At 44.2% G+C, this 57,671-nt stretch carries 44 protein-coding genes and 1 riboswitch (2 of these 45 cut by a window edge); of the genes, 25 read left to right on the forward strand and 19 right to left on the reverse strand.

Annotated elements, in window-relative coordinates; translation table 11 throughout:
* Nucleotides 1-286, forward strand: partial view of a nicotinate (nicotinamide) nucleotide adenylyltransferase gene (gene nadD / locus ACK8P8_RS16300; protein WP_227217038.1) — the end only. The gene continues 311 nt to the left of window position 1, outside the view; the window shows 286 of its 597 coding nt (coding positions 312-597); its start codon lies beyond the left edge, outside the window; it ends in the stop codon at nt 284-286.
* A gap of 174 nt (nt 287-460) precedes the next feature.
* Nucleotides 461-648, reverse strand: a riboswitch (cobalamin riboswitch).
* A 244-nt stretch (nt 649-892) separates the two neighbouring features.
* The gene (locus ACK8P8_RS16305) at nt 893-1,807 is read left to right on the forward strand and encodes a YitT family protein (protein ID WP_186974802.1); all 915 of its coding nucleotides are present in this window, start codon (nt 893-895) and stop codon (nt 1,805-1,807) included.
* Between the two features lie 31 nt (nt 1,808-1,838).
* Here ACK8P8_RS16305 and ACK8P8_RS16310 read toward each other — a convergent pair whose 3' ends face one another.
* The 6 genes from ACK8P8_RS16310 to ACK8P8_RS16335 form a co-directional block, all read right to left on the reverse strand.
* Nucleotides 1,839-3,128, reverse strand: coding sequence for a hypothetical protein (locus ACK8P8_RS16310; protein WP_369859581.1), 1,290 nt, complete (start codon nt 3,126-3,128; stop codon nt 1,839-1,841).
* A 156-nt stretch (nt 3,129-3,284) separates the two neighbouring features.
* Entirely contained in the window at nt 3,285-3,581 is a 297-nt protein-coding gene (locus ACK8P8_RS16315; protein ID WP_186974800.1) for a PG0541 family transporter-associated protein, read from the reverse strand.
* Nucleotides 3,582-3,670: 89 nt separating this feature from the next.
* Nucleotides 3,671-6,826, reverse strand: a complete 3,156-nt coding sequence (locus ACK8P8_RS16320) for an efflux RND transporter permease subunit (RefSeq protein WP_369859582.1) — start codon at nt 6,824-6,826, stop codon at nt 3,671-3,673.
* Nucleotides 6,827-6,890: 64 nt separating this feature from the next.
* The gene (locus tag ACK8P8_RS16325; RefSeq protein WP_410026060.1) at nt 6,891-7,928 is read right to left on the reverse strand and encodes an efflux RND transporter periplasmic adaptor subunit; all 1,038 of its coding nucleotides are present in this window, start codon (nt 7,926-7,928) and stop codon (nt 6,891-6,893) included.
* A 35-nt stretch (nt 7,929-7,963) separates the two neighbouring features.
* Nucleotides 7,964-9,250, reverse strand: a complete 1,287-nt coding sequence (locus tag ACK8P8_RS16330) for a TolC family protein (RefSeq protein WP_369859583.1) — start codon at nt 9,248-9,250, stop codon at nt 7,964-7,966.
* Nucleotides 9,251-9,349: 99 nt separating this feature from the next.
* A complete protein-coding gene (locus ACK8P8_RS16335) occupies nt 9,350-9,985 on the reverse strand; it encodes a TetR/AcrR family transcriptional regulator (protein ID WP_369859584.1) in 636 nt (211 codons plus the stop codon).
* A 215-nt stretch (nt 9,986-10,200) separates the two neighbouring features.
* Here ACK8P8_RS16335 and dnaG point away from each other — a divergent pair, with 215 nt between their 5' ends.
* Complete coding sequence (dnaG, locus tag ACK8P8_RS16340) at nt 10,201-12,132, forward strand: DNA primase (protein ID WP_369859585.1); 1,932 nt, start codon at nt 10,201-10,203, stop codon at nt 12,130-12,132.
* Nucleotides 12,133-12,550: 418 nt separating this feature from the next.
* Here dnaG and ACK8P8_RS16345 read toward each other — a convergent pair whose 3' ends face one another.
* Entirely contained in the window at nt 12,551-13,249 is a 699-nt protein-coding gene (locus tag ACK8P8_RS16345; protein ID WP_369859586.1) for a response regulator transcription factor, read from the reverse strand.
* A 4-nt stretch (nt 13,250-13,253) separates the two neighbouring features.
* A complete protein-coding gene (locus tag ACK8P8_RS16350; protein WP_369859587.1) occupies nt 13,254-14,435 on the reverse strand; it encodes a sensor histidine kinase in 1,182 nt (393 codons plus the stop codon).
* 290 nt (nt 14,436-14,725) lie between these two features.
* On the opposite strand from ACK8P8_RS16350, the gene ACK8P8_RS16355 reads away from it, so the two are divergent.
* From ACK8P8_RS16355 to ACK8P8_RS16410, 12 genes are all read left to right on the forward strand, one after another.
* Complete coding sequence (locus ACK8P8_RS16355) at nt 14,726-14,965, forward strand: hypothetical protein (protein ID WP_186974794.1); 240 nt, start codon at nt 14,726-14,728, stop codon at nt 14,963-14,965.
* A complete protein-coding gene (locus ACK8P8_RS16360; protein WP_369859588.1) occupies nt 14,962-16,005 on the forward strand; it encodes a BF3164 family lipoprotein in 1,044 nt (347 codons plus the stop codon). Before ACK8P8_RS16355 ends, ACK8P8_RS16360 begins: the two co-directional genes overlap by 4 nt.
* A gap of 11 nt (nt 16,006-16,016) precedes the next feature.
* Complete coding sequence (locus ACK8P8_RS16365; RefSeq protein ID WP_369859589.1) at nt 16,017-17,756, forward strand: O-antigen ligase family protein; 1,740 nt, start codon at nt 16,017-16,019, stop codon at nt 17,754-17,756.
* 52 nt (nt 17,757-17,808) lie between these two features.
* A complete protein-coding gene (locus ACK8P8_RS16370; RefSeq protein ID WP_369859590.1) occupies nt 17,809-19,110 on the forward strand; it encodes a hypothetical protein in 1,302 nt (433 codons plus the stop codon).
* 115 nt (nt 19,111-19,225) lie between these two features.
* On the forward strand, nt 19,226-20,179 hold the full coding sequence (locus tag ACK8P8_RS16375) for a hypothetical protein (protein ID WP_369859591.1): 954 nt from the start codon (nt 19,226-19,228) through the stop codon (nt 20,177-20,179).
* Nucleotides 20,180-20,193: 14 nt separating this feature from the next.
* On the forward strand, nt 20,194-20,685 hold the full coding sequence (locus ACK8P8_RS16380; protein ID WP_369859592.1) for a hypothetical protein: 492 nt from the start codon (nt 20,194-20,196) through the stop codon (nt 20,683-20,685).
* Between the two features lie 40 nt (nt 20,686-20,725).
* A complete protein-coding gene (locus tag ACK8P8_RS16385) occupies nt 20,726-21,187 on the forward strand; it encodes a hypothetical protein (RefSeq protein WP_292264766.1) in 462 nt (153 codons plus the stop codon).
* Nucleotides 21,188-21,495: 308 nt separating this feature from the next.
* Nucleotides 21,496-21,672, forward strand: coding sequence for a hypothetical protein (locus ACK8P8_RS16390; RefSeq protein WP_176554975.1), 177 nt, complete (start codon nt 21,496-21,498; stop codon nt 21,670-21,672).
* A 13-nt stretch (nt 21,673-21,685) separates the two neighbouring features.
* Nucleotides 21,686-22,141: a hypothetical protein gene (locus ACK8P8_RS16395; RefSeq protein WP_369859593.1), complete on the forward strand. Its 456-nt coding sequence runs from the start codon at nt 21,686-21,688 to the stop codon at nt 22,139-22,141.
* A 2-nt stretch (nt 22,142-22,143) separates the two neighbouring features.
* Complete coding sequence (locus ACK8P8_RS16400) at nt 22,144-22,632, forward strand: hypothetical protein (protein WP_369859594.1); 489 nt, start codon at nt 22,144-22,146, stop codon at nt 22,630-22,632.
* 13 nt (nt 22,633-22,645) lie between these two features.
* The gene (locus ACK8P8_RS16405) at nt 22,646-23,098 is read left to right on the forward strand and encodes a hypothetical protein (protein ID WP_369859595.1); all 453 of its coding nucleotides are present in this window, start codon (nt 22,646-22,648) and stop codon (nt 23,096-23,098) included.
* Nucleotides 23,099-23,112: 14 nt separating this feature from the next.
* Nucleotides 23,113-23,568, forward strand: coding sequence for a hypothetical protein (locus tag ACK8P8_RS16410; protein WP_099291206.1), 456 nt, complete (start codon nt 23,113-23,115; stop codon nt 23,566-23,568).
* Between the two features lie 72 nt (nt 23,569-23,640).
* Here ACK8P8_RS16410 and ACK8P8_RS16415 read toward each other — a convergent pair whose 3' ends face one another.
* Both ACK8P8_RS16415 and ACK8P8_RS16420 read right to left on the reverse strand, forming a co-directional pair.
* The gene (locus tag ACK8P8_RS16415; RefSeq protein WP_292264758.1) at nt 23,641-25,488 is read right to left on the reverse strand and encodes a hypothetical protein; all 1,848 of its coding nucleotides are present in this window, start codon (nt 25,486-25,488) and stop codon (nt 23,641-23,643) included.
* 428 nt (nt 25,489-25,916) lie between these two features.
* The gene (locus tag ACK8P8_RS16420) at nt 25,917-26,417 is read right to left on the reverse strand and encodes a hypothetical protein (RefSeq protein WP_369859596.1); all 501 of its coding nucleotides are present in this window, start codon (nt 26,415-26,417) and stop codon (nt 25,917-25,919) included.
* A gap of 159 nt (nt 26,418-26,576) precedes the next feature.
* Here ACK8P8_RS16420 and ACK8P8_RS16425 point away from each other — a divergent pair, with 159 nt between their 5' ends.
* Nucleotides 26,577-27,899 carry an ATP-binding protein gene (locus tag ACK8P8_RS16425; RefSeq protein ID WP_369859597.1) on the forward strand — a complete coding sequence of 441 codons (1,323 nt, stop codon included), beginning with the start codon at nt 26,577-26,579 and terminating at the stop codon, nt 27,897-27,899.
* A gap of 34 nt (nt 27,900-27,933) precedes the next feature.
* Here the strand turns inward: ACK8P8_RS16425 and ACK8P8_RS16430 are convergent, their stop codons facing one another.
* The 9 genes from ACK8P8_RS16430 to ACK8P8_RS16470 all read right to left on the reverse strand — a co-directional run bounded on the left by ACK8P8_RS16430 (nt 27,934) and on the right by ACK8P8_RS16470 (nt 44,894).
* On the reverse strand, nt 27,934-28,635 hold the full coding sequence (locus ACK8P8_RS16430; RefSeq protein WP_099291202.1) for a hypothetical protein: 702 nt from the start codon (nt 28,633-28,635) through the stop codon (nt 27,934-27,936).
* A gap of 15 nt (nt 28,636-28,650) precedes the next feature.
* Nucleotides 28,651-33,387 (reverse strand): efflux RND transporter permease subunit, encoded by a 4,737-nt coding sequence (locus tag ACK8P8_RS16435; RefSeq protein WP_369859598.1) that lies wholly within the window; start codon nt 33,385-33,387, stop codon nt 28,651-28,653.
* Nucleotides 33,384-36,473, reverse strand: a complete 3,090-nt coding sequence (locus ACK8P8_RS16440; protein ID WP_186974781.1) for an efflux RND transporter permease subunit — start codon at nt 36,471-36,473, stop codon at nt 33,384-33,386. The genes ACK8P8_RS16435 and ACK8P8_RS16440 overlap by 4 nt, the downstream gene beginning before the upstream one ends.
* 6 nt (nt 36,474-36,479) lie before the next feature.
* Nucleotides 36,480-37,544, reverse strand: a complete 1,065-nt coding sequence (locus tag ACK8P8_RS16445; protein ID WP_369859599.1) for an efflux RND transporter periplasmic adaptor subunit — start codon at nt 37,542-37,544, stop codon at nt 36,480-36,482.
* Between the two features lie 21 nt (nt 37,545-37,565).
* Complete coding sequence (locus ACK8P8_RS16450) at nt 37,566-39,041, reverse strand: TolC family protein (RefSeq protein ID WP_176554974.1); 1,476 nt, start codon at nt 39,039-39,041, stop codon at nt 37,566-37,568.
* 15 nt (nt 39,042-39,056) lie between these two features.
* The gene (locus tag ACK8P8_RS16455) at nt 39,057-42,443 is read right to left on the reverse strand and encodes a golvesin C-terminal-like domain-containing protein (RefSeq protein WP_099291198.1); all 3,387 of its coding nucleotides are present in this window, start codon (nt 42,441-42,443) and stop codon (nt 39,057-39,059) included.
* A 19-nt stretch (nt 42,444-42,462) separates the two neighbouring features.
* Nucleotides 42,463-43,392 (reverse strand): ABC transporter ATP-binding protein, encoded by a 930-nt coding sequence (locus tag ACK8P8_RS16460; RefSeq protein WP_099291197.1) that lies wholly within the window; start codon nt 43,390-43,392, stop codon nt 42,463-42,465.
* Nucleotides 43,393-43,592: 200 nt separating this feature from the next.
* On the reverse strand, nt 43,593-44,309 hold the full coding sequence (recO, locus tag ACK8P8_RS16465) for a DNA repair protein RecO (RefSeq protein ID WP_369859600.1): 717 nt from the start codon (nt 44,307-44,309) through the stop codon (nt 43,593-43,595).
* Nucleotides 44,310-44,318: 9 nt separating this feature from the next.
* A complete protein-coding gene (locus ACK8P8_RS16470) occupies nt 44,319-44,894 on the reverse strand; it encodes a non-canonical purine NTP diphosphatase (RefSeq protein ID WP_186974777.1) in 576 nt (191 codons plus the stop codon).
* A 150-nt stretch (nt 44,895-45,044) separates the two neighbouring features.
* Here ACK8P8_RS16470 and rsgA point away from each other — a divergent pair, with 150 nt between their 5' ends.
* From rsgA to ACK8P8_RS16515, 9 genes are all read left to right on the forward strand, one after another.
* Nucleotides 45,045-45,965: a ribosome small subunit-dependent GTPase A gene (gene rsgA, locus ACK8P8_RS16475; protein ID WP_369859601.1), complete on the forward strand. Its 921-nt coding sequence runs from the start codon at nt 45,045-45,047 to the stop codon at nt 45,963-45,965.
* Between the two features lie 366 nt (nt 45,966-46,331).
* Nucleotides 46,332-46,877 carry an RNA polymerase sigma factor gene (locus tag ACK8P8_RS16480; RefSeq protein ID WP_099291193.1) on the forward strand — a complete coding sequence of 182 codons (546 nt, stop codon included), beginning with the start codon at nt 46,332-46,334 and terminating at the stop codon, nt 46,875-46,877.
* A 59-nt stretch (nt 46,878-46,936) separates the two neighbouring features.
* Nucleotides 46,937-48,118 carry a FecR family protein gene (locus tag ACK8P8_RS16485; RefSeq protein WP_099291192.1) on the forward strand — a complete coding sequence of 394 codons (1,182 nt, stop codon included), beginning with the start codon at nt 46,937-46,939 and terminating at the stop codon, nt 48,116-48,118.
* A 91-nt stretch (nt 48,119-48,209) separates the two neighbouring features.
* Complete coding sequence (locus ACK8P8_RS16490) at nt 48,210-51,644, forward strand: TonB-dependent receptor (protein WP_099291191.1); 3,435 nt, start codon at nt 48,210-48,212, stop codon at nt 51,642-51,644.
* 11 nt (nt 51,645-51,655) lie between these two features.
* Nucleotides 51,656-53,602 carry a RagB/SusD family nutrient uptake outer membrane protein gene (locus ACK8P8_RS16495; protein WP_099291851.1) on the forward strand — a complete coding sequence of 649 codons (1,947 nt, stop codon included), beginning with the start codon at nt 51,656-51,658 and terminating at the stop codon, nt 53,600-53,602.
* Nucleotides 53,603-53,621: 19 nt separating this feature from the next.
* Nucleotides 53,622-55,004, forward strand: coding sequence for a DUF4959 domain-containing protein (locus tag ACK8P8_RS16500; RefSeq protein ID WP_227216830.1), 1,383 nt, complete (start codon nt 53,622-53,624; stop codon nt 55,002-55,004).
* Between the two features lie 8 nt (nt 55,005-55,012).
* A complete protein-coding gene (locus ACK8P8_RS16505; protein WP_227216831.1) occupies nt 55,013-56,578 on the forward strand; it encodes a DUF4998 domain-containing protein in 1,566 nt (521 codons plus the stop codon).
* Between the two features lie 96 nt (nt 56,579-56,674).
* On the forward strand, nt 56,675-57,415 hold the full coding sequence (locus ACK8P8_RS16510) for a hypothetical protein (RefSeq protein WP_227216832.1): 741 nt from the start codon (nt 56,675-56,677) through the stop codon (nt 57,413-57,415).
* 3 nt (nt 57,416-57,418) lie between these two features.
* Nucleotides 57,419-57,671, forward strand: partial view of a hypothetical protein gene (locus ACK8P8_RS16515; protein WP_227216833.1) — the 5' portion only. The gene runs 593 nt beyond the window's last position; only the first 253 of its 846 coding nucleotides appear in the window; it begins with the start codon at nt 57,419-57,421; the stop codon falls past the right edge of the window.

Raw genomic sequence — 57,671 nt, forward strand, 5'->3', positions numbered from 1 at the left:
GAAATACCCGGGGCGGGAATTCGTTTTGGTCATTGGTGGGGATAATGTCGAGAATTTTACGAAGTGGAAAGACTATCGTTGGATCGTGCAACATTGCCCTATTTTCGTGTATCCCCGGTTAGGAATAGACGTGACTGTCGGGCAATTCCCGGGAATGCGGATGATAGATGCTCCTTTGTTTCCCTTGTCCGCGACAGAAATCCGGGAAATGATTATTCAAAAGAAAGATATTACCGGCTTGGTTCCGGATGCGATTTTGTCGCTGGTGAAAGAATTTTACGGGTAGTCTATAAAAATAAGTGAGCTTGTAAATTCAACGTAAAACAAGTTGGCAGAGATATTTTACATCCAATTACGTGCTCACTTATTCACAGAACAATGCTTGTTGGAAAATTGGGGTAGAGGAAAATCGTGGACACTCACGATAGACATCTGGCCAGCTTCAATTCCCGAAAGCCACATAAACAGTTACGTCTTGGCAGGTTTTCTGACTTGCTTCCTTTTCGTCGCCTTCCCATCTATGTACAGACAGTGGCAGTAGAGACTAAAGTTATGAAGCTTACAGCTGCGGGTACAGTTCCCGACTCTCACGGGATTCCCTTCTAATGTTACGACTAACATTAACTCTCCAATACATTCACAAACGTAGGGAAAATAATTGAAAATTGAAAATGGAGAATTGAAAATTATTTCTGAAGGACTTTTTTGGTTTTTGTATAATTATGAAGCGGATTGTATAATTATGCGAGTTGTTTTATTTGTATTGTATTGATATGTAGTGTAATACAATAATTTTTCAAGCCACGAAAACGTTGTAAAAAGTCGAAAACAAGTTGTACTTTTGTGCCGTTAACGAGTGCGATTAATAAGTCGAATAATAAATGAATTTAGTATGGGATTTGTAACTAAGGAGAAATTATTCTCTAAGGATTTCTTTATCACTTATGCTTGGTTGCTGGGTGGTTGTTTCGTGTTTGCCGTGGGTGCAGTGATGTTTGCGGAGCCTTATGGTTTTGCTCCGGGAGGCACCTATGGTTTGTCAATGGTATTCCATCATTTGTGGGGTTGGAGAACAGAACTTTCCGCTCTTTGTATGGACATCCCGTTGTTGTTGTTGGGAATTTATTTCCTGGGAGCGAAGTTCGGAATTAAAACAGTGATCTGTACATTTGCTATCCCCAGTTTCATGTGGTTGATCCACCAGACGTACGGTTTTGATGCTTTGTTGGAGCCCGGTATCACGGAGCGTACAATGCTTCAGGAACCCTTGTTGTCATCTATTTTCGGTGGTATCGTTTACGGTATCGGTATCGGTATGATTTTTAAGTCCCGTGCTACCTCCGGGGGATCGGATATCATCGCCATGATCTTGAACAAGTACACGCATATTTCTCTCGGTACACTGGTAATTATCGTCGACTGTACGATTACCTTAACTACCGTGGTGGCTTTCGGGGATTGGAAATTGCCGATGTACTCTTGGATTATTGTCTTCATAGAAGGTAAAGTGATCGATTTGATCGTGGAAGGTGCTTCCGTGCACAAGACCTTGATGATCGTGACGAAGGAGGTTGATACAGTCAAGAATATCATCTTGAACGACATCAACCGCGGAGCGACAATTCTTCCGGCAATCGGTGCTTATAAAGGAGAATCTCGCGAAATTGTTTACACGATTCTTACCCGTCGTGAAATGATGATCTTGCGTCATCGTATTCGTGAAATCGATCCGGATGCTTTTATCAACGTGATCGACTCCCGGGAGATACTTGGAAGGGGATTCAAGTCGTTGAAGAATGACGAATAAAAAGTGGCTTAGGCCACTTTTTTTATATCTGTTATTTTAATTTCCTGTCTTGGTAAGGAACAATCTCTTTCATCTTCCGGTAATCGAGACCGTCAAAATTAACAAGTACGTTATTGCCAAAATGTATACTGAAAACATCTCCCGTGTCTGCCCAAACTTTTACTTTAGCAGCTTCTTTATTCTCTAGATTGTCTTCGAGAGGATTACGATACAAGTTTACCTCGTAATACATCCTGTTTTTATTTTTGTCATGTTCTTTCCATGTTTTGCTACAAATCTTTGGAGGAAGATACTTTTGGTAATAATGCTTCATTTCGCCTTGTCCCACGTTTACCATGGTTGTGGAATCGGTCAAGGGCCTTTGGTATTCTCGGTAATAGCCCGGCCCTATTGTTAATACTGCTTCTTTACTAAGTTGCAGGAGCAATGAATCTCGTGTATTGGCAACTAAAGAGTCTAACCGCACTTTTTTCCGTTGAGGATCTAATTCCAAACCACTTTGCATGAGTGGAAGCAGGAATTTGTTGCGTCCCCGGGTATCTGAGATTTCTTCCATAAGGGCGCCACTTAATTTTATCTCGATCCCATTGCCGAATTTGACTTGGCGTAATTCGCTGGTTTTTGCCCATATCTCTATTTGAGCCGAATAGTTTCGAGAAAAATATTCTTCTCTGCCATCGTAAAGATAGGATACAATGTAATACTTGTATCTGCCGAATTCTCTTTCCTCTTTGTCTGTTGGTCCTTTACGAGGATCTATTGGGATGTATGCTGCTGAAATTGTTATAGAACGTCCCCCGTCATCCAAACTGATGCCTTTGGTTATTTCCGGCTTGTAATCTTCCCGGTAATATTCGGGAGCAAACTTTTCCATGAAAATACGGCACCATGAAGATAATGTGCTATCTCTGCTATCATCCGAGTAGAACGGATCGTCTAAATTGAGAGAATTACGAATAGGGCGAAGGGGAGGTAGAGGAACCTCGTGTCTTTGCTGATAAGGTATAATTGTATCTTGAAAATGTCCGGGTTCATTATAGGCGCGATAGCCATTCCCAAAAGCGATAAAAAATGGTTTTCGGGTATCGATGTTTATATATACTTCCGCGGCGTAATCACACCAAAGGTCTTCTTCACGCGGCTTGCTGGCAAAACTAACACTAAAGAAACGGAATTTCCCTTTCGAGCCTGTCCAACTTTCTCCGCTGCCGTCAATCTTTACTTCCCGGTCTGCCCGGTAATAATCCGGTCCATGTTTGAGTACCGTTTTTTTAGCGATTTCTACTAAAATACTATCCCGTTTTTCTGTGGGGAGTAGCATTAAATCAATCTTTTGAGCATAACTATTTGAAATAAAAAATAATAAAAGAAAGATCGTTATATGGAGGGGATGCTTTTTCATAAAAATGTCATTATGCATCCAAATGTAATATTTATTCGGCATAATAACAAAAAAAAGAGCCTTTCGGCTCTTTTTTTAATACATATCTGTGATATCCCAGACGAAAGCCCGGATTCCGTTTTCTTTGTTTACCTCGTCCAGATTCTTGACGTATTTCAGAATCAAGGGAACCATCTCTTCTTCAACAACGGTTAAAGTGGCGGAGTTCATTTCCGGCCATGTATGGCTACCCATTCTGGGTTCGCCATCCGTGGTCCCTGCCCCGTTGATTAGCGGCCATTGCGTGAATCCCCGCACTTGCAATTGGTCAAGGATATAAGCGACACGCTCTGTCAAGGCTTGATTATATGTGATAAATACTGCTTTTTTCATATTGACTATGTTTAATTTTGATTTTAGATTTACGATTAGCAACCGGACGGGTCTTTTCAAAATCGTAAATCTAAAATCATAAATGTGATTTATTTTTTCTTCGGGAGATCTCTTTCCGCGTCGAAATCACTCATGAACTTAAATTGTTTTCTGAGGTTTTTCTGTTTGTCACGGCTTCCGCTCTTGTCCATGGCCGCGTATACGGCGGGTACGATCAACATGGTGATGATCGTGGAGAAAATCATACCACCGATCACGGCGATACCCATCGGGCGCCATGTTTCAGAACCTTCACCCACGCTCAATGCCATCGGCACCATACCCAGAATAGTCGTCAACGACGTCATCAATACCGGACGCAAACGAGAACGACAAGCTTGGGCGATTGCGTCGTACAAGCGGATTCCGCGTTCACGCATCAAGTTGATAAAGTCGATCAGCACGATACCGTTCTTTGTCACGATACCCACCAACATAACGGCTCCCAAGGCGGCAACGATACTCAATGTCGTGTTCGTGATCAACAATGCAAGGATCACACCGGTAAATGCGAACGGGATAGCCAACATGATGATAAACGGCATCTTGAATGACTCGAACTGTGCCGCCATCACGATGTACACTAACATCAACGACAGTAACAACAACATGATCAAAGAACTGAACGATTCCTGTTGATCCTCGTAACTACCTCCGATGTACAAGCTCACGTCTTGCGGAACATCTTCCAAGTTATTGATGAGAGTTTGTGCTGCTTCCGCGATATCTCCCAATGCAACTCCCGCTGCCGGGGTAATAGATACTTTCAAGATACGCTGTTTACTCTTGCGCTCGATGTTTGGCGGAGAGAAGAACTCTTCAATCGTTCCGAGTTCTTGTAAACGAACCTTTTCTCCTTTACCGTCAACAATAATGATATTCTCGATCTCGGACAGGGTTGAACGATATTTCTCGTCGAAACGTACGATAATATCATATTCCTCTCCGTTTTCTTTGTATTTACTGTTCCGGTACCCGTAGATGCGGTTACGCAAGTACGAACCGACCTCGGAAGTTGTCAACCCGTGACGGGCCAGTTTGTTCTGATCCAGTACCACGCGAAGTTCTGACTTATCCTCGTCCCGGCTGATCTTGATATCCTCCGCGCCGGGGATAGAACGGGCTTCAGTGGCAATCTGGTGTGCCAGATTGGTCGTCGTGTTGAAATCGTGTCCCATGATCTCGACGTCTACCGTGTTACCGCCCATGGAGCCACCGCTCGATGTGGTTACCGTGTATTGCAGGATGTCCGGGAATTGTTTCAAGATTCCGCGCACTTGGTCGGCAATCTCGAATACGCTACGTTTACGGTCTTTTATATCTACCGTTCTCAGACGCATGTTCAGAATATTGTTACCCGTGCTGTTCATCATGGAAGCGAAAGATGCTTCTTCCTCGCTACCGTATGAAAGGTTGATCAGCGTGATTTCCGGGATACTGTTGCGAATCACCGAGTCTATATCTAATGCCACTTTCTTCGTTACCTCCACGCGCTGGCCGGATTGCATCTTGGCGTACACGTTCATGTAGTTCTGGTCATTCTGGGGCATAAAGTCCGTCTTGATCAGTTTAGCGAGGAACAGTGAGGCAAAGAACAGGGCGAACATGGACACGATCGTTACCGATTTGTGAACAAGTACCCAACGAATCAAACGTTCGTACACGTTATCCAACTTCTCCAGCATCCGGGATACGAAGTTATAGAAACTGAATTTCTTGCTGTCCGTTTTCTCTTGGATTTTCATCAATTGAGAACAAAGCATCGGGGTTAACGAGATAGCCGTTACGGTTGAAGTACATACCGTGATACAAACGATCCAACCCAATTGCTTGAACAGGATACCTGTCATACCGCTTACCAGCGTCAACGGGAAGAACACGGCTACGGTAACCAGCGTGGTCACGATTACAGACAACCAAACCTCGTTCGTACCGTATTTTGCCGCTTCACGCGGACGGCTACCGCGGTCGATATGTTTCGTGACGTTTTCCAGTACCACGATGGCGTCGTCCACCACCATACCGATTGCAATGGAGAGGGATGACAGAGAGATGATATTCAATGATTCTCCTGTCGCGAACAAGTAGATAAAGGCAACAATCAAAGAAATCGGGATTGTCAGCGCGATGATAAAAGTAGCACGCCAGCGTCCCAAGAACAGGAACACGACCAAAACCACGAAAATCAAAGCGTACATCAAAGAGTCCTGCAAGTTGTTGATGGACTTAACGATAAAGTCCGAGTTATCCGAGATGATCTGGAATTTGATATCTGTCGGCAACTCTTTCAAGGTTTGCTCGATCTCTTTTTTAGCTTGTTTTGCCACGGCAACGGCATTCGCGTCCGTTTGTTTAGTTACCATCAATACACCACCCCGACCTCTGTTGATGGATTGTTCAAGGGTAATATCTTTCAAGGTATCACGAACGTTTGCCACGTCGCGCAAGTAAATAATCTTGTTGTTTTGGGTTCCCAGTACAATATTCTTGATCTGGTCACTTTCCTCGAATTCTCCTTCCACGCGTAGGGTATAGTCCATGTCACCCATTTTCACGTTACCGGAAGAAATGTCCTTGTTCTCTGCGAGAATCTTACTACCGATCTGTTCCAGCGTCAAGTTATAAGCGTCAAGTTTGTTCGGGTCAAGATCCACGTAAACCACACGTTCCGGGGCTCCGGCAACGATAACGGATGCTACTCCGTCCACGCGGTTCAACCGGGTGATTAACTTATCGTCCAGAATCTTGTCGATACCGGGGTAGGACTCTTCTGCCGTGATAGCGTATATCAAGATAGGCATCATCGACGTGTTGAAACGCATGATCGTGGGGCGGTCGATGTCATCCGGAAGGTTGTTCATCGCTTTATCCACGGCATCCCGCACGTCATTAGATGCTTCGTCAAGGTTTACTTCCCATTCGAACTCCAGTGACACAACGGCCAGGTTATCGTAGGAAGTGGAAGTCATTTCTTTCAAGTCGTCCACCGAGTTCAACTGGTCCTCGAGGATTTTGGCAACGTTCTCTTCAATATCTGCGGCATTCGCACCCGGGTAGGTAGCCATTACCGTGATGTAAGGCGGGTCCATTTTGGGGTACTGGTCCACCGGCAATTGTATATAAGAGGCAATACCCAATACCATGATGGCAAGGAAAACCATTAAGGTAGAAATGGGTTTATTGACCGCTGTATTGTATATACTCATATTTCGAATTTTAAATTTTAGATTTTAAATTTTAGATCGAGGGTAAATCCGCGATCCAAATGATTTATTTCGTGATAGAAATCGGAGAACCGTCCACCAATCTACCTTGTCCGACAACAACAAGTTCGTCACCCTCGTGAATGTCGTTACTGATCAATTCTACCTGATCCTCGAAACGTCTGCCGAGTTTCACTGCCACGCGTTTTGCCTTACCGTCCTTGTTCAAGAACACGTAGCGGTCGTTAGAACCTTGTAGTTTCAACACGGCGATAGCCGGGGCAACCACGGTTTCCGTGTTACCGATGAAGAAATTGATAGTTCCGTACATACCCGGTCTTAACGCTTCGTCACTATTCGGTATTTTGACCTCAACGGTGAACGTTCTGGAAGCCGGGTCGATGCTCGGGTAAACAATGTTTACCGTACCCTCGAACACACGGTCGGGATAAATATTGCTCTTCAATTGAACTTTCGTTCCGGGTTTCACGGTTAGGTAATATTGCTCGGACAAATTCACGTATGCCTTTACCGGGTTGATTTTCTCGATAGCGATGACAGAAGGCTTCGTCGCTCCACCGAACGAACCGCCGGTGTAAAGTTCCTTGTCCTCGAAATATTTCCCGGTAACGATACCGTCAAAAGGAGCCTCCATGCGCGTGTTCTCTTTCAAGAATGCCACGTTTGATTTTGCCACCTCGTATTGGGTTACGGCTGCATCATAAGCTTGTTTGGAAATACTTCCCGTTTTATTCAACTGAACGGCACGATTGTATTCTGTTTCCAAGTTTTTCAATTGAACTTCGGCTTGGATAAGGTTTGTTTTATCCATTTCGACCAACAGTTGTCCTTTCTTGATCCGGTCGCCTACTTCAACGTAAATCTTTTCAATTCTTCCCGTGGCTGCCGGGGCATAGAAAACCTGTTTGTCGGCTTCCAAGTTGGCGGCGTAATCCAAGGTTTTGGCTATATCCGTTCTTTCCAGTTTTTGCACCTTCACGGGAATAGCTTCGTCAACGTCTTTTTGTGACGCTTTATCTTTGTTACCGGAGCAACCGGCAAGCATAGCTAACGCTATTGTCGATAGAATAAGATTCTTTACCATTGTATTTCTTTTTTGTTTTTATTATTCAAAGTTGTTTATCGCGGAAGTTGGTTATACAATTTTTCCAGACTTACCTGTGCTTGCAACAACGTGAGAACGGCCTCCGTGTAATTTGTTTCTGCCTGCAGGTAGTTCGTGTTTGCTTGAGTCAGATCCAAACTGGATACAGCCCCTTGTTCGTATTTCCTCTGGTAGTTCTGCAATACCCGCGTGGCAACGTCGATATTCTCTTTTTGCAAACTGTAATTCTCCATGGCATTTTTCAAGTTGAATTTCAATTGCTCGTCCTGCACGTTCAACTGGTCTTCCAACAGGCTCTTCTGCAAGTAAGTTTGCTCCAGCGTGATTTTAGCTTGTTTTACTTTGGAGTCGCGCTGCATACCCGAGAAGATCGGGATATTCATGGTCAAGCCTGCCGTGTGCTTCGGGCTCATGTCCAGAGCCGGTTTCAAAATCTTGTAATTGAAATTGTACGAACCGGCGATCGTGGGAGCGTAACTCCATTTCTCGATGCCCAGCAACTTCTTGTTCAACTCGGTTTGCGTGTTGATCAACTGATAGCTCACGTTGTTGTTGATATCGAATTTCTCCAGGTACAAACGACTGGATTTATCGTTATCGAGGAACACGTCCAACCCGTCCGAAAGTTTAACCGGGGCCCCGGCCTCCAAACCGAGTTGCAGGCGCAACAGGTTGTAGTTTACCGCTACCGTTCTTTCCATCGACAGCATACTGTTTTTCAGCTGTCCCACGTTGATACGGATTTGGTCTACATCGGTGATTTCAACCGTTCCGGCGTTATACATGTTTTCCGTGTGCTTGTAAATCTCGTTCATATTCTCCAGGTTCTGGCGCAGGATTTCCAACATCCGTTCCGTCACGAGTACCGTGTAATATGAATTATAGATATTCTCGACGATATCCAGTTCCGATGATTCAACTTCTTGTTCCGTCATTCTCACGGCAATCTTACTGGTCTGCATTCCCAGTATCCATTCACCACTGAACAACAATTGTTGCAGGCTGACTCCGAGATTCGACTGGTCTTTCATTTTGATAGTTTGTCCGCCAAAGTCCATCTTGTACCCGAAATTCGTGGTGTAAGTCATTGTACCGTTAATCTGTGGCAATCCCTGTGATACGGATTCCCGAACCTTTTGGCGGTACAGCTCGATGTTCATCTGCGAGGCCTGTAATTCTTTGTTGTGCTTGATGGCAAACTCTACTGCTTGTTGCAGCGAGATCGTTTGCGGTGCTTCTTGTGCGTGAAGCATCCAAGGCACGATAAGCATTAGTAGGAAGAGTGTCATTCCTTTTTTCATAGATTATAGTTTTTAATTATTTATATTTTCCGGGAAATTCTCACGCGTTTTTTCTCTCAATACAAATCTCATACCAAAAAAAACTTCGGTAGGATAAATTTACTTCTCTTTCACTTGTTTTGACTCATTTTTTAATCGTTCATACTCTTTTATACCTTTTTCTGTGGATATAGCGTAAACAAAATTGATAAAAATCGTCGTGATGATTACCGAAAGAGGGTATTCGAGTTTGCCGACGATATCCGGGTCCCTCAAAAAGTGTAACTGTTTGCCTAGCAAATACAATTGCAACTCCTTGTCGATATCCTCCCTGAAATACTTCTTTTTCATTCCGTCATCCAGCAGGGAGACCAGAAATTGTTTCGTCACGTTCTCTTCCTTCTCGGCTATTCTTTGGTACACGGCGGGGTGGTATTTTCTCATGTCGAAATAATTGGCGGGCAATCGGCTGCCCAAGTCACTCTCCATGAAATCCCGTATCCGGCTGATAATCTCGATCGGGTTCAAGTTTTCTAACTCTTTCACCTCGACACTTTTTATTCTTTCCCGTCTCCTGTATAGCATCACTTGCTCTACCACGTCGTCTTTATTGGCAAATTGTTGATAGAGCGTCTTCTTCGAAATTTTCAAATGGTTCGCTATATCATCCATGGAGGTACTTCTCAGCCCGAATCTTAGGAAAAGATCCGAGATGGCCACTAAAAGCTCCTCTTTCTGATTCATATTCTCATCCATAGGTGATCTATTTAATTGTTGTACGCGGAAACGATGTAACCTCAAAACGTTTCCGCATGCAAAAGTATACAAATATCGTTCCACTAATACTACAAACATGTTAAAGTATTGTTAAAACGCTTGAGCGGCGTAACTTTTCAGAGATTTTAATACTAATACATCATTTTCAATTTTCAATTTTCAATTTTCAATTCCATAATACCTATCTTTGTCGTATGATTGATCAGGCTACAATACAGAAAATCTTTGACGCGGCGGATATATACGAGGTGGTTTCTGACTTCGTGAGCTTGAAAAAGCGGGGAGTCAATTACTTGGGATTATGTCCGTTCCACAACGAGAAGACGGGTTCGTTCACCGTTTCCCCGGCAAAAGGCATATATAAATGCTTCGGTTGCGGGAAGGGGGGGAATGCCGTGAATTTCATCATGGAGCACGAGCAGATGTCTTACGTCGAGGCGTTGAAATATTTGGCCGAGAAATATCATATTCCCGTCGAGGAAAAAGAGCTTACCCCCGAACAGCGGCGGGAACAGACCGAGCGCGAAAGTATGCTTATCGTGTCCGCTTACGCCAACGAGTATTTCCAGTATCAGCTTTGGAACACCGACGAGGGGCGTTCCGTCGGCTTGGGTTATCTCCGCCAGCGGGGTATCAGTGACGAGATGATCCGTAAATTCGGTCTGGGGTATAATCCCGAGGCGTGGGGTGCTTTCACCAAAGCGGCACAGGAAAAAGGATACAAGCAGGAATTTCTCGTGAAAACGGGACTCACCATCGAGAACGACCGGGGACTTTTCGACCGTTTCCGTGCCCGCGTGATGTTCCCCGTGCAGGACCTTGCCGGGAAGGTTATCGCTTTCGGCGGGCGTACCATGACCACCGACAAGAAGATATCGAAATACCTCAATTCCCCCGAATCCGAGATATACCACAAGAGTAAAACCCTCTACGGTATCTTTTTCGCGAAGAAGTCGATCGTGCAACAAGACCGTTGTATTCTGGTGGAGGGATACACTGACGTCATCTCCTTTCATGCCAAGGGTATCGAGAACGTGGTGGCTTCTTCCGGTACCTCGCTCACGATCGAGCAGATACGTCTGATTCGCCGTCTGACACCCAACGTCACGATCATTTACGACGGGGATGCTGCCGGAATCAAGGCATCTCTCCGGGGTATCGACCTCGTGCTCGAGGAAGGGTTGAACGTGCGGGTATTGTTACTCCCGGATGGCGAAGACCCCGATTCATTTGCCCGGAGTCACACGCCGCGTGACTTGGCGGATTTTATCGCTAACAACGAAACGGACTTTATCAACTTCAAAACGAAGCTGCTTTTAGGTTCTGCCGGGGACGATCCCGTGGAGCGGGCACGGTTGATTACCGACATCGTGCGAAGTATTGCCAAGATACCCGACAACATCGTGCGTTCCGTCTACGTGCGGGAAACCGCCCACCAGTTGGACGTCGAGGAACGGGTGCTTTACACGGAGATCGCCAAAGTACGTTTAAAAAACGAGGAACAACCTGTTAAAAACTCCGCTTCAGCTGTCCCCGAAATACAGGTTACGACTACTCCCGTGCGGGGTGCCACTCCCTGTGATTTGGAGGAAAGTGTACTCGTTCGTTACTTGCTGTTGTTCGGCAACAACGAATTATACGAGGAGGAACACAACGGTTTCATGCGTAGTGTTTCCGTGGGAGAATTTATCGTTCGCGAATTGGCTGAAGATGATCTGGAACTATTGAATCCCCTGTTTCGTGTCATTCAGACCGAATACCAACAGCAATACGAGTCGCCTTCCTTTATTCCGGCTCGTTATTTCATCGCCCACCCGGATATCAAGATTAGCACCGTCGCTGCCAACATTTTAAGCGAGCCCTACGAGTTGAGCAAAATCTGGTACAAGATGGAAAATTTCATCGAAACCGAGCAAATGAAGCTTGCCGAGCTTCTCCCGAAAATTCTGGATAACTACAAGATGCGTCGAGTGGAAATGCTCTCCCGTGACATCGACAATCGTATCCTCGAATCGCAAAATAACCCCGATCCCCAACAGATCATGGAACTTCTCCGCCGCAAAAATGCCATCAACACCATCCGCCGCAAGTTGAACGAGAAACTCGGGCGCACCGGGATTCATTGATTCGCCTGCGGCGAGTTGCAAGTTACAGGTTGCATTTGCCTTCGGCGAGTTGCAGGTTGCTTTTCCTGCATCAGGGGTGGTATCCTAGCTCCTCCTCTGTTTATAGAGGAAAACGGCATTGGCAAACGTGTGGAATCTAAAATCAAGACATGTTGTAATACTCTTGATTTCCATACTGAATTTCAGTATAATTCCATATGAATTCCGCTTCACTTCCGTGTAAAACGCTATTATAACCCTATTAAAGCGCTATTAAAGCCCTATACAGTAATAGCGTTTTAATAGCTTACTAAAAGCTTATAAATAACTTTTCAAGTACTACTGAACCGGAAGTGATGTGGTATTCTACTTGAATTCATGTAGGTTTAGGGTAGCAATACTTCTTAAACACTCATGGTGTCGGTGTATATCGGGGATATTACTGCTCTAGGGAGAGGAGAATGTATCCTCCGTTCCGACATTCGATTTGCAACGTGGGATCTGCTTTCAAGTACAATCGTACCCGGCTGGCATATTTTTTTAGTTCGGATTCTTTGTTGGCGCTTGCTTTACCCCATATCCCTTGAATAAGAAAGTCTTTATCGGCGATTTCGTGATTTTTGACGCACAGCAAGTACAGGAAGCGACCGTCCACCCTTGGCATTTGCCTCCTCTCGCCCCGAATGGTTATCACACGAGTCGTACTGTTGTAAGTGGTGTAGCGAGAAAGTTGATATAAGTTCGGGCTGTTTAGTTTCTTCACGATCCTTTCCCGAAGGCGGTTGAGATGTTTTACTAACATTTCGGGCTCTTTATCTTTGCCGAAAAATTCGTCGGCACCGGCGTCAAGGACGGCGATCTCGTTTTTCTGTTTGGCGTGCGAGGTGTAGATGATAATGTGAGTTTCGGGGTCTTTTTCACGGATAAGCCGGGTGAGTTCCAAGCCGTCTATTTCAGGCATATCAAGGTCTAGGAGCAGGATGTCCGGCTTCTCTTTTTTATAGGCTTCCCATGCTTTCTTCCCGTCGGGGGCGATCTCAACGAAATAATCGTGCAGTTCGAGGATTGCCCGGGTTAAATCGGCTCCTTCCTTGTCATTTTCCGCGTATAAGACTTTGATTCGCGCTTTGTTTTCCATCTTGTCAGTGATTTTTCTTTTTGATATTTTTCGGCAGCGTGATGATAATTGTTGTCCCTTCTCCCAAGGTGCTTTCTATATTGATTTTACCCCGGTGAGCTTTAATAATCTGGCGGACGTAGTACAGGCCTTGCCCGTGTCCCTTGATTTTTTTATTCCCTTGATGGTCTCCCCGGTGATAACGTTCAAATATGTGTTTCAAGGCTTCGGGGCTAATCCCCAGTCCGTTGTCTTTTATTTCTATTCGCACGTGTTTATCACCCGAGTCGCTACACGTGATAATAATTTCCGTTTGTTCCTTTGAGTATTTCAAAGAATTGTCAATGAGGTTTTGAAAAACGGCATGCAGGAAGTTTGGATCTCCGGTAATCATCTTGTCGGACACGAGGAAGCGGGAGCGGATGTGGAATCCCTTACCTTCTTCCACGCTCCATCGGTCGGGCTGGGCTAGCGTTTCAATCATCTCCTGTAAGTTGAATTCTTTCGGGTTCAATCGTAAGCCGTGTGCATCAGTAGATTGGAGCAACATTCTGTTAATGGAACGCAACATTTCTTTTGATTCCCGTTCTCGTTGTTCGATGATTTTTGCTTGTGCTTCTCCTTGCAGATGGCGTAGGAGGTAATTCGCTTTGATCTGATTCTCCACGGGACGTTTCAGGTCGTGAACGATGTGATGGATATATTGCTCTTGGTTTTCCCGGCTTCTTTTCTCGTCGCGGAAACTGAGGTAAAGGTTGATGATGCAGAGAATGAGTATCGTGGCGATTAAAATAATGATTGTAATTTGCCAACTTGCGGCTTGCAAAAAGAGAGTGACAGGATAATGATACGTGGCAAATAGTGTATCTTTAGAGATAAAACCGAGCGGGACGCTGTATTCAAAAGAAGATGGAAGCTGTTTGACTTGTTTGGGATAGGCATCTTTTATTTTGTCTGTACTGTCTTGTATAAAAAATTGTATAACAAGGCTTTGAATAGAGGAGGAGTCTTGTTTTGCTTGTAAATATTGATAGAAATTACTTAAAGTCCATAATTCGGGATCTTTGAGGTCATAAACAGCACGTGTTCTTATTTCCGAGATATTATCTCTTGAGTCTAGTTGGTATCGAGAGATATTTCCCTCTTTGAGATAGCTTAAAATATTATTTTTTGCATCGAAACTAAGTATATTTCCTGTTTTTTCCACGTTTGTAGACTTTGCATTGAATTCGTCTATAGTATTCCTAATTTGGGCGTTTTGCTCGTGTGTGTAAATACTTTTCTTTTGTTTGTACAGAGTCTGGAAATGCAGGAGTTGTTCACATAGGACAATAACTCCTGCAAAAATTGTTATATACCAAATATATTGTAGACGCAAATTCATCTAAATCATTTATTGTTTCAAATTTACAAAACTCGCAACATCCACGCAACCTTTTTGTTCGTTTTTTTATTCAAAAAGAAACATTTTTGCAATAAACCAAAATAATTTGTGTTATGAGAAAAAAATGGTTAAAAATCGGAGTTTTTGTAATACTGTTGTCGTGGATGATGATGAACTTGAATATGGGTATTAATACGCGAAAGGGAGAATCGTCCTTGAAAATGACGAATTTGGAAGCTCTTGCCGCTCCTGAATCCGGGGGTGGGAATCCATATTACCCTTGTGTTAAAGCGAAAGGCTTTTGTCTTTTGGGTGGTCTTGATATTGAGGGAATAACATTGATACTGGAATGAAACAAGTGTTATTGAATGTGCTACTCGGAAGTATCTTGCTCGGGTGCTCCGATCGTTACACGGGTGACGATAGCATAGATTCGGTAAAGAGCGAAAGGACAACCGTGGTGCGATTGGCAGATTTATCCCGAAGCGGGATAAATGATATGAATGGGTTTGTCAAGAGAGGGAATAAATTAGTAGTGGGGACAACCTATACTTCGGAAGGGGTTGGGCGTTCTCTTGATTTGGAGCATCCGGAGCGGAGGGATGTTGGTGCGAGAAGTTCTGTGGCTTCGAAGCGTGTGCGTTCGTTGAGTTCTTTCAATTCATTTGACGGTTCCAGCGTGACGGCTTTGGATTTCGAAAAAGGGGAATTGATAGAAAGTCCGGTTGCCCCGCTTTCACGAGGTGGAAGTCAAGAGGTCGTTATTCAATTGCCTAAGGGGAAACAACATCTTGTTGCGGTGAAAGCGAAGAATTTCGTGATTTCCACGGGACTTTATGAAGAGGGACGCTATTTGCTTTATTCTTTAGCGGACGGTTCGGCACGCTATTTTCTCTCTTATCCTGAAACCCCGGGGTTCTCGGATTTGCGGGAAAAAACGAAAGCAATACTTTATGCCAGTAGTGTTTTACGTGTTAGTCCCGACCAGTCCGCTTTCGTGTGTGCCGATATGTATAGCGGTGCGATTGATTTTTGCCGTATAGTGGCGGGTTCTATCGAACGGGTAAAAACGGTTCGCTTGCACTACCCGAGTGTGCAGATCACGGAAGTTCCTTCTTCCCGGGTGGCATACACTCAAGATAATCGTTTCGGGTTCATAGATATTGCCGTAACGGGGGACAGGGTGTACGCTCTCTATTCTGGGAAAACTTATCGGGTAGACCGTGGACGGGCTTTCGAGTGTCAGACATTGCTCGTGTATGATTGGGAGGGGAATTTGGTGAAATCCTGTTTGTTTGATACACCTTTGGTAAATATAAATTTTGATTTGGAGGATCAAAATATTTATGGTGTGACGGTTGATGGGACTTTGGTAAAAGTAGGATGTTTATAAAATGAGGATATATGTTTGCACTTAAAAATGTACCGTTATATTTTATTTTGATACTTGCTCCCGTGCTACTCCACGTGGACCGTTCTTTACCGGGGATTACGGCAGGGGTCGCGGGCATGTTATTGTTGCTCGTCTGTTTGGTCGTGTTTCCCGGGAGCAGGAGGTGTCGTTTCAATTTGTTAGATTTGTTTTTCTTGTTGTTCGTGACGTGGTACACGGGGCGAACGGTTGGGATTGGCTCTTCTATATTTGCCTGGAAGTTGCTGTTAGGTGGTGCGGCGATCATGTTGTATGTTTATATCCGGAATACGGGAGTGAGGGTGTATTATTTTGACGTGTTGTTTATTGCCGGAATTTTTCAGGCGATGTGGTTTTTTGCTCAATCGCGAGGCTGGTTGCCGTCGTATCATTATTTGTATCCGGGAACGGGAGGGTTTATGAATCCCGCTATATTGGCTGTTTTTCTTGCAATCGCTTGTTTAGCCGGTTTGGTCGGTTTTTATCGGAGGGAAAAGTTTTATTCGCGCTGTTCGAGGGGAATAGGGATTGTGTTACTATTGATTACCTTGGGATTCTTGGGTTCCCGTGCGGCGTGGGTAGGATTGGGTATTGGAATTTTATGGATCGTGTTGACGGGGAGAGAATGGGGTGTTGCTCGGTTCTTTGGAAATATCCGTGAAAAGTATCGTATCGGGAAATATATTTTCTTGCTGCTTGCGATTGTTGTTCCCGTGAGTATAATATATGTTCTTTATCTGGTGCATCCGGCGTCGGTGCAAGGGCGTTTCTTGATTTGGCGGGTTGCCGGTACGATGTTTCGTGATGCACCTTGGTTTGGTTGCGGTTCTTTTTCTGCCGCCTACATGCCCGCACAGGGAGCGTGGTTCGAGATGCATCCCGATTCCCCGTTCGTGTCGGTGGCGGGAAACAACGAGTACGCTTTTAATGAATTTTTGCGGGTGGCTTGTGAAACGGGCATCGTGGGTTTGTTGCTTTTCGTGGGGGTGGTCGTGATGGGGTTGTATTTCGCGGCGAAAGGGAATCGGGTTTCTCGTTTTGCCGGGGGTATTTTGGTCGTGATCTTGGGATTCGGGCTGTTCAGTTATCCTCTCTCTGTCGAGTTCGTGAGTGCTGTTGCCATTATTTCATTGGCAATTATCGTCCGTGATGCCCGTCACGCTAGGGAATGGATTGTTGACTTGGACACGAGTTTTGCTTTTATATTGAGAATAGCGGTTGTTTTATTCTTGTTTGTCTTGTCTATCGAGTATTATCACGAGAAGAAAGCGGATATCCTTTTGACAGAAGCCCGGGAGGTTTCTTCCCGGATGAAGACGAGTGAGCTGAAGGTGTGTTACGAGCGTTTGGGGGGTAATCCCGATTTTGTTTTACGTTACGGGAGGACTTTGTACACGAGAGGGGATTTGCTTAATGCGCAGCCCGTGCTTGAAAAGGGATTGAGCTTACGTCCCACGTCTGAATTGGCGAGTGATTTGGGGAAATGTTATTTCTATCAGGGGCGATGGAAAGATGCGGAGCAAAAATACCGCCTTGCGGCGAATATGATTCCTAATTATATAGTGCCTCATCATCTCTTGTTCAAGTTGTATCGATTGAAGGGGATGCCGGAGGAAGCAGGGCGGGAAGCGAGGCAGATGTTGACGATTCCCGTGAAAGTGGTGAATTCCTCCGTGATACGGGCACGAGGAGAAGCGAGAGCATTTTTGGAGGAAAATGGAGAGCAGTCATGACGCTAAATAAAAGAGAGTTTTAACCTGTTTAGAAACCATTAAAAAAATGATTATGAGAAAAATGAAGTTTTGGCTTTTGGGAATAATCTTGGCTTTGATTTATTCCTGTTCAGATGATTTCGAGGGACAGCGTTCCCAAGAGATTGACGTGTCAGAAGCACGAGCTTATTTCGAGAAGAACGCTACGGATTTGGCCCCGCTTACTTTCAAGAATCCTCTCTCGAGAGCTTCTAGTTTTGTTGTGCCGGAGTTGATTCCGGAGTGGGATGAGGCAATAGAGTCAGAGAACGAGGATTATTTTATCACGGAAGTTCCTCTTCACTCGCAGTCCAATGCAATATGCGTGGAGCGTGTAATTAAAGACGCAGAATTCTTTTGTGAAAAAAAGATACTTTGTCAGCGTCGTTTAGTAATTGCTCGCCAAAAAGATTCGGAAGAAACCGATATGTTTGTTGCAACATTGGTTCCTGATGATGATTTTGTGGGTGGAGAGGGAACTCCTTTTACCGGGCGAGTGTTTTACTCGGAATTGAACGGGGATTTTAGGAAAGCTCGGAGGTATAAGGAGGGACAAATTGGAGGAAATGAACAAATTAAAAAAGCTGTTAGTTGTGCCGTTTGTACGCGAGAAGGTGCACCTTTAGATTATTCCACTTTAACCTTTCAAGAGGGACAAACTTCACGTTCTGCAACGTATTCGAATAGTGAAAGTGGTGGAGGCGGATGGTATCCCGGTTGGGGTGGTGGCGGAACTGGTGGCGGTTCCATTGGTGGTGGTGGAACTGGTGGCGGTTCCATTGGTGGTGGTGGAACTGGTGGTGGTTCTACTAGTGGTAGTTCGGATTACCAAAGAGGAATAGAAGCGTTTGATACAATGACCGAGAATATGATTAATGGTAGGGTGCAAATGCCTTGTTTAAGATATAGAAATACGGGGTATGATGTTGTAAATGGCTTCAGTATAGGAGTTAATACTAATGGAATCATAGCCTCCTGTATAAGTTTTATGAATCAACAGAACTTAGGTCCCTATGCGGCGAGTTTTGGTGTGTGGGTAGGAGGAATTGGTGCAATTATGGGGGTAACACAAACAATTATTGCATTTAGTGATTCAAATATACCCAATCCGGGTTTTTGGGAGATTGCATCTAATGTGTTAGGAACATTAGGTTTTGTGTGCAATTTTATTCCTTGTTTGGTGCCATTAGGAGCAGTATTGGGGATTGCTAGTTGTGTTATAGGATTAGTTACAACAGTAGGTGTTTACGCAGAAGATATGTTGCTAAAAATACCTTTAGAAGATGGAAGTAATATGTATATTTTTATTCCAGCGACAGTGAGTTCTATAGCATAATTTGTACTTTCTTGCATCCCAAATGATATATTATTGGGTAAATATTTGTATTATTTGGGATGTTTTTTTTACATTTATTATTTTTGAAGTTAGTTATATTCTAATATTTTTGATTATGAAAATATTTCGTCGTCCTTTTGGGAAAGCATCAACGTCAAGGTTAGATATACCTATGATGATAATCGTAAATATTTTTGCGATTTCTTTAATTTATGGAACAACTCGTTCCATATGGGGGAGTGTAACGTTTTTTACAATTTGGAGTTTAATATGTTTGCCTATATTTTTTACTCAATATTTTTACGTGATATTGACAGAGCAACAGTTGATAATAAAAAATAGTATTTATACTTTTTGGCATAAGGAATATTTTTATAAAGATATCGTGAAAGTTGAGATTATGCCGAGTAAAAAGGTTTATATGAAAGTTTACACGCAAGAACAAAAGAAATTTAGGTGGTCTTATATTATTGATTTAGTGGCTCCTTGTGATTATGATGAACTTATTGATATGCTTAGGGCAAAGGGTATTGTGGTGGAGGCAAATCTTGATATTCGCTATCCTCATAGGAATTGGCGTAAGGCTGAGGTAATTTGTCGTTATTCTGACACAGATGTACAAATATTTCGTCAATCTTTGTGGAACACGAGTTTAATCAGAAAGAATCTTACATGTACAGTTATAATAACGATATTACTCGCTCCATTTGTTCTTGTTATCACGCAATCGGTTTGGGCGTGTTTGGGAAGTATTTGGGTGTTTTACTTGTTATTCCCGATTTATTTTACCCGACATTTTTACGTGATATTATCAGCGGACAAATTGATTATCAAGAACGGTGTATACTCTTCTATGCAAAAGGAATACTTGTATGGAGATATTGCACGGGTTAAAATAAAACAGACTAATAATATATACATGCAAGTTTTCACTAAGAAGGACGAGGTAGAAGTGAAACGATATTGTATAGATGTTGTTGCCCCTAAAGATTACAAGGAACTTGTGGAGATGATTAAAGCTAAAGGGCTTGCCGTAGAAACGGAAGGGCTTGAAGCGTATTTATCTTGAAAAGAATTTGTCGTATGAAAATATTTCGAAGTCCATTTAGAAAAACTCTTACGGCAAGTGAGTTTAGGTATTTCATAATATTCTTTATAATATTCATGGTTCCAGCTCTTCTTGGAGGTGAATTTAACTCTCCTGCTTTTTGGTTTTTGCTCGTATTTATAATAGTTTGTTTGCATTTATTGATAGTACAATGTTTTTATGTTGTTTTGACACCTGAGAAATTAATTATAAAAAATGGTGTTTATACATTTTGGAAAAAAGAAGTTTTTTTTGATGATATAAAAAAAGTTAAGATTGTTTATGCAGGGAAACTATCATATCCTTATATGCAGATTGTAACCAAGAAGAATAAAACGGGTTCATGGCGTTATGTGATTAATTTAATCAATTTTCAAAGTTATTCTGCTTTAATCGAGGCGATTAAAGCGGAAGGTGTAGCTGTTGAAACCAAAGGACTTACAGATTACATCAATTTGTTCAAAAATGTAAATAAAAAAGTAAACTAAAAACCTGTGAAATATGAGGTTATTTTAATATTGCGGAACCATGAAAACATTTCGTCGTCCTTTTTGGAAAACTTGTACATTTAAATTTGGTCTTTTGCCAGGATATGTATTTCTTTTGTTATTAGGCGGATATCTGCTTTATGATGTAGAAATGTCTTTGGTGGAATGTATATATATAATTGTTATTTGTATTGTTGGATTTGTTGGAATTATTATGCGGTGTTTTTATCTCATACTAACAGATGATAAGTTGCTTATAAAAAATGTATTCTTTCCTTTTTGGTATAAAGAATTCTATTATTGTGATATAAAAAAAGTGCATATAGAGCAGCCTGGTGTTATAGGTTTCTGTTATATTCAAGTAATTGTTCAAGATAAAATAAGGCATAATCGGAAATATGTTCTAGATTTTGTCGATACAAAGGATTATCGTCAATTAATACCGATGCTTGAAGAAAAAGGGGTAGATGTTGAAACAAAAAATCTAATTCATTTGTTATGAAAATATTTCGTCGTCCATTTAGCAAATCTAATACCGTTTTTGAAGTTAAATTTTTTACTGTAATTTTTGTTTTATTGGGACTAGTTGTTCTGCCTAATACTGAATTTACAATACTAGGCTTTCTGTTTTTAGTTGTAGTTTGCTTTTGCGTGATGCATATTTTTATATCACAATTATACTATATTATTTTAACCGATACGACATTAATTATTCAAAATAGAGTTTATTTATTCTGGAGGAAAGAAGTACGATATATAGATATTGCAAAAGTAAGAATAAAGTGGCACGGGGATAAATCGTATCCATACATGAAAATAATCACAAGAAAGCCTTCTGGGATATCATGGCGCTACACGATAGACCTCGTTGATCCTCAAGATTACGAGGCTATAGTAAAGGATGTCGAGGCAAAAGGTATTACGGTGGAAACCCAAGGGATAGATGTCTATGCCCGTATTTTTAAAGATGAAGATAAATCTAAATGAGGAATGAATTGTTATGAAAATATTTCGTTGTTCTTTTTGGAAAACTGCTTTTGGGCTTCCTGTTGTTATAGGATTGTTTTTTTTAATATTATTAGTTGTTTCGTCAGGTATTGTAGAAGGTCTTTCGTATTTGGAAATGGTGAAAATATTATTTATAGTCTATTTATTTCCTTTTTGCATGGTTTTGTTTTTAGAATTCTATGTTATTTTACTTGATGATGTTTTGTTTGTGAAAAATACTATTTTCCCATTTTGGAAGAAGAAAGTGTATTTCAAGGATATAACGAGAGTAAATATTGTTGATCATGGAGGAAATTCAATACCTTATATACAAATCATAACCAGTAAAGCCAAACTGGCTTGGCGTTATTATTTGGATCGTGTAAGTCGTAAAGATTTACCAGAGTTAGTTGCTTTTTTGAGAGAAAAAGATATAGATGTTAGGACAAAAGGTATAGATGCATTTTAAGTATGAAGATATTTCGTCGTCCCTTCAAGAAATCGGGTACAGCATTTGATGTTAAATTTGCCTTGATAACATTTGTTTTGTTGTGGGGATTTGCAGCCTGTACTGTTGGATTTACTATTCGAGGCATATTAGCCTCGATTGTATTTGTGTTTATATTAGTACAACTTTATATCTCAAGGCTTTACTATGTTGTCTTGCGGGATGATAAGTTGATAGTGCAAAATGGAGTTTATTCATTCTGGAGGAAAGAGGTACGATATGTCGATATTGTAAAAGTGAAAATAAAGTGGTGGCAAGATCGAACGTATCCATACATGAAAATAATCACGAGAAAGTCTTCCGGGATATCATGGCGTTACACGATAGATCTCGTTGATCCTCAAGATTACGAGGCTATAGTAAAGGATATCGAGGCTAAAGGTGTCACGGTGGAAACCGAAGGAATAGATGTCTATGCCAGTATTTTTAATGATGAAGATAAATCTAAATGATAAAAATTGAATTATGAAAACATTTCGTCAATCTTTGTGGAACACGAGTTTATTTAAAGTAAATTTTATGCTCACTTTTATAGTGACAATGATCCTTGCTCCATTTGTTTTTATTACCACGCAATCGGTTTGGGCGTGTTTGGGAAGTATTTGTTTTTTTTACTTGTTATTCCCGATTTATTTTACCCGACATTTTTACGTGATATTATCAGCGGATAAATTGATTATCAAGAACGGGGTGTACTCTTTCATGCAAAAGGGATACTTGTACGGGGATATTGCACGGGTCAAAATAAAACGGGGTAATAATATATACATGCAAGTTTTCACTAAGAAGGACGAGGTAAAAGTGAAACGATATTGTATAGATGTTGTTGCACCTAAAGATTACAGAGAACTTGTGGAGATGATTAAAGCTAAAGGGATTGCCGTAGAAACGGAAGGGCTTGAAGCGTATTTATCTTGAAAAGAATTTGTCGTATGAAAATATTTCGTCGTTCTTTTTGGAAATCGGAAGAAATTCGAGCATCGAAATGGGGTTTTGTTTTTGTTTTGTTATTAGGTTTTCCTATTTTTTGTTCAATGGGTTATCCATGGGAAATGTACATGGGTGTTATTTTCGTGTTGATATTTTTATTGTGCTTTCATCCATACTCTTTTTTTTACGTGATATTATATGATGATAGGCTAGTTGTTCAAAATGGAGTCTTCTTTTTTTGGAAAGGCGAGTATTTTTATGAAGATATTGTGAAAGTAACGCTCGTGTGGTTGGGTGGGATGTCAAATCATTACATTCAGGTTTTCACGGAAAAAGGGAAATCTAGGCGTTATTTTATCGATTTAGTAGCCCCGAGTGATTATCAAGAGATTGTAAATATAGTTCGGGGTAAGGGAATTTTGGTTGAAACAGTCCATCTTGATGAGTGGGTAAAATAGAAGTTGGGTTATGAAAACATTTCGTCGTCCTTTCAAGAAATCGGGTACGGTATTTGCTGTTCACTTCCTTGTTTACCAAAATCGAATTTCTTTGTTTTCGTGGGTGAATATTCTTTCTTCAATGCCTGTCGTGTGGTTATGAAGCCAAAGTAAAGCCCCCCGGGGGACATCGTGATACTCGAGGTAATAATCGGGGGCTATTTGTCGTCCTAGTGATTGCCAACCGTTCAAGTCATGATAGAACAGCTCGTAGTCGTTTCCCGGGTAAATTCCGTTGCCGTCACTTCTAGGAAGGCACACGATTTTTGCAGCATGGACTGAAGTGTCAAAATCGATAATGATTTTTTTCATGGGGTCGAGAGTGATATTAGTTAGAGGGTCATTGTCAAGAATCAAAGAATCCGAGGGGGAGGTTTTTCCCTTTAATGGCTTGCCTGCTTTGTCAAGAAAGGATAGTTCTGCCATGTATACAGGGTGAGTGGTGGTATTCGATACTCGCCAATATCTGAATCGCTTGTCTGTTTTGTTATATCCTTGTGCATAGGTTACAGGGGAGGTGTCAAACTGGGATATTATCGTGTCGGGGGTGAGGAAGTTCGGATCGTTGGAAGCTTCTATCACGAGATGTTGTAGGTATTTGTTGAATGCGTGTAGCAAGTCGTTAAAAGGATATTTTCTTTTGATTGTTATTTTTTGTCGGGTGCAAGTGTCCGGTACAAGATACTTGATTTCTCCTTTCAAGTTTAAGATGAAAGGAAAGTGCATGGGGCGCATTTTTTTCTTTTGATAATACGTTACCAGGTAAAGGTGGTTTTTGCCGATATTCTTGAATTTGACGGCTGATTGCTGATGGGTCGTGATGTCAACGGGTTGCCACTCGAGGTTGTTGAAGACACACAGGTAGGCGTGTCGTGAGGATGCGGGTAGTTTTTTCTGCGCGGAGGTAATGACATCGGCAGTGTACACGTAGTGGTCGCTAACATCTTTATAGAAAGGATTAAGAAAGAAGTCGGGGATGTATTCGCCTTTCGCAGGGGTGACAACTCGGTCGCGTGAATAGGTTTTTTGATATACTTTGGCTGCCTGGTTGTTTACTCCCATGACTGCCGTGTTTTTTGATTCGGAAGATACTATTTTGCACCACTGGTGAAAACCGTTGCGATTGGCATAGCGGGGGATGAATTCGATACAGGAAGGAATGCTTGCAATACGGTGTGTAAGATTGTCTGCTATGGCGCAATGAGTACATTCCCTTAAAATGTTTTGAAGGTGTAGCTCAGAGAGTATTTGGGGATTGTTTTTTGTTATCGGTTTTGATAAAGGAATGTCATTAATGATTTTTGGCATGATGTATTTTGTATTGTCTAGGAAAAATAGGTCTTCTAATGCCTGGGGCGCGATATCCAGGGAATCACGCCATAAATCGAGGCGTTCATTCGCGAAGCGGTAAGGAAGAATGTATTCTAGGAATATGTCAAAAGGGATGTCTTTTAACCAGCTGTACTGGTGTAGTTTCTCGAAAGATAAGTCGATGTGGCGGATGAGGAAATCTGCCTTGATATGTTCCACGTCTTCTTCGTGGTAGGAACTTTTTCTAAGCCAATCAATTTCACAGAATGATATGTCCAGCGATTTGCGGAGAAGGTAGCATCCCATGGTGTCGGCATCTATCTTTGCCCGGTATGCGTTGATGAGGTCACCTTGCAGCGTGTAGTGCCCGGGCATGTTGGCGATGAGGAATTCGGCGGCTTGTAGTTTCAAGGAATCGGCGGGGTTAAGCGAGTAGTGGTCAAGGACTTTCTCGAGTTCGCTTCTGTTTTCGCCTGCTAGTTGTAAGGCTGTTTCTAATGCCTCGTTGCGGGTTTGGCAAGAGAGTGTGGCTAGAAAAATGATGTAGGTATAGATATATTTTAGTTTCATGGTATAAATCGTTTTACCGCGAAGTAAATAATTGTAGGGTAATATTTCGAGGAAAAAGGTTGCGTGAAGGTTGCGAGTTACGTTTGTTATTGTACATATTCGGGAATACACAATTTGTAAAGATATTTGCCGCATATATTGCGGCAAATATGGCATTTAATCTCCGCGCTATGGCAATGAAGCCCCGTGAGCAACTTTAAAATTATAACACGAGTTCATAGTTCGTGCTTCGTCCCCCTTCATCCGTTTTGCGTAATACATCTTTATTTATCAAATCTTGTATATCACGCAATGCGGTATCGGGAGAACATTTAGTAATCTTTCCCCATTTGGATGAGGTTAGTTTTCCATTAAAACTATCCGTTGATTTTGTATTGAAAATTATGGGAATTTTGCAGATTTGTTGTGCAATATTTGGGAGAAATGGATTAGAACCGGGTGAAGTTTCTGTCCACGAGGTAATCGAAACCTTGGTCGGTTTCCACGGGGATATTCTTTTCTTTGAAGGTGTCGAGTAGATCGGGAAAGTCTTTTGCCGCTACGAGTTCGATGACGTAGCTCCAGGCGTGCTTGGGGTTGGTTTTCGTGAAGACTTGGATGTAGGGACCACAATAAAGACCTCGACCTCCGAAGAGTTTGACTTTGATAATGTCGTTGTAGTTGTATGTGCGCTGCCAGCGGGTGTAGATGCTGTTTCGGAGGAGGAATTGGTCGTCCGTGAAGGTGAGGTAGAAATACTGGGTGAAGATAACCGGATATATAGAGAGCCACATGAAGATTGGGATTAACACGAGGGGATTGAATTCAAAAGAATCACTGTAAACTTGATGCGTGATAAGGCCTACTAAACCTATGGATATATAAATACAAAGTTTGAGCATGGTTCTTGAAGTGTCGGATTGCCAAAAGGGTTGACGAAATTCTCGCATAACAAACGCTGTTTTGTGTTTAAGCAAATATAGAAATTTTGGACGTGTTTTCCAATTTTTGGAGAGAAGTGTTTTTTATGCTATATTCGCATTATAGAAATGACTGTTTCCGAAATGGCTGTTTCGGAACTGAAGGTTTCGAATTAAACACGAATTGAAATGAGATTCTATAATAGAGAAAAAGAGATCGAGAGATTGCGGGATATACGGGAACGTTCAACCCGGAACGCGCGGATGACGGTAGTTATGGGGCGTAGGCGTATCGGTAAGACACAATTGTTGTTGAGGGCGACGGAAGGGCAACCGACATTGTATTTTTTCGTGGCACGTAAGGCAGAGAATTACTTGTGTCAGGATTTTCAACAGGAAATTAAGGACAAATTGGGAATTCCGCTTTTGGGGGAAATAAGTAGTTTTGGGAAGTTGTTCGGTTTTCTGATGGAGTTATCGAAGGAACGGGCGTTTAATCTTATCATTGATGAGTTTCAAGAGTTCTATAATATTGCCCCTTCGGTTTATAGTGATATGCAACGGCATTGGGATTTGAATAAGGACGAGAGCAAGATAAATTTGTTATTGAGTGGATCGGTGTATTCCTTGATGCATAAGATATTCGAGAATTCGAAAGAGCCTCTTTTCGGGCGTTCTACCGGGATGTTGATGGTGCGTCCTTTTGAAACTTCCGTGTTGAAGGAAATTCTCGCGGAACATAATCCGGAGTACACGACGGAGGATTTATTGGCTTTGTACGCGTTCACGGGTGGAGTGGCGAAGTATGTGCAATTGTTGATGGATGCCGGTGCGTGTACCGTGGAGGCGATGCTTGATTACATCGTGAGGGAGGATTCGACTTTTATACCCGAAGGGAAAAATATGCTCGTGGAGGAGTTCGGGAAAGAGTACACGAATTATTTTACTATTCTTTCGGCTATCGCGAGGGGGGAAAACACGAGAGCGAAGATAGAAGCGGTGGTGAACCGCGAGGTGGGAGGATATTTGACGAAGTTGGAAGGGGATTACGGGTTGATATCTAAGGTTACTCCTATTTTTTCTAAAGTGGAAACCAAGAATGTGCGCTATACGCTAGAGGATAACTTTTTGACATTTTGGTTCCGGTTCGTGTATAAATACAGTTATATGATAGAAATCGGTGCTTATGGTCAGTTGAGGGAGGTGATCGAGCGGGATTATCCCGTGTTTAGCGGAAAGATTTTGGAACGTTATTTTCGGACAAAGTTGGTTGAACAGAAAAGGTTTACCCGAATAGGTGGATATTGGGACAGGAAGGGGGAAAACGAGATTGATCTGGTGGCGGTCAATGAATTGGAGAATACAGCAGAGATTATCGAGATAAAGCGTAACGCGACCAAAATTAACATGAACCAATTGAATGAAAAGAGCGTGCAGTTCCGTAGGGTTGTCGGTAAGGAATTGGAGGGTTACACGATTCAATTGAGGGGACTCTCGATGGAGGATATGTAATAATAGTAATGCCGCCCATGAGGCGGCATTACTATTATATGAATTTTTCCCGGTGGCGGGTGTTGTTCAGACCGATGATGATAAAGAGGGCAGAAGCGATCAACATGTTTATCCGGCAATGGAAAACGGCGTTGAAGAATATCTGCGGGTTTTTATCGAGGGGAACATCGTATGGATTGAGGAAGATGTTCCATTGGCTGGCACCGAGGCTTTCTTTCATCATAAAGAGGATCAACCCGATGATGATAATGACCACGGAGGTTCCGTTGCCGTTCTTGATGGTGGTGCTCAGCATGAAGGAGAGCGTACCGATAAAGAGGGCGGGAACCATAGCTTGCAGGGCGAGGTTCATCGGGGGAATGGACACGATGGCGAGATCCGTGAGCAATGCAAGGATCAACGTGATGACGAAGCAGATGACATACGAGATCAAGAGCCGGAATAACCAAACTTTGTAGCTGTAGTTAGGGATCCCGAAGATGATTTCGACGATTTTGGCATCTTGGTCATTTTGTAACCCGAAGCACATGGGGTAGAAGACGAGCAGGATGCTCGGCAGCATCAGCATCGAGTAGGCGGTTGCTTGGGTGATCTCGTCATCGCCCAGCAGGTACACCACCACGGTGATGATAAAGAACACGAGGGCACTCAACATGAAGTACAGGAATTTGTTCCCGAAGATGATCTTGATGTTGTATTGTACCAGTTTCTGTATCGCTATCCAAAATTGAAGCATAATTGGGGGTGCGTTTTATTGGGTTATAATTTGTTCTTTGTTCTCTATTTTGACGGTTCTCAACAGCCACAAGTAGGAGTCTTCCAGCGCGGGGAGTATCCGTTCGGCGTTCTCGGCGGGCTTGCGCTCGCTGAGGCAACGTACTTTGATCATATCGCCTTGGCGGATGTGGTGAACGACGAGCAGGTCGGACGGGAGTTTGGCAAAATCCCGTACCGGTACTTCGAATGTCCACGTGACATCCTTGGCTATGTTGGCCATATCGGAAGGAGTACCGTGATATTTCAGTTCTCCTTTGTTGATAACGCCCACTTGATTACAGGAGCTGGCGATATCCTCGATAATGTGGGTGGAGAAAATCACGATTCGGTTACGCGACAGTTCCACGAGCAGGTTCCGGAAGCGGATTCTTTCCCGCGGGTCGAGTCCCGCCGTGGGTTCGTCTACCACGAGGATACGCGGCAGGTTGAGCAACGTTTGGGCGATACCGATACGCTGTTTCATACCACCGGAGAATCCCCCGATTTTCTTATCCTTGTTCTCGTACATGTGAACGGCGGAAAGCACTTCGGCGATCCGGTTCTGGCGTACACGCTTGTTGTAGATGCCTTTCAACAGAGCCTGATATTCGAGAAATTCCCAAGCCGTGAGGTTCTCGTAGGTTCCGAATTCCTGCGGCAGGTAACCGATCAGACCTTGCAACTCTTCCCGTTTCTTCTGGGTGTCGATACCGTTGATAAATATCTTGCCGTAGCTTTGCTCGAAAATACCGCAGATGATACGCATCAGCGTGGTTTTACCCGCTCCGTTGGGACCGAGGAGTCCGAACATTCCGGTATGGATTTCCATGGAAACGGAACTTAACGCCTTGAACGGTTTTTTCTTCACGCCGATGAACGGAGCCTTGGAAGCCATACGGAATATGGTTTTCTTCAACATACGGAAGCGACCGTCAATCAGATCAATATTAATGTTCTCCTTGTTAATCTTGTTGGACAAGTATCTTGCCGCAATACCGATATACCAGAACATACCGAGGAAAATAGCTCCCCCGCTATTGTCGAACTTGTTGCTCGACCAGTAGAGGATAACGAAAGGTCCCGCGTAATAGATGGCGATAGCGATGATGCGCAAGAGCTTGGCAATCATCTTATCGTTCCGGTTTTCACAAAATTCCCGGAAGATATTCATGGTGCCGAGGGTCATGATCCACGTGATGAAAGCGAAGATGACCGCCCACAAGAATAATACTTGATAACTGAATGTGAAGTAATACATGAAGCCGAGGATGGGTAGCGACCATAGCAGGGGTTGCAGGTCTTTCCACTCCCGGTATTGCTCTTTCAAGCCCAGACGTTCCCTGATTTTCAGCCCGGAAGTCCATTCCCGCTCGAAACGGGAGGGGCGACCGTATATCTTCACGAGATTGCATACTTTGATTTCCAGTTCCTCGTCGGCAGGGATGATGTTGCTTTGGGCACGGCGAAGACTGTCCTCAAGGAACCACGTGATGCCCGGTACCAGTATAACGGTCAGAATGACATAAAGTATTCGGTCGAGCACTGTATATGTCCAGAAATAGACACAAGTGAGTGCCACGATGAATGCCGCGATTTGTATGATTTTCATCACCCAGCTTTGCGAGTGCAGGCGGGCAAGGGCGTCTTCCATACCGGAGTAGAGCGTGGGGATAATAACTAGAGTCAACAATGTACTCATAGTCAATCCGCCTATTACAGTGATCGCGAACGGGGCGCCTAGTCCGGACACGTATTCTCCCGTGCCGAGAGCCAACGGAACCATAGCCACGATGGTCGTGATTGCCGTGATTAGGATAGGTCGCAGGCGGGATAGGCCGGAGGTTATGATAGCGCGTTGCTTCCGGTTGCCCGTGCGGCGTAGCAATGAGGTATAATCTATAAGGATGATACTGTTGTTTACCACGATACCGATCAGGATGATAAAGCCGATAAAGACATTGGCATTCATCAACGGGTTGCTCGTGAACAATAATGCCAATAACGAGCCGATTGCTGCCAACGGGATCGTGAACATCAGCACGATAGGGGCTGATATCGATTCGAACACGGAAGCGAGTATCATGTAAATAAGGACGAATGCGGCCAGTATAAGGAAAGTGAAATCATCCATTTCGTTTTCCTCGTGAACGACTTGTACGGCGATACCGGCAGGGACATCCAAGCCTTGCACTAGCTCGTCAATCTCTTCCCGTGCCGCTTCAAGCAGAGGTTTCGATTCGTTGATATCCGAGTTGAAAGCGTAATAGAGAGTGACTTCCTTCTCTTGGTTAATACGAATGATGCTTCCTTTGTCCCGTCCGAGGTTGATGCGGGCGAAATCACGTAATTCTACCAGTCCGTTTTTGGAGTTCGTCACCTGCATATTGCGCAGATCCTCAAGCGTACGGGTTTGTGTAGTCTTGTCTTTTTCGTCATACGTGGCGTCCCGGATAATGATATCATATTCTTCGTCACCCGCTTTGTATTTTGTGGATGCCGTGCTTTCGGGACCGAAATTATTGAGTTCATTTGCCACGTTGCCGGGAGTGATGTCGTTGACTCCCATCAAGTACTGGTCAAAGAACATTTTTGCCACAGAACTACCCGATTGACTGCTGACATTGGAATAAGAAATATTGTCAAGGTCTTCGAATTGGTATTTCAAGTATTCGGCAAAATTTGTCATAGCCTCGAAATCCTGTCCTTTGATAATGACCTTCTCGCTTTGGCTCCCGATATTCATCAGGCGAAGCAGTGAGGCGTTGCCCAACATGCCGCCACCACCTCTCTCGGCGGTTTCTGTTGCTTGAAGGCTGATTTGGGATTTGGATATGTTTACTTTCTCTGCCAGCCTTACTAATTCGTCTTTCAGCTGTGGGATAGATTTATTGTTGATTTTTTCAAAATCGTCTTTCAGTCGGATGGTAATATCCACGTTATCTTCGCTGATGTCGGACGTAAATGTTTTGATCTCTTTGACCTCGAGCAATTCATCCTCGAACAGGCGAATCATGTCGTCAGTCTTTTGTAACGTGTATCCGGTTGGCGGAGTAATGTACACGTTGAACGTGTTTGTTTGAATTTCTCTAAGAGTATTTAGCGTCAGGGAAGTGGATAGCACTACCGTGACGAGAAGCACCACGAGTGCGGAGATGATAACCTGTGCCGGGCGGCGGAGGGACATTTTCAGTATTGCCATGTAGATTTGCACGAGGCGGTTGTGCAGAGACAATTTGCTGAAATTAACGTCGTTCGGTTTCCTCTTCAAAATAGCATTGACAGCCATGGGGATCAACAGTAACGCCACGACCAGCGATATGGTCAGCGTGGCGACGATGGACACCCCGATATGTTCTCCGATAAGTTTGACCTCATAACGATCGGCAAAAAGGAAAGGCAGGAATACCATAATTGTGGTGATCGTGGCGGCAAGGACTGCTTTCCATACTTCCTCGGTTCCTTGCACGCAGGCTTCATCCGTGGGCATACCTGTGGCCTTCAGGCGATAGATATTTTCCATGACCACGATAGAATTGTCCAGTAACATTCCCACCGCGAGCGCGATACCGGTGAGGGTAAGCGTGTTGATCGAGATGCCGAACAAGTAGAAGAAGTAGAAGGACGAGAACACGGATATCGGTATTGCGAAAGCGACAATAGACACGATATGTATTTTGCGCAAGAACAGGAAGAGGACGAAAATAGCTAGAAAAGCTCCCGATATGGCAAGGTTGATAATCTCGTTGATATTATCACTCATGATTTCAGCCTGATCTTCCTGAATGTCGATACTGATCCCTTTGGAGGCTATCTCTTCATTCAGTCGGTCGATTTCTGCCCGTACTTTTTCAGACAAATCAATCACGTTGGTCAAAGGGGATTTGTATAATCTACAGGTTACGACCTCCTTACCGTTTACACGGGAATAGGAGTCTTCTTCCTTCACCCCGAAGTGGATTTCCGCGATATCTTTTAGCAGAATTGGTCCTTCGGCTACAACGATACTTCCAAGGTCTTCGGTGGCAAGGTATTCTGCCGTCACGTTGACGAAATAACGTTTATTGTTCTCGTACACGGAGCCGGCAAATGTTTTTTCCGCCAGATTTGCAGATATCTTGCTACTGATGATAGATGGCGTGAGATTCAGTGCTTTGCATCGTTCCAAATCGATAATGACTTCGATACTTTTTTGTCGGCCACCCACGATTCGGACTTCCGCGATACCGTCCACGCTTTCGAGATAGGGCGTGATGTCTTTATCCACGATGTTGCGGACATAGTCGATATCGTCTTCCCCGAGGATTTGCAACTGCATGAAGTTGTCACTTGCCGAACCGGCAGAGGATTTGTTGACAGTACAAGTAAATTCTTCGGGAATGTTCTTGGATATGCTCTTTATATTTTGTTCCAGTTGCAGGAACGCGTATTTCAAGTCTACATTTTGTTTCAATGCAACTCGGATTGAAACACCTGACGAACTGATGTACGTTTCTATTTTTTCCACTCCGTCGAGCGAACTGATAGCGCCTTCTACCGGGATAGCGGCGTGATTTTCAACGTACGTGGGGTCGAGTTCCAAATTCGAAGTGGCTCTGATGTTGACACTCAATACCGGTAATTCGGCATTGGGAAATATTTCCATGGGCAGGTGCTTCTGGGAAAAGATTCCCATAAGTACCAACCCGATGAATAACATCGAGATGAGAACTCGTCTTTTTATAATGGTCTTCATGACTTCTTTTTATCAATAACGTAATACACACATGGAATGACGATCAAGGTCATGACGGTAGAGGTCAGAAGCCCCCCGATAACCGCTAATGCCATGGGAGATCGGAGCGAAGCCCCTTCCCCGAAACCGAAACACATGGGGAGCAATGCCAGAATAGTGGTGGCACTGGTCATGATGATCGGGCGTACGCGGTGTTGGGCAGCCATCTTGATAGCATCGTCCAACGGGTGACCGTCCGCTTTCAGGCGGTTGATTGCATCCACGAGTATAATAGAACTGTTCACGGCAATACCGGCAAGCATGATGATACCGATAAATGCCATCATGTTGAGTGTTTGTCCGGTAATCAGGAATGCCCACACGCAACCTACCCCGGCTAACGGGATGGTCAGCAGAATAGTGAACGGGTGGCGTAAAGATTCGAACTGGGCAGCCATAACCATATACACTAACAGTATGGACAGACCTAAGGCGAAGCCCAGTCCGCCGAATGATTCTTGTCTTTTTTCTTCCTCTCCGGTAATCTTTGCCGTGTATTTTGCCGGGAACTCTACTTCCGATAGTTTTTCGCGTATGGAAGGAGTGATGTGGCTTAACGTGTATCCTTTGTCGATCATCGCCGTAACCGTACCCGTGCGGCTTTGGTTTACTCTGCCGATTTCCCGCGGAGCGGAAGTGATTTCGATATCCGCTATTTCAGCGAGGCGATATTTTTTGTCCCCTTGTGTGATTTCGATTTGTTCCATCTCTGAAAGAGAAACTTCGGGTACTTTGATACTGATATCGATAGTTTCGCCCTTGTTCTCGAAAGAACCCGCTTCTTTACCGTTCAGTTTTTCACTTACCTGATCACTTACTTCTTTGACATTGATTCCGTAGATACCGCTTTTCAACCGGTCGATCTTGATGTTTACCTCGGGAGCGCCCTGTTCCATAGAGGTCTTGATATCATAGAGTCCGGGGATGCCCGATATCTTTTCTTTTATGGAGGAACACAATTCGTTTAATATATCCAACTCTTCTCCCTTCACTTCGATCACGAGAGGGGCTCCTTCCGTGCCGAGAATACTTTGTAAGGCGGACTCTCCTTTTTCGTAGGAGATTTCAACACCTTCGGGGAGTTGGTAGTTCGCGTTTATATTCGTGATAAAATAATCAGCGTCCAGTTTGGAATCTTTTTTAATTTTCACGGTTACTTGCGCTTGGTTGTCTTCTTCCAGTTTGCCGCCGCTCGTGCTTTCCAGATTGGAGGGACCGACTTGCGTGTATATCCATTCGATATCATCGCCGCCCAGCGTGCGTGCGGCATCTTCAATGGTCGCCACGGCATTGTCCGTGTTTTGCAGTCGGGTACCGGGTTCCATATTGATGAGTATGGCAAGCTCTTTGGATTCCGCTTTCGGCATGAACTCCATCCCGATAAAAGGCAGCATCAAGTAAGATATTACCATCAGGACGAGAGCCGCCAGAATAACGGCATATTTTACTTTTAATACGCGTCCCACGAAGTTACCGAAACCTTTTATCGTGATGGCATGACCTTTTCTTCTGTCTTTTTTACCCAGAAATTTTGACACGAGCATGGGAATGAACAAGATGGACACGAACAGAGAGGATAGCAGCGAGAAGCTGACCGTCCATGCCTGTTCTTTAAACAGTTCACCTGCCGCACCTTGCAGGTAAACAATCGGGAGGAACACGACAATGGTGGTTAAGGTGGATGCCGTGATTGCTCCTGCCACTTCCGATGTGCCTCGCACCGCTGCTTCGGTGGGCGAGAGGTGATTCTCTTCCATGTTTCGGAAGATATTCTCCATGACCACGATAGCGTTGTCCACGAGCATACCCGCCCCTAAGGCAAGTCCCCCCAATGTCATGATATTGATGGATAGCCCGTTGAAGTACATCAGGTTGAACGTGGCGATAATAGATATCGGAATGGATACACTCACGATAAGCGTCATGTTCACCCGTCGCAGGAATAAATAAAGAATGATAACTGCGAGCAGAATACCTATCAAAGCGGAGTCCTTCACTTCATTGATAGAACTTCCGATAAAATCACCTTGGTTGCTGATCACGTGGAACTCGTATCCCGGTAAACTTTTTTGGAATTCATCGAGTTTCACGAGCAGGTTATCGACGGCATTTACCGTGTTGTACTTGTTCTCCTTGTATATACTGATACCCAAGCAACGTTCACCGTTGTAACGGGCGATATTCTCGGGTTCTTGATTGCGGATACTTACCGTGGCGACATCTTTCAAGTAGATTGGGGCTTTCGGTTTACTCGAACCTGTTGACGCTTGTGATGATGCGTTGGAGGTGGAAGAGGTATTTTCCTTGAAAGCGACAATGATGTTTTCAATATCTTCAATGGTATTGATCAGATTCGCACCCTTTACCATGTACCGGATGTCATTGTCGGTAATCGTTCCCCCGGACACGTTTTGACTCATGCCGGTAATCTGGGAAGCGATGGTGTTTGCCGTCAACCCGAAAGCTTCCAGCATGTAGGCGTCCGTGGAGATTTCCACGATAGCTTGCTCCTGACCGCTTAATTGAATATCTGCTATTCCACCCACGCGGACAAGTTCGTTGCGCATATAATTCTCCGCGACCTTACGTAACTCGTTCATGTCTTTGATCTCGTTGTGCGTGAGCGCGATGGTCATAATCGGACTGGCGTTCGCGTCATAACGGGTGACGTTAATCTCGTCCACGTTGTCCTGTTGGGCATAGGTGGAAACTGCGCGTTGCAGATCTAAAAAAGCGGCATCCATATCCTGATCCCAGCCGTATTCAACCGTGATTTTGGAATATCCTACCCTGCTGATGCTGTAAACGCTTTGTACACCTTCCTGTCGTGCGGCAGTACCCTCGACTTTTTGAGTGATTTGTCTTTCAACCTCTTCCGGTGGTCTTTGTCCGCTTTTTACTTCCACGTAAAGGGCGGGATTTTTCAAGTCGGGAAAAAGGTCTGTTCCCAGTTTATTATAAGATATCGTACCCAGTAAACATACCGCCAGCGTGAGCATAAGCACGCTCACCGGGTATTTTACTGCAAATTTGGTGATACTGTTCATATCGTTTTATTTCATGATTTTTACTTTGCCTCTGTTTCTCAAGAACTCGTAACCTTTGATAACGATCTTGTCACCCTCGTTCAAGCCTTCCGTGACTTCCGTGTAGCGGTCGTCGCTGATGCCTGTTTTGATGTATTTCTCCACGGCACGATTCTGTTCCACCGTGAATACGTTACGCATTCCCCGGCGGGCATTGACGATTTCTTTCGGGATAAATAACACGGAGTCTCTTTGCAAAGTAATAATCTCGCCTTTGGCGAACATTCCGGGACGTAATTTCAATTCCGGGTTGTTAATAGCGATGTATCCGGAGAATGTACGGGTTTCCTCGTTAATTGCCGGGGATAACTGGGATACGGTTCCGGATAAAGTATCTGATTTTATATTATAGTTGGTAACTAATACTTTTTGTCCCACTTTCACTTTTTCGATGGCATTTTCCGGAAGTGCGATTTCCATATACATCTGGCTGTAGTCCATCATACCCACGATGATTTCGCCGGAAGCAACGTCTATTCCCGGTGTGAAATAGGGTAAAGTGACGATTACCCCTTTAAACGGGGCTCTGATATTTATTTTTTCCAACTCGGTATTTGCCGTTTCCAGTGCGGTTTGTGCTTGGATATAACTGCTCTCGGCGTTCAACACGTCTTTTTCGGTTGCCCCTCCTTTATCATACACGACCTTTTGCCCGTCCCATTCTTTTCTGGCAATATCAACTTGCATTTTCTTGGTTTGCAGTGATATGCTGTTCTCGTGTTCCTTGTTGTTCAGTTTCACGATGACGGCTCCCGCTTCCACGATGTCACCTAATTTGTAGGGGCGTCCGGTTTTGGGATTATTCATCAGTTCGTATTTACCGGTAATCTCTGATTTTATCTCGGCGGTTTTGGAGGCTTTTGCCGTACCCGTGGTGGTGGTCAATTCACGAATATTCCGTTTGCCGACTTCCGTGAGCCAGACGGGTGTTGTTGTTTCGGAAGAAGAGCTCGAACGTTGTTCATTACAGGCGTTCAGTGAAAATGCGAGTAGAATGAACCCGATATATTTTATTGATTTATTTGTAGCCATAGTTGTTATATTTTGTTGTTTTTATTTTAGCAAGTCCACGGGTAAATAAGAAGTGTTCGTTTGGAAATCCCACAATGTCTGGATTTTCAAATCAAGTAATTTCAGTTTATAACTGATGATCGTGTTCGTGTATTCAGTTTTGGCACTGGTTAGCTGATCTTGTTGATTCTTTAAATCTAAACCCGATAGAGAACCGCTGCGGTATTTTTCCACGCTGATATCATACGTGCGTTCGGCGTTTTCCACGTTTTTGCGTGCGATCTCTATTTTTTTCACGAGGCTGGGAAGTTCCCGGCATATTTGACGAATTTCGAGTACAACGCTTTTTTTGTATTCGGCTAAATCGATATCTTTATTTTCATTTGCAATCTGAGCCTTGCGTATAGCAGCTTTGCGAGTCCCCCAATCCCAAACCGGGATGGTAAGAGTGACTCCCACGGATTCGTTATCTTCCGGTTTGGTGAAAGCACCTTTTACCTTATCTCCATTACCGAATAAACCGACTTGGGCGGAAATATTTCCCTTGAATTCATTTGTTGCTTTTGCCGCGATCAAATCAAAGAGACCTTGCTCGACACTGATCTGTTTTTGCCGGATCTCCATTCTTTGTTCCAAAGCATATTTGATAGCCAAGTTTTGGTCAACCTCTACCGGTGTAATATCTGTATTCGTGAGTACACTGATGTCCATTTCCAAAGGTAAACCCAAGGTTTGCTTGAATTGGTCTTTGGTAGACTCGTAATTTGTTTCAGCACTATACAGGCTTGTTTCATTATTTGCCAGAGTTACTTCCGATTGGAATAACTCTTCTTTTGGAAGTAGGCCTTGTTCAACCTTATTCTTGGTTATTTCATAGTTTTGCTTTGCACTTTCGAATGCTTCCCGTGCGTCTGTCAGGCTTTTGAAACTTTGGTAAACATTGTAAAATCCTGAAGTTACCGTCTTTTCAATGTTTAGTTGTGCCATAGCATAACTTATCTTGGCATTTTCCAAATCGAATTCCAATTGTTTCAAATCGATTTTGGTTCGATTATAGGTAAAAATAGGTTGATTCAATCGTAATGACAGGCGATTGGAAAAAGAAGTGTTTGTTAGATTGTTGGATTGATTCTGTGCATCTTGCCAGTTGAAATCATTACTTAGCGTCAATGTACCGTCGGTCCATTTCAAAGGTTGAGTGATACTGAAATTACCTCCGGCACTCATGGTACGGTAGGTATTCCATGTTGAACTTATTTCCTCGAAACTACTGCTTCTGGAATAGTTAAAAGGGCTCAAATCGAATTGGAATAAAGATTTTAAGGATGCTTTTCGTTGAAGTAAAGACAGTTCACTCTGTTCAAGTGACATTTTACTTTGTATCAACGACGGGCTTTGTTGATAAGCGATCTCCAAAGCCTTTTCTAGCGTCAAAATCTCTTGAGCGGACGTTGTTCCCGGGGAGAATATGATCAGTAGCCCGGAAATGATCAACGATAATGACGTACGTGTTTTCATAAACTGTTATTGTTATTATTTATTATTACTCGTGTAAACCCATTTTACCGCGTCGGCAATGATGATTTGTCCCGGTTCGGAACCTCTGTCACTCAAGGTAACTTTGGCGTTACCCTCCGAGAAATAGAAACTTCCGAGGGAAACCCAACCGGTGGTATTCCTGCCTCCCGTTTCGACAGACACTTCCTCTTCGCCGTCGTCATGTTTTACTGTATAATATTGGTATCTTTTGGGTTGTTCTCCACGGCCCCACATCATCCTGTCCATGCCGGGCGAGCTGTAAACGAAAACTTCATAGAAACCGGGGATTTGGATTCGCGTGTTCCATTCCGCTTGATTGTTCCCGCTTCCTGATTTCTTGTACATGGCACTATTAATATAGTCACCGTAATAATTTATACCGACGGTTGCCGTCCATTTACTTGGGGGCATCCAGAAATTCAAGTTTTTATACTTGTCTTCTTCCTCCTTTTTGAAAAGAGATTGTAACGTATTCTTCTGGTTCGACTCGATTACACGGAAACCTTTGTCCTCGTTGTCGACCGTGATTTCTTTCGGGTTAAAGGCGAAAACGGTAGGATTACCCGCGAAGATACCGCTTACCGTGTCGGTCGAGGTTGTGGTCACTTTCGCGAAATTATGCATGATATCGCTCGGAAGATTCTGGGCAATATTCGTGTTGATCGTCAAGTTGCTGGGGCGATCGTCGCAAAGGATTCTAATCTCTTTATAACTTCTCGCGTCGATAATAAAATTTTTTGGCGGATTCTCTTCCATTTGGGCTGCTCTTCCCCGTCTGCCGGGACCACCTCGCATGAAACCGCCCTGTTCAACGCTGACAGAGATGATTCCGTCAATATTTGTCGGGTTATAAACTTGGAAGTGTACCATGTATTTCGTGTATTCACCTATGGCAACCTCGTCCGCGTCTATCCCTTTTACAATAAATAATGGCGTGGCGTTTATCGAGTACCACCCGGGAATGAAATCCATCAAGTTGAAATGGAATTTACGGATAAATTCATTATTCAAACGTGTGAAGTTGACTTCTTGGAATTTATATTTCTGAGAGAAGTCGGTCATGAATTTCTTGAAGTCTTCAGAGGGAACTCGTGAAGTGATATAATTTCGCAGGTATATCCCTTTTAATTTCATCATCTCGTAGAACACTTCCGTGGAAAGCGTGTTGTCCAGAACGGCTTGTTCAAAACTCTTGCCGTTCAAATAGGCCGAAGCCCGTTGACTGTCCCCCATGCCCGAGAACATACGGAACCACCTTCTTCCGGGATTTGATTCTTCCTGCTTCAACATGGTGTTCATCACGATGTCAATAATCGGGAAGTCCTGCGAATAGATAGATGTCGCGTAGTTAAAGTACATGGACGAGATGTCGTATTTATTTAATTTGGATGTACCGGACCAACCGCTGGTAAACATATTGACAAAAGAATTACCCTCTTCTTGATAGGTTTCTTCCGATTGGAACACGCTGCGGATAAAATCACGTATCGTGTTCATTTCAAGATCAATATCTTCCGATGAACCTCCCCGCGGATCATTTTGAGCCCACATTTTCATCCTTTTCTTGGAGGCTTTGAAATCGCTGCGCGGCAGAGTGGCTGCCAGTTCGGGCAAGAACACCATTTCCGGTTGCATCTGTTCGCTATTGCCTTTCCAGTTGCGCACGTATCCGGCATAAGAGATGGGCGTTTCCGCCAAGACCAGCTTGGGGAACGGGTATTTGCGTCCCTTGCGCATCTCGTATTCCGTTTTGACATCTGAAAGGAAACCGGCTAGGGTATCCGCCATGTTCGGAAATTCTTTCGAGAAGTAATCGTGACCTTTAAAATTGTATAGTTCGATTTCCACGGAATCTACCGTAACGCTTTTTTTCTCGTAATCCCCGATTGCCAGACTTACCCCCAGTAAGGGAGCTGCATTGGTGAATAACGTCGTGTCGCCGCTTCGGGAGGAAGTACCTTGAGATAAAACCACGCGTTCCGTCGGGTTATACACTTTTAAAGAGAACGTGGCGAAATTCTTCCTTATATTATAAGGTGCTTCCGGGTTTACAGGAGGCAACGTGGTCGGGTACCAGAGACATTCCGGGGTTAACAGGGTAAATTTGTCCTGCACGTAAGCGTAGTTCTTCCCGAATCGGAGAATGCTATTCCCGTTTTGAGTGTCATAATATTCCTCGTCCGTGATATCCAGATAGCAAATATTCTCGTCTATCGTACCTTGGTAACTGATTTGAAGTTCAGCCGTTTCATAAGGACGGAGTTTGTAATCCGCCACAACAACTTGAGCGTCCCTCTCGAAGGGGATATCCTGTCCCTTCGCGGTTAATTTCTCGACCTTCAACGACGGGTTCAAATATAGTAATACGTTATTGATCGTTTTGTGATTCCGGTTCTGTACTTGCAGGTTTGCCGTAACCGAGATTTCTTTTTTGTTTTGTGAATAAGTGATATCCTGACTCAATAAATTAACTTTATCCGCGATGTTGTATTTTTGGTATTTCTCGGAATACAGGTGGCGTTGATTATCGATGTGATGGTAGGTGGAATAGTAAGAGTACCCGCAACCTAATCCCAGAATCATGATAACGCAACCGATAAAGTTGAGTAAGATATTTTTCTTGGGATGCAAAGGAAGACGGTTTACCAGTGCGATAGTGAAAGAAAGTAATCCCATACCCAAGAACAGGAACGTGAAGCGTTGTGTCAGATAGGGAACGAGATTCGTGTGTCCCAGCACTTCGGAAAACATGTTCGGGACGGTAAGTGCGAAAAAGTCAAACGTTCCTTGCTCCACTCCGCCCAAGTACAACAATGTACCGCTTATGAATCCCAGCATGATGATAAATGTTACCGCTTGGTTGCGGACAAAGCTCATGACCACGAATGAAAGACCGAGCACGAATACCAGTGACGGGATAGACAGGGTAAGTAAATAAAAAATATAAGGGAGGAACGCGAACGGGGAATCGCTCGCGAAAACGTGTATAAAACCAGCGATGATTAATGCAATAATGTTCAACGACACGAAAGCCTTGATAATCCCCCATGTCTTGCCGACAATATAATCGGCGTTGCTCATCGGGCGTACATAGATCACCTCCGCCGTGTCCAGTTTCTTATCTCTCTTCAAAAAATTGCCCGCCAGAAATATGGCTATGATAGATTGAGCGATATTGAAAAGATAAATGTTGACAAACGGGATAGACGAAGGCATGGCTACCATGCCCCAACGGTACCAGCCGAAAATATTTGATTGAAGGCTGATCTGGAAAAAGACAATGATTAAAAGGGATAAAACGGCGAATATCCGGAATAACCAGCTCCGGCGTAATAATTTGGTTTCGTATCTTGATATTGTATTGATATTGTGAATATTCATCGCTGATTTTAGTATAGGTTTACTTGAACAATTCGTTTTCTTGAATGGCTTCCACCTGCATGTTCATTTTATCTTTCAGCAAGTAGTCCATGTAATAAACGTAGGCATGTTCCAGATTCGGTTCAATGGCTTTATGCGAGTATTCCTCGATGTTCTCCGCCACGACTTGAATCTCGAGTCCCCCGTCTGTAGGAATTGTCGAGATAATCGGGTATTTTTCCTTGATCTCCTCGTATTCCTGATCAGTCACGAAAATCTCCCATACTTTCCCTCTTGCCAGATTGACCATTTCATCCGGAGAGCCTTCGAATTTCAATTCGCCCCGGTTCAGGAGAGCCAGCTTCTTACAGGTACTGGAAATATCTCCCACGATATGGGTGGAAAGGATGATGATGGAATCTTTGTCACTGATGTCCGACAGGATATTGCGGAACCGGATTCTTTCTTCCGGGTCGAGTCCTGTCGTCGGCTCGTCGACAATGATTACTTTAGGATTGCCGATAATGGCTTGTGCTATGCCCAACCTTCTTTTCATACCACCGGACAATTTATTTGCCCAGCGGTCACGGACTTCAAATAATCCAACTTTACGCAGCATCTCGTCTACCACTTCGCCCCGGTGCTGTTTGCCCTTGATTCCGGCAAGACCTGCCCCGTAATCAAGGAATTCCCACGTTTTCAGCTTCTCGAAAAAGCGGAAGTCCTGCGGCAGGTAGCCCAACATGGAGCGAATAGCCTTCCTGTCTTTCGCGATGTCATAGTCATCGAAGTAGATCGTTCCGGATGTGCAGCTCTGCAAGAGAGTCATGATTCGCATCAAGGTGGTTTTTCCTGCTCCATTCGGTCCCAACAGACCAAACATTCCCGGTTCGATTTCAAGATTCAAGTCTTTTAAGGCTTTTTTACCTCCCGGGTAAACTTTGTTTAGATTTACAATTTTGATACGCATAACATTGGTATTTTAGGTTGGTATAAATCTATGCATAATAAGTAGGAATGTATGTTAATAAAATGTGAAAACTGATTGTCCATATAAGACCTGTTTCACTTAAAAAGGTTTATTTTTTTAACAAAACATTAACAAAAACCTCTCCTTATGCCCTGTTTGCGCTATTTCGGGTAAAAATATGTCTTGATTTTAAAACTTGCCTAAGAGAATATTTCCCGGATTACCCGGATGCTTTTCGTGTTGAAGTCCACGTTTAAATGAAAGCCGAGAAAGAGCAGGGCGATATCGAGAAGGATTTTCCGGCTTTGTTGATTGAGAGGGATGTCTTTGAGCGATTCCATCGGGCAGGAACAGAGTTGGTGTATGATTCGGGCGGAATGCGGTCCCGTGCAATAATTCTCGGGAGCGCCCGCGGGATAGAAACACCCGTCGTTAATGTTAAAAACATAATCCGGGTGATAGGTGCTGTCGTCAATGCCGAATCCCATGAGCTTGCTAAGCCGGAACAGGAACAGCAAGTTGAAGTTCGCGATATCCTCCCGGCTCGTGTTGAGATATTCCACGGAGTACCTGATATACTCGTACATGTTCTCGTTCGGGTCAGAATGTCGTAGTACCAAGTCCAGAAGCTCCCCCCATAACAAGGCGATATTCATCTTGTACACGTCGAAATAGATAGATGACGTGTTCACCAGTGAAGACACGGATTTTAACTTGTGAAGCCCCCCTCGTTCATTGGGATAATATTCGAGTTCGACGATCTGCATACATTGCACGGCGTGGTTGTTCTTCCGTTTATAAAGCGTCATGGGGGTGATAAATTGCATGTACCCCCGTTCTGCCGAGTACACGTGCATGATTTGCTGCTGCTCGGAATAGGGTAGACTTTTCAATATGATGCCTTTGATCGTCTGCATGGAAGCGTGTTACCGGGCATTTAGAAACTCGTACAGTTTCCGTACGGCTCGCCCCCGGTGGCTGATCTCGTTTTTAGCGTGCAGGGGCATCTCCGCGAAACTTTCCGCGTAACCGTCGGGGCGGAATATCGGGTCGTAACCGAAACCCTCGTGCCCGTGTTTCCCCGTGAGAATCTCCCCGTTCACGATACCCTCGAAAAGATACTCCCGATCACCGAGGATAAGGGCGATCACCGTTCTGAACCGTGCTTTACGATTACTGACACCCTCCATCTCCCGAAGCACCTTTTGCATGTTCGCCTCCGAGTCGTGGGCAGTTCCGGCGTAACGGGCGGAATAGACACCCGGGGCGTTATCAAGTGCTTCTATTTCCAGTCCGGTATCATCCGCGAAACAATCGTAGCCGAACTTCTCGTGTATATACCTCGCTTTTTGCAGGGCATTCCCCTCCAGTGTATCTTGCTCCTCGGGGATATCCTCGTGGCATCCGATGTCTTTCAGGGAAACGATCTCATGCCGACCGTCCAACATTTCCTTGATTTCTCCCAACTTGTGCGTGTTGTTGGTCGCGAAAACTAATTTCATAATCTATCAAAATTCGTGTATCGCGAAATTAACGAAATAGATTGTCTTTGCAAACGCGAAACGCTATATTTGTACCCGCTTAACGTGTTTCGACAGTGTTTATTATGGAACAAGGTCGGATATGAAGCATGAATTGTAAATCAAAGAACAATGAGAGGAATTGTCGTAAAATCTACCGGTAGCTGGTACGCGGTACGGATGGAATCGGGTGAAGTCTTGGAATGCCGGATAAAGGGAAAATTCAGGATGAAAGGGATTAAGACCACGAATCCCGTGGCGGTCGGTGATGTTGTGGAAGTAGAGATAAATCCCGATGGCGCGGTGATTCACCGGATAGAGGAACGGAAAAATTATATTATTCGAAAATCGACGAATCTCTCGAAAGAAGCGCATATCATAGCCGCGAATGTCGATCAGGCGATGCTGGTCGTAACGGTGAATCATCCCGTGACCTCAACGGTTTTTATCGATCGTTTTTTAGCTTCCGTGGAGGCATACCGGATTCCCGCCATACTCGTTTTCAACAAGATCGACTTGTATGACGAGGATGATCTGATGCTGCTGGGTGCTCTGACACAAATATATATGGAGATCGGGTACGAGTGTTTGCATGTGTCCTCATTGACAGGGGAAGGCGTGGAGGATGTCGTGGCGGTGCTGAAAGATAAAGTGACCGTGTTTTCCGGTTTGTCGGGCGTGGGGAAATCCTCTTTGATCAACCGGGTGGAACCGGGCTTGCAATTGAAAGTTGCCGAAATCTCCGAGTCCCACGACACGGGCAAGCACACGACCACCTTTGCGGAGATGTTCCCGTTGAGTTTCGGGGGGTATATCGTGGATACTCCCGGCATCCGGGCGTTCGGGCTGATACACATGGAGAAGACGGAGATATCACACTATTTCCCGGAGATATTCAAGCGGGCAAAAGATTGCCGTTTCTACAATTGCACGCATATTCACGAGCCGGGATGCGCTGTTATTCAGGCGGTAGAGGACGGGGAAATCAGCGAAAGCCGTTATTTCAGTTACACGAGCATGTTCGAGGAAGGGGAGGAGAAGTACCGTAAATAAGGTGAAAACCTACCTGAATTCAAGATGAATCCCGTATCAATTCCGGTGCAGTAGTACTTGAAACATTATTTGTATCCTTTTAGTAAGCTATTAAAACGCTATTATAGTATAGGGTTTTAATAGCGTTTTAATAGGGAACTAATAGCGTTTTATACGGAATTGAACCGGAAGTGATACGGGATTTCACATGAATTCAGGTAGGTTTTCTTATTGTTTTCCTTGGAAATGTTTTACTATTTTGAGATGGGGTACAAGTGATTCGGAAGATATTCTTTTGTATTTTTTGTTATGCCAGTATAAAATTAGAAGCTTTTGTGTAACTTTGAGAAGTCAATAATTTATACACGCGTGTGAGCTTTTGAATTTATGCAGGTTGATGATAAGTTGATATGTCGTTTTTTGGGAGAACATGATCACCGGGGAATGGAGGTCTTGTTCGAATACTATTATCGACCGTTGGTGCTGTGGGCAGACACGTTTTTGAGTGATATTCCGGCGGCGGAGGACGTGGTGCAGGATTTTCTCGTGGATTTCTGGGAGAAGCGGGCTTACGAGAGGATCACGTCGGGTAGTATCCGGGGATACCTTTTCGCGGCAGTGAGGAATCGGGCGTTGAAGTTACTGGAGAAGCGGGATGTCTTGCGGGAAGCAGGTGGAGTGTTGCCCGTGTTGGTGGACGAGAGTGATACGGATTGGCTCACGGAGGAGATTTTGCAGGCGGTAGAGGCAGAGATCGAGAAGTTACCCCCGCGCATGAGAGAGGTTTTGAGGGCGGTGTATATTGACGGGTTGAGTTACCGGGAGACGGCTGAAAAATTTGTTATTTCTATAGCAACAGTTAAAACATTGTTGGTAAATGCTTTAAAACGACTTCGAAAAGTTTTTTCTAATTTTCCCCGATTTTTTTCCTGATTTGAATCAACCGTTTTATCATTTTTCCGGTCTATGGGGCAAGAAATTGATATGATAGAATGGAAAGAAAATCTCAAATTACCGAATCCGAGTTATTGGACTTCTTTAATGGCAAACTTTCTACCGGGGAAGAAAGGGAGATTCTGGAATGGAAAGAAGCCTGTGACGAGAACCGTAAGTTGTTTGATACGGTGCGAAAGCAGAATCTCGTTATGCGGGAGGTTGTGCGTGCACGGTTGATCAAGGGGGACTATTCTTCGATACGCGGGCGTATCGGGGGGAGGAGGCGTCGGACATTCAAGTTGTGGTACGGGGTGGCGGCAGCCGCGGTGGTTGTTGCGGTTATTTCTTCGGTCGTGTTATGGCGGGATGCTTCTTCCGTTGACGAGAGTAGAACGATGGCTTATATCGGTCCGCCCGCTCGTAAGGCGATACTGGAGATGGCTGATGGCGGACAACATTACTTGGGGGGCAGTGGGATCAAGTTTGAGGAGCGGGATGGAGCACAAGTGGCGATCAGCAACGGTAAGGTCGTGTACGATAAAAAATTGGAGGAGTACGCGGAGGAAGAAAAAGAAGATGTGCTTGTTTATAACAAGATCACGATTCCCCGGGGAGCTGGGTTGTACCGGATCTCGCTTAATGACGGTAGCGTGGTGTGGCTGAATTCGGACAGCAGGCTGGAATACCCGGAAAAGTTCGCGAAGGGGGAACGGAGGGTGCGTGTCACGGGAGAGGCGTTTTTTGACGTGACACGGGATACGGTGCGACCGTTTGTCGTGGAAACCGTGCGCCAGTTGGTGACGGTGCTGGGGACGAAGTTTAACGTGTCTGCCTATCCGTCAGAGCCGGAGTTGACGACGCTTGCCTCCGGGAAGGTGAAAGTGATTCCTGTCCACGGGGCGGAGGCGGTGGTACTTTCCCCGGGGGAGCAGTCTGTCCTGGGCGTTGGTGTCGATAGCTTGCGTGTATGCCAGGTGAAAGTGAGTGACGTGGTGTCGTGGAAAGACGGAATGATCAGTATCGAGAATATGGCGTTGAGCGAAATCCTGAAAGTCGTTTCGCGTGCTTACGACGTGGATTTCGTGACGGAATCTTTGCCCGGGGAAGACATTATCCTGCAGGGAAGTATTTCGAGTGACGAGACGCTGGAGGTGTTTCTTGCCGTGTTGAGTAAAGTGGCAGATGTGAAATTTAAAATAAATGCCGATGGAAAAATAGAAGTTCAAAAGTTAAAGTAAAAAAAGAGAGAGAATTCAAGGAATTCTCCCGCTTACGGTGTGTAACGTCTGTTGGTGGCAGACGATATCTTATTAATTCAAAAACAAATGTATGAAAAAAAAATCTAGTCACACCATTTTTCGGGTGGAAATTCGAAAATGGAGTAAGATCGTTTTGGTTAATTTTATTTTGACTCTGTTGTCGTGTGCCTCCGTGTATGCGCAGGATGATACTTTGCGGCAACAGAGAATAACTGTCAAGTACCGCAATAATACCATCTTGGAAGTACTTGAGGATTTGAAAGCAAAGACGGGATATACTTTTGTTTACAAGCAAAATGATATATCCAATGAGGTGAAAATCACGGAGACTTTCACGAATGCGACGCTGGACGAGGTGCTGGGAAAGGTGCTCGTGGCTCATGGTTATGATTATTCGATCGAGGGTAAAGTGATCGTTGTCAAGAAAAAACCGAAAACCAAAGAACCTGAGGTACGGAACATTATCACGGTCAAGGGACGCGTGACGGACGAGAAGGGAAATCCCATGCCGGGGGTAAGTGTCGTTATCAATCAGACCTCACGGGGAGTGGCTACTGATAAAGACGGGAAATATGATATTTTGGTACGGGCAGACGACGTGTTGAAGTTCTCGTTTATCGGGTACAAAGACCAAACGGTACCGATAGAAGGGAAAGATGAGTTGAATGTATCACTAAAGCCCACGGAAGAGGCGTTGGAAGAGGTTACAGTGGTCGCATACGGGGAACAAAAACGCGAGTCCGTGACCGGTTCTATTTCTGTGGTAAATGTCAGTTCGTTGAAATCTTCTAATAGCGACCTTACTGCCAGTTTCGTGGGACGTATTCCAGGTATGATCGGTTATTTGAAGGGTGGTAAACCGGGAGCCTTGACCGAGGCCGAAATGAACACGCAGTTCACGGTGCGCGGTATCACGTCTTTCGGTAACAACGCGAACACGGCTCCCTTGATTTTGTTGGACGGGGTAGAGGTTAGCGTGTTGGACTTGTCGCGTATTGACCCGGAGGATATTGATTCATTCAGCGTGTTGAAAGATGCTTCGGCTACCGCCATGTATGGAGCTCGTGGGGCAAACGGTGTGATTCTCGTGTCGACGAAAAAGGGAGTCGAGGGTTCGGTGTACACTTCTTTCCGCTACGAGGCAATTGCTTCACAACCGACGCGGAAAATCGACGTGGTAGATCCGATCACCTACATGAAGGCTTATAACGAGGCGTTACAGACACGCGACCCGTTGGCACAACCGAAATACACGGCAGAACGGATTGCTAACACGGGCAGCGACCGTTTTCCCTCTTGGGTATACCCTGCCAACGATTGGTATAAATTGTTGTTTAAGGATATGTCTTTCAATCATCACTTGGGATTGAGCGTGCGAGGCGGAACCAAGATTATGCAGTATTATGCCTCCGTCAGTCACAATTTCGATGAAGGTATGTTGAAAACGGATAAGTTGAATTCGTTTAATGTTAATATTCGGAATAATACTACCTCTTTGCGTATCAATTTGAATATTGATATGACTCCCACTGCGAAATTGTTATTGACCTCCACCTCTTCGTTGGACAGTTATCATGGTCCTTTGGCTAACGTGACTACCGCTTATGGTATGGCGTTTAACGCGAGTCCGGTGGATTACGCGGCGGTCTATCCGGCGGATGATACCTATAAATTTCCGCACCTTCGTTTCGGTTATGAAACGATAACTTCCCAGAACCCTTATGCTTCCATTCAACAGGGATACGTGGAACGGAGTCGTTTCGCTACCTCCAATCGGGTGGAATATATTCAGAACTTATCTGCGTTCTTAAGAGGTTTGGAAATCCGAACCAACGTGTCGCTATACAAGCAGGCTTATTACAGTACGCCGTTTCTGACGGAACTTTATAAATATCGGTTGGCTGACTATAATCACCAAACGGGTAAACATGTGTTGGAACAATTGGCAGAGGGAGATAAGACGCTGAAAGTGGATCCTAACTCTAAAGTAGCAGAGGGAGAAACGCAGTTGACCGGAGAGTTCCGGGTGTATTACAACCAGTTCTGGGGCGATCATACGGTCAGTTACACGGGACTGGTGAATATGTCGCAGGTGACCTCTTCTGCAGGACGGGATTTGTTTTCTGCCATCAAGAACCGGAATATGGGACTTTCCATGCGTCTTTCATACGGTTTCAAGGAACGTTTCTATTTGGAGGGTAGTTTCGGGTACAATGGTTCCGAACGTTTCGCGGAACATAATCGTTTCGGTTTTTTTCCCGCGGCCGGGATCTCTTACGTGATTTCGAAAGAGCCGTTTATGCAACGTTTTAACAACTGGTTAACTTTTATGAAGATTCGTGCTTCTTACGGGAAAGTGGGTAATGACGGCATCGGTACCGGGTCTTCCGCTTATGGCAATACCGGCAGATACATTTATTTGGAAAACATGGGACAGGATTCCCAGGACCATTATCTGGTTCATTCTTATGCCAACCCGACGATTCAGTGGGAGATTGCAGAAATGACCAACTTTGGTTTGGAGATGACTTTGTGGAAAGGGTTGCTCGATTTTACATTGGATGTATACGAGGAGATCCGTCATAATATTTTGGCTCAACGCACGATTGTGCCCGCCAGCATGGGATTGGGGCTATACCCGTATGATAACGTGGGCAAGGTGCGTTCTCGCGGTTTCGATTTGGCTGTTAAAGTACAACATGCATTTTCCAATGATTTGTGGTTTATCTTGAACGGGACTGCCACCTACAACAAATCGGTGTACAAATCCATCGAAGAGGCTGCCGACAAACCGTCTTGGCAAGGAAAAGTGGGGCATGATATTTCGCAAGTGGTGGGTTACGTGGCAGAAGGATTGTTTCAGAGTCAGGAGGAGATCGACCGTTCGCCGAAACAATCGGGCGACGTGATGCCGGGAGATATTCGCTATCGTGACGTGAATGGCGACGGCAAGATCAGCATTGATGACGCTGTACATATCGGATTTCCCACGGAGCCTCGTTTGGTATACGGTTTCAATGGAACGATCAGCTACAAGCGCGTGGAATTTAATTTCGCATTCCAGGGAGCAGGTCAACGTTCACTCTTTATCAACCCGAGTGCCGTTACGCCGTTCGTGGGCGACCGTGCCTTGTTGAGTGCTATTTGGAAAGACCACTGGACTCCCGAGAATATGAAAAGCAGACCCCTGTGGCCGCGTTTGTCTACCAAGAGTATCACGGCTCACAATATGGAGGAGGCTTTGTTGGGTCAAGAAACTTTGCGCGCTTCCACTTATTTTATGCGGGAGGTGAAATTTTTGCGTTGCCAGTCGTTAGAGTTGGCTTGGAATTTGCCGATCCAATGGGCAGAGAAGCTCGGTATGCAACGGATCAAACCTTATATCCGGGTGAACAATCCGTTTTTGATCAGTGATTTTGATTTATGGGATGTGGAATTGGGAAGCAACGGATTTAATTATCCGATCCAAAGGACATATTCAGTAGGTGTTAATTTTAGTTTCTAAAAATCATGTATATGAAATTTAAAAGTATATTCATTTTGATTTGTTCCGCCTGGTTATGGACGGGGTGTAACGAGTACCTCAATTTAGTTCCCGAGGATGATATTCTGACGATTCCCAAAATATTTGAGACACGCACCGGAGCGGAACAATGGATGATTGATGCAAACCAGGGATTTGTTCCTTTGCAAGTGTATACGACCACGAATCCGGCTTTTTGTGGTGCGGACGAATACATTTCCAACCGTTATGCGCGGGAGAATCGCGGAATGACCTCTTTCTTGATCGCCGATGGCTTGCAGACGGCTTTAGCACCGATTAATGATATGTGGACCTATAATGGTGTCTATTATTATATTCGGTATTGCAATACTTTCTTGAAGCATATCGGTGATGTCTATAATCTGAATGAAGGCGAGCTGGAAACTTGGACGGCAGAGATCAAAGCGTTGAAAGCTTTTTACTATTTTGAGTTGGTTAAACGCTATGGTCCAATCGTGTTGGTGCCTCAGAACATCGACGTGTATGCCCCGATGGAGGAACAACGTCAACCGAGAAGTCCGCTGGATAGTTGTTTTAAAGCGATCAATCAGTTGTTGGATGAGGCAATCCCTTATTTGCAGGTATTTGCCGAAAAAGATGCCACTCGTCGAATGTTTTTCTCGAAAGAGGGAGCGATGGGTTTGAAATGCCGCGTATTGCTCTATGCCGCTTCTCCGTTGTTTAACGGGGGCATAAGTGTGTACAAAGATCTGAAGAATAAGAATGGCGAGTTACTTTTCCCCGTGGAGGATAAAGAGAAGTGGCGCGTGGCGGCTGAATATTTGGATGAAACTATCCAGTTTTTGGAGGGACACGGTTATAAATTGATTGCCGGTACCCAAGAGAAATCCACCCCATTGTTGAATACCATGCGGGATTTGGAGTGTTCGCTGTGGGCACCGAATTTCCAAAATTCCACGGAGGCGGTGATGATGGTGAGTGGATTCTCGGATCTATTCCAGAGAATTCTGCCGCAATTGGGAACTAAAACTACGGATCCACACTATAGTTCCGTGTTAGATGGTAGTATCGGTACGAATATCCGGATGGTACGGAAATTCTACACGGCGAACGGATTGCCCATCGAGGAGGATCGGACGTGGACGTATGGAGATGGCTACGGTATGGCGCAAGAGCGGGATGTCATGTACACGAGCGTGGTGCCGATGGGAACGGATGTGTTGGCATTGCACTTGAAGCGAGAACCTCGTTTTTACGCAATGATTGCTGCTCCTGGGCTGTACTGGCAGCTTGGGAAGTCCGTGAACTATAATTTGATCGTGGATTCTTATCAAGGCGGTTTGTTCGGATTAAAGCAAGATCGGCTTTATCCCAATTACGCGCAAAATATTACCGGCTATTTCGTGAAGAAAGGTACGCGTAGTGATTTTAATTTGAAAACTTACTCGCAAGATATCATGTCTTTCGCCGTGAATGTTTCCGTGACGATGCGATTGGCAGAGCTTTATTTGGCAGTGGCAGAAGCCTGGAACGAGTATGAAGGTCCGAATGGAGCGCATCGGGATCAGATTTTCGATCGTTTGAATGCCGTGCGCGAGCGGGCAGGTATCCCGACCGTGCAGGATAGCTGGGGAAGATATGGCGTGAATGCGAATAAATTTAACGAGCAGGCGGGATTACGGAGTATTATCCAACGCGAACGGACAATCGAGTTGATGTTCGAGGGACATCGTTTCTGGGATGTACGTCGTTGGGGAACTGCAATTACTGAAGGCTGGAACGACAAACCGATGGGCTGGAATGTACTTGGAAAGAATTGGCAAGCCTTTTATAATAACGGGCAAGGTCCGATGGTGGTGTGGGATCAGGCGCAGTTTATCCCGGCACGGGATTACCTGTTCCCTATCAAGAGTGAAGAAGTGATGATTTCCGGTATCGTGCAAAATCCGGGATGGTAATGACTAAAATTGACTGAATATGAAAAAGATATTTGTATGTCTACTCCTTTTAGGGTGTTTTTGCTGGGTTGCTTGTTCCGATGATAAGGAGGGAGCATTCGGTACGACCATCAGCGAGGATATGTTTTCTTTTACCCCGGTGGAGGGTGGTGCCGTGATGCACTACAAACTGACTGACCGGCGGGTGAATAAAGTGAAAGTGGAATACACGGACGAGTACGGGTTGAAAGTGTATAAAACCGCGGATTATGCCGTGGATTCCATCGTGTTGAATGGATTCAACCAGGTACACGAGGATGTGCCGGTTCGGGTTTCATTCCTGGATAAAAATGAAAAGGAATCCGACGTGTTACACTTTGCGTTTAATACTCGGGCTTCCAATCTTTATACTTTTTTTGATGTAGTGAAGGTGAATTCTTACTGGAATGGCTTCCAGGTGATCTATGATTTAAAGGGAAGAACGGAAGGATCGGCGTCCGTATTTTTCGTGGGAATTAATCCGACGACGAAAGTGCAGGATACGCTCTTTTTGGAAAACTTCCTGTTGGAAGAGGGACGTAACGTGAAGGCTTATTCCATTGATGATTCGCAATTACAGGATGCTTATACTGTGGTGATTACTACAGAGGATGATCGGCAGCGGATTGTCCGAAAACAAGTATGGAACGGAGTGGAAGGCGTGGATCGCTTGTTGATTCCGAGTAAAGATTTCGAGTTAATCGATCCGTTCAATAAGTCGAAAGAAATGGAGTATAATTCATCAAATAACTATAATCCGGGTGCGTTGGGTAAGGCTTATCTTTTCGATGGCGATACAAAAGGAACGACGGGGGCGGAATATTATAAATCGGGGAAAGCTACTCCGCCATTTGCGTTCTTGGCAGGTCCTAATGCTTTATGGCGTCCGGACAATGATGTCTATTTCGTGTTGGATTTGCAGAAACCGATGATTGTCGGAGAGATGCGGTTTTATATGAAATATGTTGATGGGTATGCAGCAAATAAAGATTTCGATAATGATTATTATACTAAATTGCCTTGCGATATGCAGGTCTTTGCTTGGGTAGGAGAAGGTGATTATAATAAGGATACGAATCCAGGAACGGCAGAGGATTGGGAAGAGGTAGGTCGCTTCAAACAGGAACAGACGGCTGAAAATGTCGATCGGTGGTACAATGAAGCACTTTTGAATCCGTTACCATGGCAAGGAACTAAAGCAGATGTCGAGGCGCGCAAGCCGGTGTATTTGTCTATACCGTTCCCTTTTGAAGAGCGGGAGTGCCGTTTCTTCAAGATACAGTTTAACGAGACATTCTTGGATGTAAACAAGAATTATTCGTATAACCATAATAATAACAATAACGTGACTGTCCAAGAATTGGAGGTTTACGGTCAAAAATAACGAGAGGTATGAGAACAAGTTTTTTGAAATATGTATGGGTGTTTGTGGCCGTACTTGGATTGTTGCCGGCTTGCGAGGATTTGGAGGATACCTATTCAGATTATACCGGTGATGGACCGGTGCAGTACCTGACCAAGATTTATGACCTGCAAGGAGAGCCAAAATGGTTGAGCGTGTTGTTGACTTGGGAGTTGAAACTAGACCCGGGGCGGACGGCGATCTTGGTGGAATGGACGGATGATTCGACGACCTATTCCCAGGTGATCGATAAAGACGCGAGGGACTTCATGATTACGGGTTTGAAAAACTACGAGTATGCGTGTAGCGTGAAAGCTATCGAGCAAAAAGACGGTGAGGTTATCGGCAAGTCGATCGGAGATCCGGTGTACGTGCGTCCTTTCACGTATGCTTCGGAAGAATTGACGCTGTTCTCGCAAGTGGTGAGAAAGGCGTATCAAGTGGCAGGCAAGAAATTGTTTGTATTGTTTGAGCCTTGGGCGGATAATTTGATTTCTTTCCAGGTGGGGTATTTCGAGAAAGGGAATGCCACGGAAAAATTCTGGACAGTGGAAAAAGTGAATAATTTGCCGGACGGGAAGGTGTACGCGATGATCGGAGAGAATGTCGATTTCACGAAGCCGATTAACGTCTATCGTAAGGGGAGAATCGCTTCTATCGATAACATGGAGTTGGAGCTGCAACCCGTGCCGTTGTATTTCGAGACACCGATGTTTGATGCGGCTTTTGCTGCCGAGGTGAGAAGTCGTTTGGATTTGATAGGAGAGATTAAGCAAAGCGATATCAATGATGTGGAGGTGTTGGATATCGACTACGATCAATTGTCGTTGGTCGACGTGTTGCATTTCCCGAACTTGAAGGAGCTTCACTTGGGACGCAATCGTTTGCTGGCTGCCGGAACGGAAAATGCGGTGAAGTCCGTGTTGACAAATCAAGAGGAGAGTGTGGCTGCTTTGGAGGTTATTGCCGGTGAATTGGGCGTGAAGATTTATCATTACGGGAACCATTATTTCAACACGGTTCCTGATTTCTTCACCGCAAAGAATCAGGTGGCCGAGTTGCCGGAATTTTCATTATTGAACACAGTGGGATGGGATATCACGGTCAACCCGATGGATGCCATGGGATATAATTCCGGTTTGGCGAATTTGTTGCAGGAAAGTGACGCATACTGGAGTCCCCAAGCGAGTGAGATTCTCCGAAGACATATTATCGAGATTGATATGAAGGAGAGCAAGCGTATTCTTGGTTTCAAAGTCGGTCAGGCCATGACACCCCCGGCTGATGTACAAACTCCCGATGTGTTGGATATTGAGTTTGAAACAGGCTCCGGAGCTTGGGAGTCGGCGGCATTTAGCAGGAGCGTGACGGTCGGCACTGGTAAGGGTGAGACCACGATTATCTATTTGGATAAATCTCATAGCGTGAAAACGGCACAAAAGATTCGCGTAACGGTTGCCGATAAATTCCATAAGAAAGGATATAACGCCTCTTATGCTTACGTGGATTTCTATACTGTTGTATTATCTTCTTTCATGGTGATCGAAGGCAATTAAACGAACTTCATAGATCTTTGTTATACAGCCCTCTTTTGGGAGGCCGGGTTAACCGCCCAGCCCCCTGGAGGGCTTTTTTACCGATTAAAAATAGATATGATGAAAAAATGGATTCTATTATTGACGTGCGCTTGTACGATTGTTCAACTTTACGGACAACGATACACGAGGAATTACCATACGGTAAGATTTAAATTTGAAAATGGTCAAAGTGATAGTGTGACTATCGTGAGGGAAGAACTTCCTTATAATTTTAATTTATCCTATTTCGGAAAGCAAGCGGGGGAGCTCAGTCCGTCAGCTTATTGGGATATGAAAGATGGAGATGATGAAAATTACTATAAAGATAGAGACCCCAAGAATAATCCTAAAACTCATACTTCTGAAGCATGGGAGGCATGGTTATGTACTCGAATTATACCTGAAGAGGTGAAACGTAAATTAGATCTTTCTTGCAAAAAAGGAGATGAAGATAGAGAGGCTAGTTACATATTTGTTAATCGTGAATTCGAAATCATGGTTTGTTTTGATAGAGGCGGGAGAATAGTTCAAGTTGATTTTGCTTTTCGTAATTTGGATTTATACGAGTCTGTAACCGAGGAGCAATTGAAAGTAATTTGCAGTGGGATTGTGAAATATTGCCGCATGATTGAAGGTATTTATCGTTTGCCGCATGAAGGTGTGGAGGCAAAAGAATTTGCGCCGGCAGCAACATACGTGTTAGTGCTATGTCCTAATTCTGATTTACGATGGGCAAAGGAATGTCAAGAGTACAATCCAAAATCGTGGGCTAAAGTGTTGAAACATTTTGATACGTTGGAGAAAAGAAGGAAATAAGATATGAAGAAATTAATATTATTTATTTCTGTTATTTTGTTTGTAATAAGTTTTTCCGGTTGTTTACAAGAAAATGAAATTGGTACTATGATGGCGAACATGGACGATGGCGATATAGTGGTTTGTGATTATATTTGGGATGCTCCAGATCGATATTGTCTTACCATGAATCAGTTACAAGATTTATTTAGAGGGACTTTAAGTTTTCGAGAGGACAAAATTCGGTTATTAGCAAAAGAACTTGAATCCTTTCTTT

The organism is Butyricimonas muris (assembly GCF_046365375.1).
Classification (GTDB): Bacteria; Bacteroidota; Bacteroidia; order Bacteroidales; family Marinifilaceae; genus Butyricimonas; species Butyricimonas muris.

Excerpts from the sequence above, each read along its gene's own strand:
- ACK8P8_RS16305 (WP_186974802.1), top strand. The coding sequence starts at position 893 with ATGGGATTTGTAACTAAGGAGAAATTATTCTCTAAGGATTTCTTTATC.
- ACK8P8_RS16310 (WP_369859581.1), bottom strand. The coding sequence starts at position 3,128 with ATGCTACTCCCCACAGAAAAACGGGATAGTATTTTAGTAGAAATCGCT.
- ACK8P8_RS16315 (WP_186974800.1), bottom strand. The coding sequence starts at position 3,581 with ATGAAAAAAGCAGTATTTATCACATATAATCAAGCCTTGACAGAGCGT.
- ACK8P8_RS16320 (WP_369859582.1), bottom strand. The coding sequence starts at position 6,826 with ATGAGTATATACAATACAGCGGTCAATAAACCCATTTCTACCTTAATG.
- ACK8P8_RS16325 (WP_410026060.1), bottom strand. The coding sequence starts at position 7,928 with ATGGTAAAGAATCTTATTCTATCGACAATAGCGTTAGCTATGCTTGCC.
- ACK8P8_RS16330 (WP_369859583.1), bottom strand. The coding sequence starts at position 9,250 with ATGAAAAAAGGAATGACACTCTTCCTACTAATGCTTATCGTGCCTTGG.
- ACK8P8_RS16335 (WP_369859584.1), bottom strand. The coding sequence starts at position 9,985 with ATGGATGAGAATATGAATCAGAAAGAGGAGCTTTTAGTGGCCATCTCG.
- dnaG (WP_369859585.1), top strand. The coding sequence starts at position 10,201 with ATGATTGATCAGGCTACAATACAGAAAATCTTTGACGCGGCGGATATA.
- ACK8P8_RS16345 (WP_369859586.1), bottom strand. The coding sequence starts at position 13,249 with ATGGAAAACAAAGCGCGAATCAAAGTCTTATACGCGGAAAATGACAAG.
- ACK8P8_RS16355 (WP_186974794.1), top strand. The coding sequence starts at position 14,726 with ATGAGAAAAAAATGGTTAAAAATCGGAGTTTTTGTAATACTGTTGTCG.
- ACK8P8_RS16360 (WP_369859588.1), top strand. The coding sequence starts at position 14,962 with ATGAAACAAGTGTTATTGAATGTGCTACTCGGAAGTATCTTGCTCGGG.
- ACK8P8_RS16365 (WP_369859589.1), top strand. The coding sequence starts at position 16,017 with ATGTTTGCACTTAAAAATGTACCGTTATATTTTATTTTGATACTTGCT.
- ACK8P8_RS16370 (WP_369859590.1), top strand. The coding sequence starts at position 17,809 with ATGAGAAAAATGAAGTTTTGGCTTTTGGGAATAATCTTGGCTTTGATT.
- ACK8P8_RS16375 (WP_369859591.1), top strand. The coding sequence starts at position 19,226 with ATGAAAATATTTCGTCGTCCTTTTGGGAAAGCATCAACGTCAAGGTTA.
- ACK8P8_RS16380 (WP_369859592.1), top strand. The coding sequence starts at position 20,194 with ATGAAAATATTTCGAAGTCCATTTAGAAAAACTCTTACGGCAAGTGAG.
- ACK8P8_RS16385 (WP_292264766.1), top strand. The coding sequence starts at position 20,726 with ATGAAAACATTTCGTCGTCCTTTTTGGAAAACTTGTACATTTAAATTT.
- ACK8P8_RS16390 (WP_176554975.1), top strand. The coding sequence starts at position 21,496 with ATGAAAATAATCACAAGAAAGCCTTCTGGGATATCATGGCGCTACACG.
- ACK8P8_RS16395 (WP_369859593.1), top strand. The coding sequence starts at position 21,686 with ATGAAAATATTTCGTTGTTCTTTTTGGAAAACTGCTTTTGGGCTTCCT.
- ACK8P8_RS16400 (WP_369859594.1), top strand. The coding sequence starts at position 22,144 with ATGAAGATATTTCGTCGTCCCTTCAAGAAATCGGGTACAGCATTTGAT.
- ACK8P8_RS16405 (WP_369859595.1), top strand. The coding sequence starts at position 22,646 with ATGAAAACATTTCGTCAATCTTTGTGGAACACGAGTTTATTTAAAGTA.
- ACK8P8_RS16410 (WP_099291206.1), top strand. The coding sequence starts at position 23,113 with ATGAAAATATTTCGTCGTTCTTTTTGGAAATCGGAAGAAATTCGAGCA.
- ACK8P8_RS16415 (WP_292264758.1), bottom strand. The coding sequence starts at position 25,488 with ATGAAACTAAAATATATCTATACCTACATCATTTTTCTAGCCACACTC.
- ACK8P8_RS16420 (WP_369859596.1), bottom strand. The coding sequence starts at position 26,417 with ATGCGAGAATTTCGTCAACCCTTTTGGCAATCCGACACTTCAAGAACC.
- ACK8P8_RS16425 (WP_369859597.1), top strand. The coding sequence starts at position 26,577 with ATGAGATTCTATAATAGAGAAAAAGAGATCGAGAGATTGCGGGATATA.
- ACK8P8_RS16430 (WP_099291202.1), bottom strand. The coding sequence starts at position 28,635 with ATGCTTCAATTTTGGATAGCGATACAGAAACTGGTACAATACAACATC.
- ACK8P8_RS16435 (WP_369859598.1), bottom strand. The coding sequence starts at position 33,387 with ATGAAGACCATTATAAAAAGACGAGTTCTCATCTCGATGTTATTCATC.
- ACK8P8_RS16440 (WP_186974781.1), bottom strand. The coding sequence starts at position 36,473 with ATGAACAGTATCACCAAATTTGCAGTAAAATACCCGGTGAGCGTGCTT.
- ACK8P8_RS16445 (WP_369859599.1), bottom strand. The coding sequence starts at position 37,544 with ATGGCTACAAATAAATCAATAAAATATATCGGGTTCATTCTACTCGCA.
- ACK8P8_RS16450 (WP_176554974.1), bottom strand. The coding sequence starts at position 39,041 with ATGAAAACACGTACGTCATTATCGTTGATCATTTCCGGGCTACTGATC.
- ACK8P8_RS16455 (WP_099291198.1), bottom strand. The coding sequence starts at position 42,443 with ATGAATATTCACAATATCAATACAATATCAAGATACGAAACCAAATTA.
- ACK8P8_RS16460 (WP_099291197.1), bottom strand. The coding sequence starts at position 43,392 with ATGCGTATCAAAATTGTAAATCTAAACAAAGTTTACCCGGGAGGTAAA.
- recO (WP_369859600.1), bottom strand. The coding sequence starts at position 44,309 with ATGCAGACGATCAAAGGCATCATATTGAAAAGTCTACCCTATTCCGAG.
- ACK8P8_RS16470 (WP_186974777.1), bottom strand. The coding sequence starts at position 44,894 with ATGAAATTAGTTTTCGCGACCAACAACACGCACAAGTTGGGAGAAATC.
- rsgA (WP_369859601.1), top strand. The coding sequence starts at position 45,045 with ATGAGAGGAATTGTCGTAAAATCTACCGGTAGCTGGTACGCGGTACGG.
- ACK8P8_RS16480 (WP_099291193.1), top strand. The coding sequence starts at position 46,332 with ATGCAGGTTGATGATAAGTTGATATGTCGTTTTTTGGGAGAACATGAT.
- ACK8P8_RS16485 (WP_099291192.1), top strand. The coding sequence starts at position 46,937 with ATGGAAAGAAAATCTCAAATTACCGAATCCGAGTTATTGGACTTCTTT.
- ACK8P8_RS16490 (WP_099291191.1), top strand. The coding sequence starts at position 48,210 with ATGAAAAAAAAATCTAGTCACACCATTTTTCGGGTGGAAATTCGAAAA.
- ACK8P8_RS16495 (WP_099291851.1), top strand. The coding sequence starts at position 51,656 with ATGAAATTTAAAAGTATATTCATTTTGATTTGTTCCGCCTGGTTATGG.
- ACK8P8_RS16500 (WP_227216830.1), top strand. The coding sequence starts at position 53,622 with ATGAAAAAGATATTTGTATGTCTACTCCTTTTAGGGTGTTTTTGCTGG.
- ACK8P8_RS16505 (WP_227216831.1), top strand. The coding sequence starts at position 55,013 with ATGAGAACAAGTTTTTTGAAATATGTATGGGTGTTTGTGGCCGTACTT.
- ACK8P8_RS16510 (WP_227216832.1), top strand. The coding sequence starts at position 56,675 with ATGATGAAAAAATGGATTCTATTATTGACGTGCGCTTGTACGATTGTT.